The organism is Anabaena sp. FACHB-595 (genome assembly GCF_048568275.1).
Lineage (GTDB): Bacteria > Cyanobacteriota > Cyanobacteriia > Cyanobacteriales > Nostocaceae > Trichormus.
This window is the reverse complement of sequence record NZ_CP183473.1, coordinates 5,722,400-5,780,070: the sequence shown is the minus strand read 5'-3', so window position 1 is coordinate 5,780,070 and position 57,671 is coordinate 5,722,400. Positions and strand designations below refer to the sequence as shown.

Genomic DNA, 57,671 nt, shown 5'->3' with positions numbered 1-57,671 from the left:
TAATCCAGATGATTATCCTTTTGCAACTTGCGGGCGATCGCTTCCCTTAACTTTGGTTCTCCAGCTGCTGCACCATACTTGGTTTTGCCTTCATCCAAAGCCTTGGCGGCTGCTGCTTTGATATGCGCTGGGGTATCAAAATCGGGTTCACCAGCGCTAAAACTACAAACGTCTATACCCTCTGCCTTCATCGCCTTAGCTTTCGCTGCGATCGCTAAGGTTATCGAAGGTGTTACCTGACTTACTCTTGCTGCCAGTTTCATTCTTACTTACTTCGGCAAATCTCGTACCTATTTAAGAATAGCCCAGATTCCCTGCTTGCTGTCCCCTCACCTTGGACTTTCCCAACATCAGCTTATCGTCCCACCCAAAAAATTTGGTCAGCAGTTAAATCCAACTCAGGGAATGTTGGTGATTGAATACGTTCCCCTTGGCGAAACTGACTCACTTGGTACTCACCGTCAATTAGGTAATTAACTGAGATAGTTGGTTGCTTAGGGTTGCCAATAAAAGCTCGTCCACCCAAACCTGCGTAGTCTATAATCCAGTATTCAGGTATACCCATCTCTTCTCTTCGAGACGCTACGCGAACGTAATCAGCACATTTTTTGTAATAATCATCACGCCAATTAGTGCTGACAACTTCAACAATTAACTTCACACTTGCTGCATTCTCAATTATAGACTCACGCTCCCACCGGGGTTCCTTGCTTAACGCCTCTTGATCCAAAACAATAATGTCGGGTTCATAACCAGACTCACCCTTAGGCTTAACAATCGACTCTCTGGGAATAGTCCAAATACCGCGTTTTCCAATTTGGATGATGTTAAGCACTAATTCTTCTATCAGAAAACCCGTAACATTGGAATGCTTCCCCGTTGGCTTTGGCATTTCGACAATTACCCCATGATGCAGCTCGTAGCGTCCCTCTGAGTTTTCTGGCAACCAATCAATAAATTCGTCAAAGATCACTTGTTTGGTTAAGGCTGGAGTCATAAATTTACCCTTCTGCTAACCACACAAAATTATTCTTAACTCTCCGCGCCCCTCTCTCTTGAAAAGTTTCCTACGGAGGGAAACCCTCCTTCTCCTGACGGAGACGCTACGCGAACAGAACTTTTCGCTGCGTGAACCTCAGCGCTCCTCCGCGTTAAAAAACAAAACACAGAGGTAATCACATACCCCTGTGTAAACTCACTTCCTTAAACCATCTCCGAAGACGTTTGCACAACCGGCTGAGGCTGAGGCTGGAACATGAACAACGAATAAACCACATCCCGGCGGATATTCACCATCATATCCAAGAACAACTCATAACCCTCACTCTTATACTCAATAAGCGGGTCTTTCTGCCCATAACCACGCAAACCTACAGACTCGCGCAAAGCATCCATTTGTTGCAAGTGTTCCCGCCACAAAGTATCAATACGCTGCAAGATAAAGAAGCGTTCAGCTTGACGCATCAAACCTGGCTGAATTTGGTCAATTTGGGCTTCCTTGAGGTCGTAAGCAATACGTACCTGTTCATGGAGGAACGCCTTAATCTCACTCACGCCCATATCTTCCAATTGGTTCGCCTGCATATCAGACAGCAGATAAACAAACTCTTTGACTTTATCCACCAACTTATCTAATTCCCACTCTTCCGAGGGCAAATCAACGTTGATGTAATAGTCAACGATTTCGTCCATTGTTTTTTCGGCGTACTTAATCACCTGTTCTTTCAAGTCTTGACCTTCCAGAACCCGACGACGTTCAGCGTAGATGGCGCGACGTTGGTTATTCATTACCTCGTCGTATTCAAATACTTGCTTACGGATGTCGTAGTAGTAGGTTTCAACTTTTCTTTGTGCGCCTTCCAAGCTGCGGGTGAGCATACCAGACTCAATGGGCATATCATCTTCTACATTGAAGGCTTCCATTAAGCCAGCAACGCGATCGCCTCCAAAAATCCGCAATAAGTTATCCTCTAAACTGAGGAAAAATCTTGTGGAACCGGGGTCACCTTGTCGTCCGGCCCGTCCCCGCAACTGGTTGTCAATCCGCCGGGATTCGTGGCGTTCTGTCCCAATTACGTGTAAACCACCCCTTCCTACCACCTCATCATGTTCAGTGCTGGTAAATTCTTCATACTCGTGCTTAATTCGGTTGTAAGCGTCGCGCAGTTTCTGAATTACTGAGTCATCGGTAGGGGCTTTTTCGGCTGCTACTGCTACTTTATCTTCTGCTTCCAATTCTGGTAAAGAGCGATCGCCATATTCCCGCACTGCAAAATCAACTGCTTCTTTTAACAGTTGTTCTGCTTCTTTAGAAAGTTGCGTGGGGAAAATCTCTGGCGAAGCCTTCCAAGTCTTGACTTTCTTCCCAGGAACAAAGCCTTGACCAGCACCATGTCCTGTAGGTAATCCCGCCGCCCTCTGGACACCAAACACATCTTCATCGTCTGGTCTGACAATACGCGGCATAAAATATTCACGCAATTTCAACCGCGCCATGTATTCAGAGTTACCACCAAGGATGATATCTGTACCCCGTCCCGCCATGTTGGTGGCGATAGTTACAGCACCCCTGCGCCCAGCTTGGGCAACAATTTCCGCTTCCCTTTCTACGTTTTCGGGACGAGCGTTCAGCAATTCGTGGGGAATCCCTTGTTCTCTGAGTAATTGACTGAGATATTCTGATTTTTCCACACTGGTAGTCCCTACTAACACAGGTCTACCGAGTTCGTGCATCTCTGCACATTCGCGCGCGATCGCCTGCCATTTACCAATCTCTTTTTTAAATACCAAGTCAGACAAGTCTTCCCGTCTTCTAATTCTGTTAGTGGGAATAATCGTGACTTCTAATTTGTAAATTCTTTCAAACTCAGCTTCTTCTGTCTTCGCTGTTCCTGTCATCCCACCTAATTTGGGATACAACAAGAAGAGGTTTTGATAGGTAATTGTCGCTAAAGTTTGAGTTTCTGGTTGTATATCTACGTGTTCTTTGGCTTCAATGGCTTGGTGTAAACCATCACTCCAACGTCTTCCAGGTAATACCCGTCCGGTAAATTCATCTACAATCACCACTTCCCCATTGCGGACGATATAATTCACGTCCTTGAGGAACAGTTCCTTAGCTTTAATCGCATTAAATACAAAGTGCGCCCAAGGGTCTTCTGGGTCAAATAAATCCGTTACACCTAACAGTTCTTCTGCTTGTGCAAAACCCTCGTCTGTTAGCAGTACGTTACGAGCTTTTTCATCTACATCATAATGCTCATCTTTTTGCAGAGTCAGAGCAATTTCCGCAGCTTGGACATATTTTTCTGTAGGTCTTTCTACCTGACCAGAAATAATGAGAGGTGTCCGTGCCTCATCCACTAAAATCGAATCTACTTCGTCAATGACGCAATAGTTAAAGGGACGCTGTACCACATCAGCCATCGATGTAGCCATGTTATCCCGCAGATAGTCGAAACCAACTTCACTATTGGTCACGTAAGTGATATCGCACTCATAGTTTTTCTGGCGTTCACTAGGTGTCATACTGGATTGAATCAGCCCGACACTCAAACCCAGAAAGCGATGCACCTGTCCCATCCATTCTGCGTCCCGACGAGCCAGGTAATCGTTCACGGTGATTACGTGTACACCCTTACCAGTCAAAGCATTTAAATAACTCGGTAAGGTAGCCACCAAGGTTTTACCTTCACCGGTTTTCATTTCGGCGATTTGTCCACTATGCAGAATGACACCGCCTAACATCTGGACATCAAAATGCCGCAACCCTAAGACTCGCCGTCCTGCCTCTCTTACCACAGCAAAGGCTTCTGGCAAGATATCATCCAAAGTTTCGCCTTTGGCAAGTCGCTGTTTAAACTCTGCTGTTTTACCTTTTAAATCTTCATCAGAGAGGACTTTAATGTCCTCTTCCAAGAGATTAATTTCTGTAATATAGGGTTGGTATTTTTTGAGTTTACGAGCGTTGGGGTCGCCCAACAAGAGTTTTAGCATGGCAAGTTATAGAACTAAATCGAAGGGATGGGAATTAGAGGGATTTGGCTATTGATTATAAGAATTTAACCCTACCCAAACATTTTGGTGATGGATGGGGATGAAATGAAAATTAACTCAACAACAAAAATGTTGATTTGGTCAGTTTACTAAACGAGCGCTTTTATATCGCAGTTTAAAATTGAGACTGTTCTAATAGTATCATTTCACCTTCCGATGAGGCAGAGAACGCCGATCCTTGCTAAGTAGCAATATCCGATGGGGAAGTGATGAGTTTCTGAGTTCAAATTCTCTGCTAACCACCCAGCCCTACTTCTCCCATTCTGTACTCAGGCGACGGAAATTATACTCACTCGCACTGGGATGACAACTGACACAACCATTTATCTGTACAGGTCGAGGTAAATCGACTTTAGGGTGTAAAGCTTTAAAATAACGAGAATTCCTGAGGCGATAGGGTGTTTCTTCGTCTGGTAATTGGGAACGGGAAAAAGTGGAAAGATACCGCCAGACTAAAGCGCGTGGTGGATCAATTAAAGGCTTGATTTGTACGCCATAGTGCTGTGAGTCTTGTAGGAGGTTTCGCCAAGTTTGACTAGGTAAAACAGCTGGTGGTAAACCAATATGGCAGGTAGCACAATTTTCTAAATACAGTTCTTGTCCCAGTTGCTGTGCTGCGGGAATTACGTCAACAGTGCCAATTTCTGCTGTAGGTGTAGCACTATGGGCGCTGGTTGCCAAGGCTAGTAACCAACCCATAGCCAGACTCCATGCCAGGATAATGAAAATTAAACCCAGAGGTCGGCGTTTTAGTGTACGAGTATGGGCTTTGCGTTTAACTAGATTTGACATTCCTCACGTTCCCAGATACGTAGATGTGGCACTTGTAGCTCCATCATAAGACGTACCTAAGCAAGTTATGAGTGCTGTACTCCTGCGGAGAACCCGCAGGGGTTTATGAGTCCTGAGTTATGAGAAATTATTAATTTTGAATTTTGAATTGAATTTTGCTACTAAATTAAATCGCCTTCATTTGTCATCCACCTTGTTTTGTAGGCGATCCTAACACGATCAAACTTAAGCAAATTAAGGAATAGGTAGCGATCGCAATAACCTATCAACTATACTTCTAGCACTACGTCCACCCCTGGGAATCAGGCGATGGCAGAGGACATGAGGAGCGAGAAATTTCACATCGTCAGGAATGGCATAATCACGCCCTAATAAAAAAGCTAATGCTTGGGTAGCCTTGTGTAACGCTACAGTACCCCGTGGACTGACACCGAGAGTAATTTCTTCGTCTTGGCGTGTAGCTCTGACCAATTCGAGGATATATTGCTGTAAAACAGTTTCTACTTTGACTTGAGAACAGATGTCTCGTAATTCTGCCACCTCTGCTAAGGTCAGACAAGGCTGTAAATCGCCAACCTTGATACCATGCTGAAGATTTTGCAACATTTCTAGTTCTTCATCCACACCCGGATAGCCCAAGCTTAAAGACAACATAAATCTGTCCATTTGAGCTTCTGGTAAAGGAAATGTACCCTGATACTCAACAGGGTTTTGGGTAGCAATCACAAAAAAAGGATGGGGGACTGTGCGAGAAACTCCATCAACGGTTACCTGTTGTTCTTCCATCACTTCCAGCAACGCCGATTGAGTCCGGGGTGTGGCGCGGTTAATTTCGTCTGCTAGGACAACATTGGCAAACACTGGCCCAGGCATAAAACTGAATTCACCGCTTTTGGGGTTCCAAATATTAGTGCCAGTAATATCCGTGGGTAGTAAATCAGGGGTACATTGCAGCCGTTGAAACGTTCCATCTAAAGAACGAGCTAGAGATTTCGCCAAGAGAGTTTTGCCAACTCCAGGGACATCTTCTAGTAAGGCATGACCGCCGCCTATAAGTGCCACTAACACTAAGCGTATAGCCTCGGTTTTGCCAACAATGGTACGGTTCAGATTTTGGGTTAAAGCGTCAATTTTTTCTCTCATGCACCACAGGGTCGGGGATTAGGGTATGGCAGGACTTATGCAAGAGAAGGGGTGTAAGGGTTTAAGGGTGTAAGGGTTGTGAACACCTATACTCGTGACCAAATCCATTCTTCGTGTGTCAGTCCTAATATTAAGAAACTGGAATGGAGAATAACCTATGCCTTATTCTCCACTCCTGTATTTACAGTGTTCCCACTTAGGCTAGTCAAAATTCAAAATTCAAAATTTATTCTGAATTCTGACTTCCAAGGTCTGTAAAATTTACCCATGAACACGAAAAATCAATGGTTTGGAGCAAAAATATTCAGGATACTAGGGTGTAGATGTTCAAAATATTCTCAATTCTCCCTTGACAAAATTTGTCTAGCGACAGTGCAGTCTTGTTGAATTTGTGCTTTTAAGGCTTCTAGAGACGGAAATTTTTGTTCTGGTCGCAGAAAGTCCACTAACTGCACGGCTAGTTCTTTACCATATAAATCCCCAGACCAATCAAGAAGATACACTTCTACTGATGAATAAGTACCATTAACTGTGGGACGGTTGCCAATATTCATCACCCCCAAAATTTCCAGTGGTATATTAGCATCTGCACTCTCACCGAGAATTTTGACACGGACGGCGTAAACTCCTTGACGGGGGACAAACTTATCTTTTGGTAGCTCCAGGTTGGCTGTAGGAAAACCAATGGTTCTACCAAGTTGTTCGCCTTCAACGACTACGCCAATGAGAATGTAGGGTCTTCCTAAGAATCTGTTGGCAGTTTTGATATCGCCCGTTTCTAGAGCTTGGCGAATTAATGAGGTACTAATAGGAGCATCTTCTAGAGACTCAAAGCTTCCACAGTTGCCATCTTCCAGAAATTGCCCATCAGAAGTTTGTAAAGGAACTATGCTAACAGGAATATGGTATTTGGCTGCAATTAACTGCAAGTCCTTGGCGGTACCACGGCGCTGTTTGCCAAAACAAAAATCTTGCCCGACGCTAATTCGTTGACAGCGTAGTTGTTGCACAAGGATTTTTTCGACAAACTCTTCCGGCGACAAAGCAGTTAATTCTTTGTCAAAGGGTAGTAGTACTAGTTGATCTACCCCAAGCGATCGCAATTGTTGTACTTTTTCATCTAGAGGAGTTAACCAAGTACGGGCTTGTCCTGTAAAGAACTCTTGGGGATGAGGACGAAAAGTGACAACTGTGGAGTATATCCGTTCTTGTGGTGCTGCTGGAGGGTTTGCTGATTGGGCTGATGAGTCTAGTGCATCTCCCCATGTTTGTGCGCTCCTGGTTGACTGCAAAACTGGTTGAATGACCCTTTGATGGCCAAGATGCACTCCATCAAACTTACCAAGAGCAACAGCCGTTGGCGTGAGAACCATTTCAGTTGAAGAAGCAACCCACACAGAACACCCATTTTGAGACAGATTTAGCACTTGGATTTTGGGATTTGAGGTTTATTTAACTATCAGCTCGTCGCACAATACCTTACAGGTACTCTCTGGCGCTGACAGTTCCTAATCACCAATCTAATCTAAAATCTACAATTACTCCGAGTGCAACTTTTACGCGGAAACATTACTAACGGGAAAAGATTCTGATAAGGGAACAGATACAGGAACCTGGAGTACCATTCCTTCCCGCGCCATAATTGCCCCAGAAAACTGGGCAAATGCTTGCGCGCCGACCTGATCTAAGAAATCATCATCATGGGCAGGATCATGGTGAAAAATGCCTAAAGTCTTGACATTAGCCGCCTTTGCTATTTTGACAGCCTCTTGCCAAGTCGAATGCCCCCAACCAATTTTCGGGGATTTGGCACAATGATATTCCTCATCAGTGTAGGTGGAATCGTAAATTAGAATATCTGCATTTTTAGCTAACCTCAGGACATTTTCATCCAATTTATCTGGAAAATGTTCTGTATCTGTAATGTAAACGGCTGCGCCACCACGCCAGTTAACTCGGTATCCTACAGCTTCACCAGGATGGTTAAGGGCTGCTGTTTCGATGGTAATATCATTGATATGGATTGGCAGCCCTGGTTGCACGTCGTGAAAATGCAGGTTGGCTTGCATGATCTGCAAAGGTACGGGAAAATTAGGGTGGAGCATTTGATCGTTGAGCCGTTGTTCCACAGTGGAACCATCAGGAGCGATCGCACCATAGATATGAAAATTATTCCCTTTCACAAACCCCGGAACAAAGAAGGGAAAACCCTGCATATGATCCCAGTGGGAATGAGTGAAAAACAGGTAAGCTTCTATAGGCATTTGGCGCAATAAAGATTGCCCCAAAACGTGCAGCCCTGTACCACCATCAAAAATTAGGCGTTTACCTGCCACCTGCATCTCAACACAAGGTGTATTACCACCATAGCGGACTGTATGTGGGCCAGGACAGGGGATGCTGCCACGAACGCCCCAAAATTGCACAGTAAATTGGTTCTCTATCCTTGACATGGGTATTTTCTGCTGGACTGAGCGGGCTATTTACTCACAAGTGTGTTACTTGTTTTGTGAAATTTATACTGTTTTACCGTAGGAGATAGAGAATAGAGTTGTTGGTAAAACAGCATACTTTGTTTTCGGTAGATGTTGTCAACCAGGTGAGGTACTACAAGGCGTTTACCTCATTATTCCCAGCATTTATGTATCACTAATAGCAAGAATGCTCATAACTTTATAGCCTAAATTTTGTTGTGTTGCACTGGGGATTGAGGATTGAAGGCTGGGGACTGGGTACTGGGGATTGAGGACTGGGGATTCTCACAAGTGTATGTTTTTTACTAAGCAGTGAGTCATGACTTTCAGACTAACGAGAGAATAATCATTTCACTAACCCCTACACTCCTACACCCAGTGCAACACAACTGTCGGGGAATTTAAGACAAGGGAAAATCCCAATCAGATAATTTATCTATGCCGGTGGCGTAGGTGAGGTTGTATTGCAGTGGAGTAATACTTATGTAGTTATTTCTAACTACATGGACATCAATGGGTACATTTTGCGGCAGATTTAAACCTTCTGGGGGTTCCACTTCCTCTAAAACTTCTCCAGTTAACCAGTAGTAAGTTTTACCACGAGGATCGGTGCGCTTGTCGAAAACATCGACGTAGCGCCGCACTCCTTGGCGTGTGAGTTTAACGCCAGCGATTTCTTCCCATTCCACAGGGGGGATATTAACGTTCAGTAACATCAAATCTGGTATGGGTTTGGCAGCGAGTTGTTCTACTAAAATGGTGGCAAACTTTGCCGCAGGCTGAAAATTTCTGGAAATGTGGCTAGTGAGGCTAAAAGCGATGCTGGGAATGCCTTCAATCATTCCTTCCATTGCGGCAGAAACCGTACCAGAATACAAAATTTCTGTGCCTAAATTAGCACCTTGATTAATCCCAGAGAGGACTAAATCGGGGGGAGACTCTAGTAAAGCCCAAAGTGCCAGTTTCACGCAATCGGAGGGAGTACCATCACAAGCCCAAGCTTTAATAGCGGGATGAAAAATTGACTCGACAATTTCGGCGCGAATCGGTTGGTGTAAAGTCAGTCCATGACCAGTAGCCGATCGCTCTCTGTCTGGACAAACTACGGTTACATCATGACCCGCCTCGGCTAAGGCGTTAGCCAAGGTACGAATACCTAAAGCGGAAATGCCGTCATCATTGCTAATCAGTAATTTCATAGTTTAGTGGTCAGTGGTTAGTTGTCAGTTGTCAATAGCTATTTTTGTCTTTTGACTTTCAGCACCTATGCCTGATCGCCTTTAAACTGGTAAACAGAAGTACGGTTTTAAGGTGTGGCGTTGACTCATTAATGCCACATTGCTAATGTTAATTGTCCTTTGTCAGTTGTTTATTTTTTGCTACTGACCACCGACCACTGACCACTGACCACTGACTAATAAATAATGACTAGCAACTTAGAAGCTCAACTTTTAGCACTGCGGCAGGAAGGAGAACAGGCGATCGCCGCCGCCGATACCCTCGAACGTCTGGAAGAACTCAGAGTTAGTTATCTGGGCAAGAAAGGGCAATTGGGGGCTTTGTTGCGGAGTATGGGGCAGATGAGTGCGGAGGAAAGACCGAAAATTGGAGCGATCGCCAATACGGTTAAGGAAGCCCTACAAGCTAGTTTAGACAAGCAACGGGAATCTTTAGAATCTGCCCAAATTCAGGCACAGTTAGACGCGGAAACGCTTGATGTCACTATGCCTGGTATTTACAAGCCTCAAGGACGTATTCACCCCCTAAATGGCATTATTGACCGGGCGCTAGATGTTTTTGTGGGCTTGGGCTACACGGTGGCGCAAGGGTTGGAAATGGAGACGGATTACTACAATTTTGAGGCGCTCAACACCCCACCAGACCACCCTGCCCGTGATATGCAGGATACTTTCTACCTCCCAGACGGTAATCTCCTGCGTACTCACACCTCATCGGTGCAAATTCGTTATATGGAAAAAGAGGAACCACCAATTCACATTGTGGCTCCTGGGCGAGTTTATCGGCGAGATAATGTAGATGCCACCCACTCGGCAGTTTTCCATCAAATCGAACTGTTAGCCATTGATGAGGGACTAACTTTTACCGACCTCAAAGGCACTATTAAGGTGTTTTTGCAAGCTATGTTTGGTGATTTGCCAATTCGTTTCCGCGCCAGTTACTTCCCCTTTACCGAACCCTCGGCTGAGGTAGATTTGCAGTGGAATGGGCGCTGGTTGGAAGTCATGGGTTGCGGTATGGTCGATCCCAATGTGATGAAATCTGTAGGTTATAACCCAGAAATTTACACTGGCTTTGCGGCTGGTTTTGGTGTAGAACGTTTCGCAATGGTGCTACACCAAATCGATGATATTCGTCGTTTATATGCTAGTGACTTACGGTTTTTGCGTCAGTTCTGAAAAACTCAGAAAAGAGCATTCGTATGGTGGGCATTGCCCACCACTGTTACTGTGTAAATCTCACAAAATATGTATTTTATATAGTATTAGCTAACAGCAACATTTTGATTAGTTAAAATACCATTATGCAAATTAGCTTTAGACAATATGACCTCAATCACCAGCCAACAATTAACGCTTGAGGAATATTTGAAATATGACAATGGCAGCGATCGCCAGTATGAACTGGTAGCAGGAGAATTAATTGAAATGCCTCCTGAAAGCCCAATAAATGTACAAATATCTCTGTTTTTACTGGTAAATTTCCTCAAGTTCGTTCCTGTCAATCGAGTAAGTAACAAAGCTGAAATTGTCGTATGTGGTTCTCGTGCTACAACTCGCGTTCCTGACCTAGTGATATTAACAGAAGAACTAGCAAAAGCTTTAAAAGGGGCTACTAGATCCACTATTACCTTAGATATGCCGCCGCCAGCTTTAGTGGTCGAAGTTGTTTCTCCAGGTAAAGCTAATGAAGACCGTGACTATCGCTACAAACGTTCTGAGTATGCTGCTAGGGGAATTGCTGAATATTGGATTGTTGACCCCCAAAAAGGCATGATTACTCTACTGACATTAGTCGATGGGCTTTATGAAGAAAGTATATTTACAGGAAATACATTAATTGTTTCCCATATTTTTCCTGAATTAAACCTAACAGCAGAGCAAATACTTACAGTAGGAGAAAGGAATACATAAAATTATCTGTAGATAAATTGTAAGAATTTTTGATGTCTGCTCTATGAGCAAGTATGAATAAAATTGAAGCAGCAAACTTGTTAAAAACTCTACTCCAACAAGACATAGAGCAGGTACAATCTTGGCTAAAAAGTGTTCTGTTAGAACAAGAGCAAGTGCCAGAGAACTTTAACTGGCTTGGATTAGCAGAAATTTGTACTTTCAATGCTCAGGAACTTGTTTGTACATCTAATAAAGACCATTTATGTAGCCTTGCTTGGGCAGAAATATCTATTTCAATTTATGATTATTTAGCCAGAAAAAATCATAAATTTTCCGATAGATATTTATCTTCTTCAATGTCTTTGAGAGCATATATGATAATAAAAATCGGTAACATTTCTGGTCATACAATCTTAGATGTTAAACAGGTTTTGAACTGGTTTTTTAGTAAGTTGAAGTTTTCCTACGAGGAAGCATTGATTAAAGCAACAGCTTGGAGAGATGTTTTGTCAAAGAATAATCCAGATGATAGCCAAAATTATTTTGATGCTAATTTGGAAAATATTAGGGATTTAAAAGATGTTAAACATCGGTTACGTATTATTAAAATATTATACGAAAATAGAAAAATTATTCCTACTAAAGAAATCAGCAATTGGATTTCACTTTGGGAGAAATTACCTTGATCTGTAGTCTTGGATGAAACCATTAACGGCAATTATCGCAATGTCCGCAACGCCAGTTATTTGCTTCTTTAGCAAATCCAAAAGCATTTAATAAAAATTGCCAGCGACATTGTTTAGTATTTAAATATTGAGTCATCTGTTTAGTAGCGTTTAATTGTGTTGATGGCTGACTTTTGGTTTTGTATTCTATTTTGTAATTGAATGGGTCAAGCCAGTTTAATTGCCCACTACTATGAAGTAAAGCTAGAGCTACAGCACTATCAGGAAATTGTTTAGTTACAGCGTTGATTTCACCTTGTTGTGGTAGTTTTTTTATGAGTTGTTGGGCTTTTTGTTGTTGCGATCGCATTTTCTCTTGAAAAAATTGCTGTCTTTGTTTATCATCTGGGTCTAGCCACCCTGTAGGTTCACTCACCAAAGTCAGCGCCTCGGCTGGTTTACCATCCCTTCCTGCGCGACCAATTTCTTGCACATATTCAGACAATAGGTGCGGTGCGTGATAATGGATAACCCAGCGCACATCAGGCTTGTTAATCCCCATTCCAAAAGCACAAGTACACACCACAAACGGAATTTTTCCGCCTAACCACTTGGCTTCTACTTCCCGGCGTTCTGTTGCACCTAATCCAGCATGATAACTAGCTGTGGCGTAACCCATCTGTGACAACCATGCAGCTAAATCTTCACTATCTCGCCTTGTGCGGACATAGATTAATCCTGCTTGTTGGGGTCGATGTTGAATAAATTTAATTAAATGCTGTTTCCTACCCTTTGGTGTCCAAGCAATGCGGACAGTGGGATGCAAATTAGGACGGTAAGGATTGAGGCGAAAAATATCTGGTTGCTGTAATTGTAAAACTGTTTGAATAGTTTGTTGTGCAGAGGGGTCAGCCGTAGCCGTAAACGCAGCAATGCTGATTTTGGTTCCTGGTGGTTTATGTTTGAGTAATGCAGGTCTAACAGCCCCTAGCCTGCGGTAAGCCGGGCGAAATGTTTCACCCCACTGCACTAAACAATGGGCTTCATCTAAAATTAGTCCATTTATTTGCAATTGCGGCTGACATAATCTTTCCCAAACTGGTGGACTTAATAAAGTTTCGGGAGATAAATATAGTAATCTTAGCTGTTGTTTTTCTAATGCTTGTAGAGTTGTCCGGCGTTGAAATGTGGACAACTCACTATGCAAAAGTGCTGCTTTTTGTTGGCGTTGGATTAGTTCTTGCACTTGATTTTCCATCAACGCCACCAACGGGGAAACTACCAAAGTTAAACCTGTTTGTAGTAGTGCAGGTAATTGAAAACAAATTGACTTACCACCCCCGGTAGGCATGATTATAATTGCATCTTTTTGGGCTAATAAACTGCTAACAATTTCTCCCTGTGGCGGTCGGAAATCTTCGTAACCCCAAATTTCTTTAAAAGTAGTCCGAACTTCTTCCCAAGCTTTTGTTTTGTGAGGATTCATGGAGGTAGTAGATGCAATATTTTTGAATTTACACTCTACTATCTAGATATTGGTTCAGTAATTTTCTCAGATATTAATGACAGTTTCTATGGCAAATATTTCTGTTGACAATTCTCCTTGGGCAAGTTTTGTGACAGAATCTGTCATAGATATATGAAAGTCATCTTTAATTTGAATTAAAATGTCTCCCCCAGGCATTTTGACAATAATTTTAGAGTCACACAAACCAAGTTTATGTGCAGTAGCCGCCGCCGCACTACTACTACTACCTGAAGCTAAAGTGTAACCTGCTCCTCTTTCCCAAATTTCAATTTGAATAGTGCTTCTATCTAAAACTTTCATAAACTGCACATTAGTGCGATTGGGGAAAAGAGGATAACCTTCAAATATTGGGCCAAAATTTCTGGCAACCTCGGAATTGATGTCATCTAAAAGAATTACACAGTGTGGATTACCTATTGTGGCTGCACAAAATGTAAAAATGCCTTCATCAAGAAAGATTTTTTCTTGAATTACTTCTCTGTCATCGCCAATAACTGGAATATCACGACTCCAAAAGCTGACTTTCCCCATCTCTACTTGGACTGTTTTACCTGCATCTTTGATCGCAGATTCCACTATTCCACCCGCAGTTTCAATTGAGAATGGCTTTTCGTCAACTAGTCCCATATCCCACAGGTAACGGGAGAAAATCCGCAGTCCATTACCGCTTTTCTCTGCTTCACTTCCGTCGGGGTTGAAAATGCGTAAAGCAAATTGTGCTTTTGTTGATGCTAAAGGCCCCAACAAAATACCATCAGATCCAATGCCAAAATTTCGATGGCAAATTATTTTAATTTTTTCAGGTGTTAGGGGAAATTTTAAATCCTGAGGATTGATAACTAAATAGTCGTTACCAAGAGCATGATATTTGTAGAACTTCATTAGTTGAAGTAAATAATTAGGAGAAATAAATAAACCCAACTTGTAGTGAGTTGGGTTTATTTTAAGTGTTATGCTGTGACTTCTGTTTGCTTGTCTTGAGTCTGCAAGGATGCGTATAAACGATTTAGGGCGTTAACATAGGCTTGTGCAGAGGCGACGATGATATCTGTGTTGGCTGCATGACCAGAAAATACTCGTGATTCATACCGCAAACGAATTGTCACTTCTCCAATTGCATCTATCCCGGCTGTTACTGACTGCACAGAGAACTCTATTAATTGGTTGGGGACGTTAACCACACGGTTAATTGCTTTATATACCGCGTCTACTGGCCCTGTACCAATGGCTGCATCTGTAAGTTCTTCGCCGTCTGGGGTGCGGAGGGTGACTGTTGCAGTTGGACGTGCATTGCTACCGCAGGAAACTTGTACGAGTTCTACCCGGAACAAATCAGGGGCTTGTTGGATTTCGTCGTTAACAATTGCTTCCAAGTCCCAATCGGAGATTTCTTTCTTTTTATCGGCGACTTCTTTGAATTTGACAAAGGCTTTATTTAACTCAGTTTCTGATAGTTCAAAGCCTAATTCTTTCAAGCGTGTACGGAAAGCATTGCGTCCAGAATGTTTGCCTAAAACTATTTGATTGTCGGTTAAGCCAATCAATTGGGCATCCATGATTTCGTAGGTGAGTTTATTTTTCAAAACTCCATCTTGGTGAATTCCTGACTCATGGGCAAAGGCATTAGCACCAACGATCGCTTTATTTGGCTGCACTAACATTCCTGTTAAATTAGAAACCAAGCGTGAGGTTTTATATATTTGCTTGGTGTCAATATTGGTGAGTGCTTCTTCCGAATCTGGGTGTCTACCTAAGAAGGGATTAAAGTATTGTCTGCGGACGTGCATCGCCATTACCAATTCTTCTAAGGCGGCGTTTCCTGCTCTTTCACCAATACCATTGATGGTGCATTCTAGTTGTCTTGCACCATTTTTGACTGCTTCTAAGAAGTTAGCAACTGCCAAGCCTAAATCATTGTGTCCGTGAACAGAAATAATTGCTTGGTCGATGTTGGGGACATTTTCTTTAATGCCCTTGATTATTGCCCCAAATTCGCTTGGTGTGGTGTAACCAACTGTGTCAGGAATGTTAATTGTTGTTGCACCAGCAGCGATCGCTCGCTCTAAAACCTGATACAAAAATTCTGGGTCTGAACGTCCAGCATCTTCTGGAGAAAATTCCACGTCATCGGTGAAACTTTTAGCATAAGCTACCATTTCTTCGGCGATCGCAATCACTTCTGGTCTGGTTTTTTTCAGCTTGTACTGGAGGTGAATATCAGAAGTAGCAATAAAGGTGTGAATCCTGCCTTTAGCTGCTGGTTTAATCGCTTCGGCTGCGGCTTTGATATCATCATGTCTAGCTCTTGCCAAACTGCAAATTACTGGGCCTGATTGTGTCCCTACAGTTTGGGCAATTTTATGGACTGCTTCAAAATCACCTGGGCTAGCAAAAGCAAAACCTGCCTCTATGATATCTACACCTAAACGGGCTAACTGTTTGGCGATCGCTAGCTTTTCATCTATATTCAGTGTTGCACCCGGACACTGTTCCCCGTCACGGAGTGTTGTATCAAAAATGATGATTTTCTCTGGTTTAGTTGTCATTTTGGCTATTTTTTTAGTTGTACGTTTTGCTTAAAATATCTAGAACCTAAGTTTTTGTAGTTTTAATTTTGTAAATAATTGCTAAGGATATTAACCTTCGGCTTTTTCTATACGGTCTCTAATATCATTTAAGTCTATATATCTATCCGTAGCATTACGTAATTCCCTAGCTATCATTCCTTCTGTCGATACTACTGTGATGTGTGTATTTTTTGAACGTAATAATTCAATTGCTCTTTCAAAATCACCATCACCACTAAATAGAACTACCCGGTCGTACTGGTCTACCGTATTAAACATATCAACGACAATTTCAATATCTAAATTAGCTTTTTGTGAGTAACGACCAGACGAATCATCACAATATTCTTTGAGTATTTTAGTCCTAACTGTATACCCTAAACTAATGAGAGCATCTCGAAAACCTCGTTGATCTTGGGGGTCTTTTAACCCAGTGTACCAAAATGCGTTAATTAATGTTGTTTCTGATTGCTCGTTTTTGAAGTATTCTAAAACCCGTCTTGGATCAAAAAACCACCCATTCTTTTGTTGAGCATAGAACATATTGTTTCCGTCTACAAAAATAGACAGACGATTCATTGGGGAACCCATAGAAAAATACACCTAATATATAGTAAAGAATTTAGAATGGACAATAGATTATAGCAATTCTCATTTGATAAATTGACTAATAGCTCTAGCGGAACTTTTCATGTATAGATTTTATCTTACCTCTTTCAATGCCTAAAATTAGGAACAATATAGGAATTCATCTGCTGGTTGTTGAACATTTTAACTCCCAACACTATGAGAAACACCCTGTAATCAAAATCTACCAATAAAATCGACACAGTAACAGGATGGTTTGCTATCCATCTATCAAGTTTACTTCTAAAGAGGTAAGGCATAGGTCTGAAGATAGGAGATTGGGGAAGTACCATATATCGGTCGTGCAATTAACAATAAAGGCGAGTGAAAAATACCAATTCTGTATAAGCGGTATAGGTAGCAGGTGAGAGGCCAATAGTTAGGGGTGAGAGGCTAGGGTCTAATATTGTTTACTCAACGGGGGCTAGGTTAACAGTATTTTTTCCAGTCAGCCATTTCCGGAAAAATCCTCTGACTCAGCATGAAAAACTCTTTTATCTCCACCCTAAGTCCTTTCACTTATTCCCCATTATTCAGACTTTACACACAACTAAAGGATAAAAATCTGTTTTTTCTAGTGTTTAACCTTTAATCTCTAGCCTCTATTATCTTGACTGAGTGGAGATTGTTTAACATAAGTTTGGCGCAGAACAAAATTTATATTACAAATGTATAAGGTTATCATTTAAGTTCTGATTTCAATGTGGTTGTAGTATAAATGAAACTAAATAAATAAAAATGTACTTAAACCAATTATTAACACGATATGGCAGAAGAACCTACAGAAAAAATCAACAAAAAAAATGGGTCTACTGCCAATATAGCGTCAAATAAAACCACCAAAGCTACTTTAACAGCAGCAGCACGCCAGTCTCAGCGTCTGGTACGTTTAGGAAACATACTCACTGTTGCTTTAACAATGGGTGCAGCTTTGTTGACAACTTCTGGCTTAAGTTTAGTGCAGTTGCTGGAAAATCAAGCAATATCTGCATTTTTTCACATCAGAGGACCACTTATCCCACCAGAGGACATAGTGATCTTAGCAATTGACGATCAGTCCATATCAGTACCCGAACAATACTATAGAACAGATCCACAGAAATATGCCTACCTAGAACCACTGAGTAAGTTTCCTTTTAAGCGTGTTGCCTATGCTCAGGTAGTGGAAAAATTGATGCAGGCTGGGGCTAAATCTGTTGCTTTGGATGTGGTTTTTGATCTACCCGGAAGCTACGGAAATGAGGACGATCGCCAACTGCAAGGAGTATTACAAAAATATAGCGGCAAGGTGACGTTAGCGGCACAATACGAAATTTCTCAGTCCCACCAGGGATTTTTTACTCAATTGAGGTTACCCTATGAAAAATTTCGTCACGATGAGGCATCAATAGGTACCGTGAATTTTCCTGTAGAAGTGGATGGCAAAGTACATCGCTTAGGTAGTGAATTTACAAAGATATTAGGCGGAGTGGATGCCCTCACAGATAAAATTCCATCCTTTGACCAAGCAGTGTTGGGAACAGCACAGGTAAAGTATCCTCGTTCAGCCGGAGAACGCATTTATTTTTGGGGACCGGCTGGCACATTTGCCACGATTCCCTTTTGGCACGTCCTCGACCCGCAAAACTGGAATACTTATTTGCAGCAAGGGCAAGTATTTCAAGACAAAATCGTGATTATTGGTGCAACTGCCCAGTTAGCAAATGATTATCATGCTGTAGCGGTTAGTAGCGCTTGGTTATCGCCTGAAAAGATGTCAGGAGTAGAAATTCACGCCAATGCGATCGCCACCTTGATGAAAGGTAAAGCGATCGCCCAAGCGATTCCAAGTCAATCTCTGCAAGCTTTGTTTGTGTTGGGATTAGTTGGTGGTACATCTTTCATCATTACCAGAAGCAAAAGCGGATTTAAGCGATTTATTTTAAGTTTGGCTGTCGCCAGTGGTTGGGGGAGTGTTAGCTATATCAGCTTTGTTTATGCACAGTTGCTATTTCCTACAGCTATACCAATGTTGGCGATCGCCTTTTGTGGCATATCTTATCTAGGAACAGAAGTAGCTAAAGAAAAAATCCGGACTCGCCAAATAGTCGATATTTTTCAGAAATATAAAACTTCTCCTGTTGTTCAGGAAATTATTAGCCAACAGCAAGAACTACAAGACTTATTACAACAAAGAAATGTAGCCCTATCGGGAAAAATCCTCAGTGGACGTTACAAAATTCTCAAGGTACTTGGTTACGGTGGATTTAGTGAAACATATATTGCCGAAGATACCCAACGTCCAGGTAATCCGCAATGTGTAGTTAAGCAACTGAAACCAGTTAATACCCAAGGAAAAGGATTGCAACTAGCTAGGCGCTTGTTTAATCTAGAAGCACAAAGTTTAGAAAAATTGGGTTCATACCAGCAAATACCCCAACTTTTGGCCTATTTTGAACAAGAAGCAGAATTTTATTTAGTTCAAGAATATATTATTGGTCATCCTCTGAACCAGGAATTGCCATCAGGTAGAAGTATTAGTGAAGCAGAGACGGTGGCAATTATTCGGGAAATACTGGAAATATTAGTATTCGTTCATGAAAATGGTGTAATTCATCGAGATATTAAACCCAGCAATATTATTCGCAGAGACTCAGACCGTAAATTAGTCTTAATTGACTTTGGTGCAGTCAAAGAAATTTCCTTACCCCAAACAGACAATCAAGAGCCAATCCCCTTTACTATTGGTATTGGCACTAAAGGTTACGCACCCAGCGAACAATGTTTCGGTCGTCCTCAATACAATAGTGATATCTATGCAGTCGGTATGATTGGTATTAAAGCCTTAACAGGTATCTCCCCTCACGATCTCCCCAGAGATGAGAATGAAGAAATAAAATGGAGCGATAAAGCACTTGTTAGCCAAGGCTTTGCCCAAATTTTGAGCAAAATGGTGCGGGAAGATTTTAAGCAGCGTTATCAGTCTGCATTAGCAGTTTTAGCAGCACTTGATCAGTTAGCCAATACCCCAGATAAAAACTTCGGGCAGCAAAATAACTCATCAATGAACACAATCATATCCATAGATGAGTCAGATTTGCCGACTGCACATTGGCCTTGAATTTATTGGGGATTGGGGAATTTAACTATACCAAGATTCTTCCTTGGCTTTATCGCTAAATAGACCCAACAAGGGCCCCAGGAGTGCGCCGAAAATAAAACCACCAGCATGGGCCCAATAGGCAATACCACCACTTTCCATCCCGATGTTAGTGCGTGTTTGTAAACCAGCAAGTCCGTAAAAAGATTGTTGCAGGAACCAAAAACCTAAAAAGAAGTATGCAGGAACACGGAAAGTTGGGAAGAAGAAACCTAAAGGGACAACACCGAGAATTTCGGCGTTGGGAAAACGCAGAATATATGCACCCATCACACCAGCGATCGCCCCACTAGCACCCAAAGAAGGAATGCTAGAATCTTGGGAGAAGTACCATTGGCTTAAAGACGCTAATATGCCGCACGCTAGATAAAACAGCAAATATCTGGCATGACCAAGTTTTTCTTCTACGTTGTTACCAAAAATCCATAGGAACAACATATTCCCAGCTAGGTGCAGAAAACCACCGTGGAGAAATTGGGAGGTAATCAAAGTTGCCCACTCTGGTACTGGTTGATGCACAGAAACACCAGCAAAACTTAAACTCAGTTCTCGCGGAACGACAGCCGCCAAATGCAAAAAGCCATCCAATGCTTGGGGAGGAAGATTAGCTTCATACAAAAAAGCGAGGATATTGGCAGCAATTAGCCCATAAGTCACATAAGGCGTAATTGTTACAGGATTATTATCTCTAATGGGAACCACTGGCGTTTTTCCTGATTTTTAACTCACTAGACTCAGAGTAGTAAATTTTGCTAGTAGTTTCTTCTAGCCAGTGGATGAATAAGAGTTAAACGGTATCAAGATTTAAAATATCCCCCATCTAATACCAATCGGAAAAAAGAATGCGACAAATAAACCATCTGTAGAGACGCGATGAATCGCGTCTCCTTCACTGTTGGCGGTTAACCGTTAGCAATCAAATCATGGTTATGTAATAAATTGATAATTATAGGAAACAGCTGCTTGACCACAATACTGGTGTTGTTCATCCAGCAGATTCCAGATGATACCGTCTTGCATATAAAAGCGTTTGCCAGTGCTGGTAATGCGTACACCAGAGTAGTAACTAAAACCTTGAGTTGCTGCTTCTGCTAACAGGCGATCGCGTTCTTGTTGTACCATCTCCTCAGCACTCTTGCGCGAAGGCATTTTCGTAAATTCATTCCAAGACATTTCCCATAGTTCTAAAGCTTTGCGATTACCGTAGTTAAAAATTGGGTCTGGTTCCGTACCATGAGAAACTAAGACAAATGGTGCTTCAAATAATGCCAACGCTGTTTCATCAGGTGATCCATGCACATCTAGTAATAAATTTCCTGTCCAATACTGAAAACTTTTAATTAAGCGTTGACTGTGGCGAATAATTATGTATTGTTCCCCAGGATATTCTTTCACACCAGACATAGATCAATATAAATTTAACACCAAGAACCCAGTATGACATAACAAGCTGTCTTTCTCCCTTGTCTATGTCTGTGCATGAATAATTTCCTATCCTACTCAACTCAGCAGGATTACCTGAAAGTAGAATTAAATATAAATTATTACACTTGCAGTTGTTGATAGTTAAAATTACAGCTTACCAATTATGTTATTTATCAATTATTTAGAAAATTAACTCCGGCAATGGAACGAAGTTATTAGTAAAAAACTTTATTTGGGATTGTATTACGAAGCGGAAAATCATTTACTTTTAGCTCAAGAATATAGGAATCCGATTTGATTTCTGTTGGCGTAGCCTGCGCTTGCACATAAAATTATCAGTACTTGTAGGGTGGGCATTGTCTACCAAAACCATGAGCTGGTGGGCATTGCCCACCCTACGTGTATTTCAAAAATCAAGTATGAATCCTATATATAGTTGAGGCTGCTGATAAATACAAACTTGATGACTAACTATATATGGCACTTTGCACAGGTGCATCAAAAGCTGCGAGGTTGGATGTAATTGTTAGATTATTCCCTGTACAAATAAAATTCAAGTTGTAGAAAATAACCTTTTATTAGCAATTTCTAATTATTAGTAATGATATCGTTATAATCCTGAAATATAGGGCTATTACCAGGCTGATTTCGGGTGATTTCTCATGAAGTTAGATTTAATCAGGTTTTTTCAGGCGTGCAATCCTAGCAAAACTTTGGCTGTCAGCAAACCGGAGGATAGACAATATTACATTGATTTTTCTAAGGTGCGGGGTAGCAAGATTATTGACGAATTAGGGCGAACTATCACCAGGCTTTCACCAGATGAACCTACTTGTCAGTTGTTTACTGGTCATATTGGTTGTGGTAAATCAACGGAATTACTCCGCCTGAAATCAGAGTTAGAACAGCAGGGATTTCATGTAGTGTACTTTGAGTCTAGCCAAAGCCTGGATATGGCTGATGTAGACGTGACAGATATTTTATTAGCAATAGCCCGTGAGGTGAGTCAAAGTCTAGAGGCAATCAAGATTAACCTCAAACCTGGATACTTCCAAAATTTGTTTACAGAAATTGTGGGTTTTTTGCAAACACCCCTAGATATTGGCGTAGAAGCGGAGTTATCTGTAGGTATTGGCAAAATTACCGCTAAAACTAAAGATAGTCCGAAACTGCGATCGCAATTACGGCAATATCTAGAACCACGCACCAATGGTATTTTAGAGTCTATCAATAAAGAACTACTACAACCAGCGATCGCTAAACTGAAATTGCAAGGTAAAAAAGGATTAGTGGTCATCATTGACAATCTTGACCGCATTGATAACTCATTGAAGCCTACAGGACAAATCCAGCCTGAATATTTATTTGTAGAACGTGGTGAACAGTTAAACCAACTAAACTGCCATGTTGTTTATACAATTCCCTTAGTTTTAATATTCTCCAATGCTTTAGGTAGATTAACAAATCGTTTTGGTATTGACCCCAAAGTCCTGCCAATGGTACCTGTAAAACTTCAAAACGGTACTAAATTTGCCCAGGGAATCAACTTACTACAACAGATGGTAATGGCCAGGGCGTTTCCTGGCGTAAGTTGGGAACAAAACCAAACGTTAATTACAGAGGTTTTTGATAGCGCTGAAACATTGGATAGACTGTGCTTAGTTAGTGGTGGCCATTTGCGTAATTTGCTCATGATATTATTTCGCTGTCTTCAACAAGAAGACCCCCCCATTTCGCGGAAATGTCTAGATAGGGTAATTAAACAACGCTGTAATGAACTTTCATTGGCTATTACTCCTGATGAATGGGAAGTTCTTTACGAAGTAGCGCAAGATAAAAGCTTGAGAGGTCATGAAAAATATGAACTTTTGCTTCCCAGTATGTTTGTATTTGAATACCGAGACGAGGATGGTTCCTGGTTTGATATTAATCCGATTTTGGCAGAAGCCAAAGACTTTAAATTATAAGATGTTGTCTTGTTCATAAGATGAATAATCTACCTAATTCCCATAACTTAACTCCTGAGAATGAGCAGTCGTTACAAACTTTGGTAAGGGCAATTACTTTTTCTCAGGGAGAATTTTCCTTAATATTATTGCGTTGTAATTACGCGGCTTTGCGTAAACGCATTACCCAACAACTACATCAAATTTCTCCAATCAAAATACATGAAATCACTTTACCAGAAACAGTAAAAACACTCTACACAAATATAAATGAACAATTAGGAGATGAACAACCACCCGCATTGATTGTCTTTGGCTTAGAGTCTGCTCAAGATATTGATACTGTGCTGACTGCGGCTAACCGAGTAAGAGAAGAGTTTAGAAAAAACTTTCCTTTTCCTATAATGTTATGGGTTAATGACCAAGTTCTCCAAAAGTTCATTAGATTAGCCACCGATTTAGAAAATTGGGCTACTATTATTCCATTTGAAAGTAACACTAATGAGTTAATAAGTTTTATTCAGAGAAAAACTGATGAAGTCTTTATTGGTGATGTAATTCCCAATCCCCAGATTTGTTGGGAATTAAATCGAGGAATTCAAGATTTGCAAAACAGAGGTAGAGAATTAAATCAAGTCATTCAAGCTAACCTGGAGTTTGTCCGGGGTTTACATGATTATTTACACGACCATACAGACTCTGCTTTAGCTCATTATCAAGATAGTTTAGATTTCTGGCAAAAAAATCATAATTTGAAACGGCAAGGAATATTACTATTTAACATTGGTTTGACTTATGTGAGACAGGCGGAGAAAAATCTGATAGATAATCAGGGATGTTACCAAAAAGCCAGAAAATATCTTCAGCGATGTATTGCTATTTTAGAAAAAGGACATTTTGATAATTTAATTGCCAAGTATATTAATACGTTAGGAGAGGTGTTAAGGAACTTAAATGCTTGGCCAGATTTATATAACTTAGCGCATAAATCATTAAAACTGCATAAAAATTACGGTCAATCGCTAAAAATTGCCCAATCTTATGGGTTTTTAGCTGAAGTTTCTTTAGAAAGTTTTCAATGGTATGAGGCTAAAAAACTTGCTCAAAAAGCATTACAAAGACTGAAGAATATCTCGAATCAAAAAGTTCCTGAACGGAGTTTATATCTATTTATCTTAGCCCGCTCCCAAAAAGAACTAAATGAAAATGCCGATGCTGTCAGCAATTTATTAGCAGCCAAAACTGAAACCCAGGCTTACTATAATCCCAGGCTTTATATTAATATTTTAGAGATGTTAAGTAATGTCTATTTTGAGCAAGGTCAATATTTAGCAGCTTTTCAAGCTAAACAAGAGCAACTACAAATTGAACAACAATATGGTTTTTGTGCCTTTGTTGGCGCATCTTATCTCAATCCTCAGCTTCAGGCGATTAATCCCGCACAATTACAAGTAGACAGAAAGGGAACAATTGCTCAAGAAATAGTTGCTTCTGGTCGAGAAAGGGATGTTCAACGTTTGCGAGAAAGGATTAGTAGCACCGAACATAAATTGACTGTCATTCATGGTCAATCAGGGGTGGGTAAAAGCTCTATTTTACAAGCTGGTCTAATACCCGCTTTGCAGGAAAAGCCTATTGCTGAACGTGATGCTTTACCTATACTGTTACGAGTGTATACAGATTGGGTAGGAACATTAGGACAAAACCTAGCACAAGCTGTTGAGGAAGTTAGAGGTTATAAGTTATCTCATGATCTTAATTCAGCCGTAGCCATTAGAGAGCAATTACAGAAGAATTCTGAGCGCCATCTTTTAACAGTGTTAATTTTTGACCAGTTTGAGGAGTTTTTCTTCGTTTATACAGATAAAGCTAGCAGAAAAGCCTTTTACGATTTTTTAAGTTTTTGTTTGGATATTCCTTTTGTCAAGATTGTACTTTCGTTGCGGGAAGATTATTTACACTACTTACTAGAATTAGAACGATTATTTAATTTGGGGTCAATTAATAATAATATTTTAGATAAAAATATTCGTTATTACTTGGGTAATTTTTCCCCCGCAGATGCTAAAGCTATTATCCAAAACCTGACAGAGAAAACACACTTTTACTTAGAACCTAAACTTATAGATAAGCTAGTTGAAGATTTATCATGCCAGTTTGGGGAAGTACGTCCCATTGAATTACAGATTGTGGGGGCGCAAATGCAAACAGAAAAAATTAATACTTTAGAAAAATATTGTCAGTTTGGTACTAAAGAAAAATTAGTAGAAAGGTTTTTAGAAACGGTTATTAGAAATTGTGGTTCAGAAAATGAACACATGGCGCGCTTAGTATTATATTTACTCACAGATGAAAACGGTACTCGTCCTCTCAAAACTCGGACTGATTTGGCCTCAGATTTAAAACCAGAGATAAAAACATTAGATTTAATATTAGAAATTTTTGTGAAGTCTGGGTTAGTGTTACTCTTACCAGAAGTACCAGCAGATCGCTATCAATTAGTACATGATTATCTAGTGCCGTTCATTCGTCAACAGCAGGGAAATGAATTGTTAGCAGAACTCGAACAGGAACGGCAACAAAGAAAACAAATTGAACAAGAGCTAGAGCGGGTAGAAACCATACTAACTCAAGTCAACGCAGAATTAGAAAAACAACAAGTTGCCCTCAGAGAAGCACAAGCAGGGACAACCTTAGAACAGGAAGGAGTCAGCGCTGTACGACAGTTCGATTTTGCACAATTGGATGCCCTCATGTCAGCAATGCGGAGTGGAAAAGCCTTGCAAGCTTTAGTCAAAGACGGTCGCTCTCTGGCAAAATACCCAGCAACTAGTCCATTACTGGCTTTGCAGACGATTTTAGACAATATCCAAGAGCGTAACCAGTTCCAAGGACATCAAGCCTGGGTCAGGAGTGTCAGTTTTAGTCGTGATGGTCAGTATATCCTTACGGCTTCTGACGACTGTACCGCCAGATTATGGAATCTCCAAGGCAAACAATTAATCTCATTGCAAGGACATGAAGATACAATTTGGAGTGCCAATTTCAGTCCTGATGGCAAATATATTGCCACTGCTTCCTCTGACCGGACAGCCAGGTTATGGAACTTTAGCGGTCAACAATTAGCCAAATTTCAAGGTCATCAGGGCTATGTGCGGAGTGTCAGTTTCAGCCCAGATGGTAAACATATTGCCACGGCTGGTGATGACCACACCGCCAGATTATGGAGTTTTAGCGGTCAGCAGCTAGTGCAGTTTCCTGGACATCAAGGAACCGTCTGGTGTATCAGTTTTAGCCCAGATGGTAAACACATCGCCACAGCTGCTGATGACCGTATAGTCAGATTATGGAACCTCAAGGGGAAATTGCTTGTCCGATTCCCAGGACATCAAGATTGTGTTTGGGATGTAAGTTTTAGCCCCGATAGTCAGTACATTGCTACCGCCTCCTCTGACGGTACATCTCGGTTATGGAACCTTGCAGGAGAACAAATAACCAGATTTCGAGGCCATCAGGGTGTGGTTTGGAGTGTGCGTTTTAGCCCCAATGGTCAATATATCGCTACAACTTCCTCTGACCGTACCGCTAGGGTTTGGAATCTCAATGGTCAGCAACTAGCGCAATTCTCAGGACATCAGGACTATGTGCGAAGCGTCAGTTTTAGCCCAGATGGTAAATATATTGCGACTGCATCTTCCGACCGTACAGTCCGATTGTGGCACCTCAACAAGCAGCAGTTTTCCGCATTTCAAGGACATCAGAGTACAGTTAGGAGCGTAGATTTTAGCCCTGATGGGCAGAAAGTCGTTACTGCTGCCGATGACCGGACTGTACGTTTGTGGAATATTAAAGGTGAGGAGCTTTTACAGTTCCTTGGACATCGAGGAAAAGTTTGGAGTGTGAGTTTTAGCCCCGACGGTAAATATATTGCTACTACTTCCTCTGACCGGACGGTACGATTATGGGATATTACAGGGCAGTTACTTCAGCAATTTCCAGGACATCAAGGTACAGTTTGGAGCGTTAGTTTTAGCCCGGATGGCCAGCACATCGCTACTGCTTCCTCTGACTTGACGACTAGATTATGGAGTCTTGATGGTCAGGAGTTGATGCAATTTAAAGGGCATGATAAATGGGTGCGATATGTGAGTTTTAGTTGCAATGGTCAGCATATTGCGACTGCTGCTGATGACTGTACCGCTAGATTGTGGAATCTGGCAGGACGACAGGTCGGGCAATTCTTGGGGCATCAAAGTATAGTTTGGAGTGTGAATTTTAGCCCTGATTGTCAATATCTGGTGACTGCTTCTGAAGACCATACAGCTAAATTGTGGACTCTGGATGGGCAAATAGTGACCGAATTTAGAGGACATCAAGCCCCGGTGAAGAGTGCCGTTTTTAGTCATAATGGGCAGTATATCGCTACTAGTTCCGACGATCGCACCGCTAGGTTATGGAATCTTAACGGACAGCAACTAGCGCAATTCAAAGGACATAAAGGTGCAGTCAGAAGTATTAGTATCAGTCCTGATGATCAGTATATTGCCACGGCTTCTGATGATCGCACCGTGAGATTATGGCCGATAGAAAATTTAGACCAATTACTGGCGCGTGGTTGTAATTGGCTACAAGATTATCTAGAGAATAACCCTCATGTCACAGAGAGCGATCGCCGTCTCTGCGATATATTGAAGTAAAGTATTGATTGGGGCGCGATCGCTCTATGGGAAAATAATATAGGCGATCGCTGTGGCAATTAACTATACTTCTACAGGGTTTTTGATTTTTTGATGCTGTGCGGTGGCGATTAACCATTTACCGCCGGAGGGTGCTAAGGTGACACCGCGTCGGGTGGGTTTGACGGGATAGTTATCAACTAGTGCTAAGTCTACATTTGCTAAGACCGTCGCCAAAATTAATTTCATCTCATACAAGGCAAAAGCCATACCTACACAGCGACGGTTACTGCCACCAAATGGTAGATATTCATATAACGAATACTGCTTTTCTAAAAACCTTTCTGGCTTAAACTCTTGCGGTTGGGGATATAAATCTGGTCGGCGGTGCATTAAATAAATGCAGCCGACAAGCATTGTTCCTGGTGCAAATTGATGACCACCAATTTCTAAATTTGTCTTGGTAATACGCGGAATGGTCACCATCGCAATGGGATAAATGCGTAGTGTCTCCTGACAGACAGCCGTTAAATAAGGTAAGCGAGTAATTTCATTTACGTCGCCATTGTCACCAAAATTATCTAACTCAGCCAGAAGTTTCTCTCGTACTTGCGGTAATTTGTGAATCCAGTATAAAGCCCATGTCAAAGCTGAGGCGGTGGTTTCATGACCTGCGACTAACAACGTCATCAATTCATCCCGCAATTCAACATCGGTCATGGCTTCGCCATTTTCATCCCGTGCTGCCATCATCAAGGACAGGATATCAGTGCGGGATGGGTCTGGATGATCTCTGCGGTCTTGAATTTCGGCGTAAAGCAGTTGGTCAATTGCCTCTCGTTGACGCAAGAAGTGACCCCAAGGACTCCAGCGACCTAAGTCTATCTGCAATGCAGGCAAAAAGGAAAGGGTAGAACGTAAGGCAGAACCGCTTAAATCTAAGATGTCACAGAGGCGTTTTTGCAGTTGGGTGTAACGTTCTCCCTCGCGTAAACCAAAAACAGCTTGTAAAATGACCCGCAAGGTAATTTCCTGCATAGAGTCGCGCACTGAGAAGGGTTTGCCTAATTGCCAATTACTGATGACTTCTTTGGTGATGTTAGTAATGATATCGCCATAAGCCCTCATGCGATCGCCATGAAAAGGCGGTGTTAACAACTTACGCTGGCGCTGGTGAGTTTCTCCAGACAGCAACAGTAAAGAATTTTCCCCTAATAAAGGTTGTAAAACTTGGGCTGTCCCTCTAGCGTCTAATTGTTCTAATGGAGTAGTAAAAAGTTCTTGAATGGCTTGCGGGTTACTCAAAAATACTATTGGTCGTTTATTGGTTAGCCATAGTGTAAAAGAATCTCCATGAGCTTTGGCAGATGCTTCCATTAGTTGTAATGGCTGATAAATCCACTGCACTAGCTGCATAAATTTTGGTATTTTTGGACTATCTGGAAGTTTCATGACAAATGCTCCTTTTGGTACTATCCTAACTCAGCTAGCAGAAGTAGAAATAAAGATAAATCATCTTAATAATATCTATCTGTAGATCATTTATACAAATAGGCGATCGCTTCTAAAATAACGTAGCTATCCAGATTTTTTATACATAAATTATATGGTAGATATTTATATTATTGACCTATTTGTAATTGGGCTACTTTTGCTCGTCGTTACATTAGGTTCTGGTTGGATTTCGCGGTTACCTCTATCTTTTGCCTTGATATATCTCTTAGTGGGAATCATTCTCGGCCCTTATGGCTTTGGGTTGATACAACTAAGGCGGGATGATGTATTTAATGCAGATTTATTGGAAAGAATCACAGAATTTGTCGTCATTATTTCCGTTTTTAGCTGTGGATTAAAAATAATCCATCCCCTGAGACGTAGAGTGTGGGATATTACCGCACGCCTTATTGGTTTCTTAATGCCTATTTCTATTTTTGCCATAGCTGTTGTAGCTAAATTATTTTTAGGCATGAATTGGGGCGAAGCGATTTTATTAGGAGCCATTCTTGCCCCCACTGACCCAGTGTTAGCATCGGAAGTTCAACTAACAGATATCAATGATAAAGATGAGCTACGTTTTGGTTTAACCTCGGAAGGTGGTTTAAATGATGCCTTAGCATTTCCTTTTGTCTATTTTGGACTTTTTGCTATCAAAGATGACAACTGGAACACATGGTTTAAGCAGTGGGTAGCAGTTGATTTAATTTGGGCGATCGCTGCTGCATTAATTATGGGTTTTGTTGTTGCCAAAGCAATAGTTTGGATTGATCAAAAAGTCCAGAAGCGTCGTTCTGCTGATGCGTTGATGGAAGATTTTATTGCTCTCAGTGCAATATTGTTAACTTATTCTCTAACAGAAGTTGTCAACGGTTATGGATTTTTAGCAGTATTTATTGCTGGATTAGTTTTCCAAGATACTTATAGAAATCCAGAAAAACCACTTGCACAATTAGAATTTATTGAACGCTTAGAAAAACTTTTAGAAGTTGGCACAATATTATTATTAGGTTCGATATTACTATGGCAACCAATAATTAACTATGGCTATCAGTCTTTGATAATAATTATTTTCCTATTTTTAATTATTCGACCTATTGGAGCCTGGATTAGCACCATTGGCAAACGTCCTTTAGCATCCCATCGCCGCCGCCTCCATCCTGGAACTCGCTGGTTACTTGGCTGGTTTGGCATTCGTGGCGTTGGTTCCTTATATTATCTCGCCTATGCCTTTGGTCATGGTTTAAAAGATGCAGTTGCCGAAGAAATAGCTTGGATAACTTACACTACGGTGGTAGTTTCTGTAGTTATACATGGCATATCTGCTACGCCATTAATGAGTTGGTATGAACGCAATATTGCTAATGAGCAGAAAACTTCTTTGCCTGAAACTTTAAATTAAATATGTTATCGTTTTTGACCAAACTAGTATGAGTGGTCAAAGAGAAATCAAAACCATTCATTTTCATTTCTCTATCTCATCGTTTTTGACCAAACTAGTATGAGTGGTCAAAGAGCGGGGTAGAGGAGCAGAGAAAAAATTCTTACTCAGTACCCAGCACTCATAACTCGATTCTAAGCTTTGAGAATCTCGTCATCTACAGAGAAATCTATTTCTGATTTATCGCGTCCACTTGCTACATAATCATTTTCATAAGCGTCAGCCAGCCCAGAAATTAAATCATATTGCGGTTGCCAATTTAATTCTGTCTGTGCTTTATTTACTGAAGCAAAGAAATGTTGCACTCGCATGGGGAAAGCTTTGCGTTTACCAAAATCAAATTTTTTCGGGTCGTAATGGACAATTTTAAGATCATCGGCTGATTTTCCCAAGGCTTGGGCGCAAGCACGAGCTAAACCATCAAACGTGACATAGCGATCGCCAGAAATATTATATACTTGCCCAATCGCCTGTTTGTTGCCAATCACTTGCGACATTGCCATTGCTAAATCTTTGACATGACCTAACTGAGTAATATGCAGCCCATTAACTGGAATGGGCAGGGGGCGATCGCGTACAATCCGATCAAAGAACCAGCTTTCTAAATCATTGTAGTTACGTGGGCCGTAAATGTAGGTGGGACGAATCGAGGTAAAGGGTAATCCTATTTGCTGCAAATAAGCCTCGGTTTCATGCTTACCTTTGTGGCGACTTTTGGGGTCTACCTTATCCCCTTCTATATGGGGTAGCTGGTCGGATTTGAGATAAACCCCCGCAGAACTCATATAAACAAAATGCTGCACTCTATCTTGGAAAATTTCCGCCAGTGGTTGAGTATCCGTTAATTCCCGCCCGTTATTGTCAAAAACAACATCAAAATTTTCTGCTGATAATTTTTCTTTGAGCTGCGTGGCATCCGTGCGATCGCCTATAATTTGTCCTACTCCCTGTAAAGCTGGTAACGGTCGATTACCACGATTGAAAAGTACTACCTCATGTCCTTGTTCAACCAGGATTTGCGTCAAATAGACACCAATGAACCTAGTACCACCCATTATTAAAATTCGCATAAATTACCCATTGCTATGTTTTTGAGGGAATGGTGAGCCAGCGCGGTATTCTCTACGAGACGCTACACGTTAGCGTAAGCCTGTCGTAGACAAGGGGGTTTCCCCCATTAGCGACTGGCGAACCCCGAAGGGGGGACTGGCGACTGGTGACTAGGAGGAAACATAAGAATAAAGAAAATATTATCCCCTTACTCAACCCCCAATACCCAATACCCAATCCCTGATTTGAGGTTATCAGGTTGCTGTATCCTTCTGGAACCTCCCCTCAGAGAAGTACGTCTGTATTTTTTATCTGAAGCGCTTTCCATTTCTTGCTTGCAAAGGGGAATTTGCCTGAAAAAGTCATGACTTTTGCGTCAGCTTGCCATAGAGTAATTTTTTCCGTGGCTTCAAGGTTGGAGGGGTTTAATTTGCTTCTGGCTTGCTCCCTCTGCCTCTTGCCTCCTTTAATTTCTACACCTTAAAGTTAGTTAGCTGTGCCATTGAAATATGCTCTTGTTCATGAGTGGCTGACACCAAAAGCCACCGGCGGTTCAGAACTCGTTGTCAAAGAAATTCTGCATCATGTCGATGCCGATTTATACGCCCTCATCGACTTTGAGTCTAACAATCCTGAAAGTTATTTATACCAACGTCAGATTGGCAAGACCTTCCTCCAGCACTTTCCCTTTGCCCGTAATGGTATCCAAAAGTACCTACCCTTTTTACCCCTGGCAATCGAACAATTGGACTTGCGCCAGTATGACGTAATCTTGTCCTCATCTCATGCTGTCGCCAAAGGCGTATTGACCACTGCTGACCAGCTACATATTTGCTACTGTCATAGTCCTATGCGTTACGCCTGGGACTTAACCTTTGATTATTTGCGTTCCAGCCAAATGGGGAATGGTGTAGCGGGATGGGTGACTCGATACTTGTTACATCGTTTACGCCAATGGGATGTGTTAAGCGCCAATCGAGTCGATTACTTCATTGCCAATTCCCATTACACAGCTAGGCGGATATGGCGTTGCTATCGCCGAGAAGCCAAAGTTATTTATCCCCCGGTGAATGTGGCAGAATTTCCGTTTTCACCTCACAAAGAGGATTTTTATCTCACAGTTTGCCGATTAGTGAGTTATAAACAGGTATCCCTAATTGTGAAAGCGTTTAACCAATTGCAACGGCCATTAATCATCATCGGTACAGGTTCAGAAATGAAACAGATTCGCCAGCTAGCTAATTCTAATATTCAAATATTAGGGTGGCAGCCTGATGATGTAGTCAAAAAGTATATGACCAAAGCCAAGGCTTTTGTCTATGCTGCCTGTGAAGATTTTGGTATAGCTTTAGTGGAAGCACAAGCTTGTGGTACTCCGGTAATTGCCTATGGTGTCGGAGGTGCCACGGAAACAGTTAGGGATGTACGATCTTATAAAGATACAGGAACAGGTATATTTTTTAAAATGCAAACTCAAGCAGCTTTGGTGGAGGCAGTAGAAAAATTTGAAATGTATCAAGATGCTCTTGACCCTGAGTATATGCGATCGCACGCTGCTGAGTTTTCCCCGCAAAACTTTGCCAAGCGCTATCTAGATTTTTTAGACCAGTGCCATCAACAAAAGCCTAATTTAGCAGGTTAGGCAGAATTTTTTGTAATTCTTTTGTATGCTTTTGGCAATTTAACCCCAGAAGCACATCCTTTTGGCTTTAAGATTGGGACTATGTGTGGTGTGGATTATTAAGGAGTATGATGACTGCCCAGAGTTCACTCCTCTCCGGCAAACGACGCTTACGGCAAGATGCTAGCTCGTCTATGCGTTCTACAGTCAAGCGTGGTCAAAAAACAAAGACACCTAAAATCAAACCCAAAGGTTTGTCTTTGCAAGGTATCAACGGAGAGTTTGCGAAAAGACTTTTCGATATTGTGTTTTCTTTATTGGTGTTGATCCTATTCTCACCAGTCTATTTAATCTTGGCATCGCTGATTGCTTTAAGCTCAGAAGGCCCAATTTTTTATGTCCAAGAAAGAATCGGCCAAAACTACAAACCCTTTAATTGTATTAAATTCCGGACAATGGTCAGCAACGCTGATGAAGTCCTCATGCAAATGATGGAAACATCACCACAGTTGCGGCAGGAATTTGAAAGTAGTTTTAAGCTCAAAAAAGACCCCAGAATTACTAAGATTGGTCAATTTTTACGAATTACCAGCCTGGATGAATTTCCCCAATTCTGGAATGTTTTAAAAGGGGATATGAGTGTTGTTGGCCCACGCCCTTTAGTAGCAGAAGAATTACCAAAATATGGTGATCACATCGAACAAGTTCTAACAATTCGACCAGGGATTACTGGATTATGGCAAGTTTCAGGAAGGAATGACATTCCCTATCCCCGACGAGTGCAAATCGATTTGCATTATGTGAAATCTAGGACTCTCTGGTTGGACTTATGGATTATATTGAAAACAATTGATGTGGTAATCATGCCTAAAAATAACGGAGCATACTGACGAAAAAGAATTTTTTTGCTAGGGGGCATTATTTCCCCCTTCACACAAAGAATATTATGTTCTTCTGGACAATATATTTCAGGTAGTTGGTAATCAGAAATTGGTATTAGAAAAAATTCACCTATTGCCTATTAGCTATTACCAATTACTAACTATTGAACTATTATTTATTATCAACTATGTGAACTAAGTCTTGTGATGTATCCTCATCTAGCTATAGTCAATATTCATTCATTTTCAATATTTGATTAATTCCAACTTAATAAAAGTGACATTTGTGTAAAGTTTTGGCCAAGAAAAATCTTGGTAAAATCGCTGATAAAAAGGGTAAAATGCTTTAAAAAACTTGACTTGTGAGTCTTAAAGCTGAGTTGCCAGAAAAAATTGCTCTTTATTTCAGTATATTTATTTACGATACAATCCGGGTACTCTTTAAAACGCGTAAGTTTACCGTTAGGCAATTTAGTCATTACCTGCTAGGTTGTATCAATTGACCTGCGAAAATTTCATCACCGAGAATAAGGAATAAACAAAGCATGAACCAAAACAAGCGAGCATTAATAACTGGGATTACTGGTCAAGATGGTTCATATCTAAGCGAATTTCTCATAGAACAAGGTTATGAAGTTCACGGTATTATTCGCCGGACTTCCACATTCAATACAGACCGCATCGATCACATTTATGAAGATCCCCACCAAGAAGGAGCGCGGTTATTTCTTCACTACGGTGATTTAACCGATGGTACAACACTACGCCGAATTCTCGAAGAAGTTCAACCAACAGAAATCTATAACTTAGGCGCTCAATCTCATGTGCGAGTAAGTTTTGATTCGCCAGAATATACAGTAGATGCCGTAGGTATGGGAACACTACGGTTATTAGAAGCTATCCGTGACTACCAGCGACGCACAGGTATTCAAGTACGATTTTATCAAGCAGGTTCTTCGGAAATGTATGGTTTAGTACAAGCTGTACCTCAAAGCGAAACTACACCATTTTATCCCCGTAGTCCCTACGCTTGTGCCAAAGTTTATGCCCACTGGCAAACAGTAAATTATCGGGAATCTTACGGTTTATTTGCTTGTAATGGCATACTTTTTAACCATGAATCACCTCGTCGCGGTGAAACTTTTGTCACCCGCAAAATTACAAGAGCTGTTGCCCAGATTGTAGCCGGCAATCAGAAAAGCATCTATATGGGTAATCTTGATGCCAAGAGGGATTGGGGTTATGCCAAAGATTATGTCCGAGCTATGTGGTTGATGTTGCAACAAGAACAACCAGATGATTATGTAGTTGCTACCGGCGAAACCCACTCAGTACGTGAATTTCTTGAGTTGGCTTTTAGCTATGTAAATCTTAACTGGCAAGATTATGTAGAGTTTGATGAGCGTTATCTGCGTCCAGCAGAAGTAGATTTATTAATTGGTGATCCTACCAAGGCACAACAGAAATTGGGATGGAAGCCTTCTGTCACCTTTAACGAATTGGTAGCACTAATGGTAGAAGCCGATTTGCAAGCTTTAGGTCAGACTTCTCCCAATGGTAATACTTCAATCCTACCCCAGGATATTGCTACTATTCGTCAACAACTGGGTGTACTCCACTTCTGATTAATTCTTGCCAAGGATGAAAGTATGACCGCCTTAGAACTAAAAAATAAACGGATTCTTGTCACTGGTGGGGCAGGGTTTCTAGGTCGTCAGGTAATAGATCAGCTGTGTCAAGCTGGAGCTGATACGGCGAAAATTAGTGTACCGCGATCGCGTGACTTGGATTTACGTGTTTGGGAAAATTGCCAACGTGCAGTAGATCAACAAGATATTATTATCCACTTAGCTGCTCATGTGGGTGGTATTGGACTCAACCGGGAAAAACCCGCAGAGTTGTTCTACGATAACTTGATCATGGGTACTCAATTAATCCATGCTGCCCATCAAGCTGGAGTAGAAAAATTTGTGTGTGTGGGTACAATCTGTGCTTATCCCAAATTTACCCCAGTACCATTTAAAGAAGACGACCTGTGGAACGGTTATCCAGAAGAAACGAATGCTCCATACGGAGTTGCTAAAAAAGCTCTTTTAGTTCAATTGCAATCTTATCGTCAGCAGTATGGCTTTAATGGCGTTTACTTGCTGCCAGTAAATTTATATGGGCCAGAGGATAACTTTGATCCCGGTAGTTCTCATGTCATCCCAGCGTTAATTCGCAAAGTCTACGAAGCTCAAGTTAGGGGTGATAAAGAGTTTCCAGTTTGGGGGGATGGTAGTCCTACCCGCGAGTTTCTCTATTCTGAAGATGCAGCGCGGGGTATTGTGATGGGAACTCAATTCTACAATGACTCCGAACCAATCAACTTGGGAACTGGTTACGAAATCTCCATCCGCGATTTAGTCACACTCATCTGTGAATTGATGGAATTTAAAGGTGAAATTATTTGGGAAACCGATAAACCCAATGGTCAACCCCGCCGTTGTTTGGATACCGAACGAGCGAAGCAAGCTTTTAATTTCACAGCCCAAGTAGACTTTAAACAGGGATTGAAAAATACCATTGACTGGTATCGGCAAAATGCTGCTTAGGTAATGGGTAATGGGTAATGGGTAATGGGATGAATAATATTTTTGTAACCTCTTCCCAATCCTCAGTACCCTATTTCCTATACCCCATCTTTGAATATGAGCGCAGTGAATGACCATCAAGTATTAACTAAATCTCAATTACGTCGGAGTTTAATCAAAACTCGACAGTCTATGTCTATTGGAGAATGGCGAGAAAAGAGCGATCGCATCTCTTGTCTATTACAATCTTCCACTCTTTTTACTCAATCCACAACTATACTGGCCTATTTCAGCTTTCGTCAAGAACCTGATCTTAGCTCCTTATTTGCCCATACTCACCACCGTTGGGGATTTCCTCGCTGCGTTGATCAATCCCTGCGGTGGCATAGTTGGATACCTAAAGATTCCTTAAATATCAACGCTTACGGTATCAAAGAGCCTGATCCACAAGCGCCAACCATAGACCCTGAGGAAGTTGATTTAATTCTCGTTCCCAGCGTTGCTTGTAACTATCAAGGATACCGTTTAGGCTACGGAGGAGGTTACTACGATCGCCTACTGAGTTCTCCGGAATGGTCAACCAAGCCAAGCATTGGCATTGTCTTTGATTTTGCTTATTTGCCTCAATTACCCATAGAAAATTGGGATCAGCCTTTACAAGCAGTCTTGACAGAAACATCTTTTCATGTTAATAGTTAACGGCTAACTGTCAACCGTCAACTGTTAACGAACAGAATGAATTGGAAAACGCAAAATTCACCCTGGCGAACGCTGGTAATGTATGGTTTATTAGGTGTGATCGCCTTCATCACTCTCTTCCCTTTGTTGTGGCTCATCAGCACTGCTTTAAAATCACCTACAGAAAATATTTTTCAGTCTCCACCGCAGTTATTACCAAATCAACCAACGGTAGATAATTTTTTTAAGGTGTGGAATTCTCTGCCATTTGGGCAATATTTATACAACAGTACTTTAGTCTCTGTACTGACTGTAGGGTTAAATCTCTTATTTTGCTCCTTAGCCGCTTACCCCTTAGCAAGACTATCATTTCCGGGGAGAGACTGGATTTTTATTGCGATCGTTTCTACGATTATGATTCCCTTCCAAATCGTGATGATACCACTGTACATTTTGACTGTGCAGTTGGGCTTACGCAATACTTATCTCGGTATGATGTTTCCCAGTTTGGCTTCTGCTTTTGGTATTTTCCTTTTAAGACAAGCTTTTATGGGTGTTCCCAAAGAAATAGAAGAAGCTGCCAGGATGGATGGTAGTTCGGAGTTAGGCTTGTGGTGGCATATTATGTTACCTGCGGTAAGACCAGCATTGGTAACTCTAGCTATTTTCGTCTTTATCGGCGCTTGGAGTGACTTTCTGTGGCCGTTGATTGTGATTCAAGATGAGAATTTGTATACCTTGCCTTTGGGTGTAGCTAAACTGGCGGGGACGTTTTCCCTTGACTGGCGTTTGGTTGCGGCTGGTTCCGTAATTGCGATCGCCCCTGTACTGTTACTATTTCTTATACTACAGCGTTACATCGTAGAAACAGATATTGGTAGTGGTGTCAAAGGTTAACTAACAAGCACCGCTTTTTTTTAGCACTACCCACACGGTTTTTAATATCAGATTGAGGTCGTAAGTTATAGACCATTTACGTTGATAATCTAAATCCATCTGTACGATAGTTTCAAAATCTTTAATGTTGGAACGACCTTTAGTTTGCCATTCTCCCGTCATTCCTGGTTTAACCCGTAATCGTTCCCAGTGACGTGGTTCATAGTGAACGACTTCATCAGGTGTGGGTGGACGGGTTCCCACTAAACTCATATCCCCTATCAGAACATTCCAAAATTGGGGAAACTCATCTAAGCTGGTACGACGCAAAAATTGACCCATAGGGGTGATACGTGGGTCATTCACCGATTTAAATATGTGACCCTGAGCTTGGTTTTTTACTAAATGTTTAACTTTATCGGCGTTAACCACCATAGAACGGAATTTCCAAATGCGGAAATGTCTGCCGTTCAGACCGCAACGAATTTGAGAATAAAATATTGGCCCAGGATCATTAATAATAGTAAGTATAGCTATGGGGATTGTGATAATGGCTGTAATTATCAGCCCCACAATAGCACCGATAATATCAATTAATCTTTTTCTAACGCTAATAGTTGAATAGTGTACAGGCTGTTGTAAAAAGTCCGCATTCATTGGATGATTCACAATAGCTAATCTATTCATAGTGAAATGTTCCGGCTTAGGAGTAAAATCAGGTACGGACATGACTGTAAAGTTAAATTTTCAGTTTTTCGTCAAATAAATTATTCTATGCTAGGTGTAAATATACACAAAAATTCCCTGACATTAGAAATTTACTGCCTGGAGTTCATACAATCTTTTAATTTGACAGGTGCATTTTAAGTTTTGGTTATATTTTAATTAAGTATTCTCAGATAAATATGGCGGCGATCGCTGCGCTATAGATCAGTACTAGTCAAAACTAGCCCATGTAACTGAATAATTTTAGGTTTAGTCTCTACCTGGGAGAAATTTTTTGTCAAACTAAGATGATTTTTGATTTATGGAGTCAGGATTTATTGTAATCTTGATACGGCTTCTTTTGTTTTCTTTGCCTACTGCCAATCAATTTAGCAACCGTGGCTAACACAATAGGTTGATTTACTATTGACCAATCGTTACTACGAAGGATAAAGTGTCGGCTTTAATGTCTTGAATTTGCATTGGAACTATTTGCATCTGCAAACGTCTCGATGTCAGAAAATAGGCAAAAATATCACCTTCCCACAGCACCTTCCGGAAAATTAAAAAAACGCCGGAAAATATTGCAAATAATCTCTGTAGCTCCTCACAATTCACACGCATGAAGTCACCTTTTCTCTTACTCGGTCTCATCAGCACAATTCTTTTATCTACTCCAGCAAATGCAGCTCGTTTAGAATCATGGAAATTTGATCCAAATCGAAATCAACTGAATATCACGACAGATTCAGAAGTTAAGCCCAGAGCTTTTTTAATTAATAATCCAGACAGAATTGTCATCGACTTACCAGGAACAAGTTTCAAAGCTAATACACAACGTAAAAATTTTGGAGCCGCCGTGCGAGAAATTCGCGTTGGTAAGGTTGAGAATAATACTGCCAGAATCGTGGTGGAGTTAGCACCAGGTTATACAACTTCTCCTGACAAGTTAGTAATTAAAGGTGATTCCGCCTCACATTGGATTCTCAATTTCTCAGCTATTAAGAAGGACGTTGACCATACAGGAGCAAGTGAAGAAAAAATCTCAATTCCTGTAAGTAATAATTTAGAATTTGCGGGAGTTGTTCCTTTAAGTAGAGAAATATCACAGCTAGATTCTCAAATTAAACGATTGATGAATCGCTACAGTTCTCTCTCAGCCGGGATGTTTTTCTTAGATATGGAAACTGGCGAGTATCTAGATATCAATGGAGAAAAAACATTTGCCGCAGCCAGCACAATTAAATTTCCGATTCTCATTGCTTTGTTTGAAGAAATCGATGCTGGCAGAATTAACCCCAATGAAACTTTGGTGATGCGGCGTGACTTGATGACTGGTGGTTCGGGAACGATGCAATATAGAAAAGCAGGCAGTAGATTTAAGCTGATGGAAACTGCTAGCAAAATGATGATTATCAGCGATAATACCGCCACGAACATGATTATTGACCGATTAGGTGGTAAAAATCGCTTGAATCAAAAATTTCGCACTTGGGGACTACAAAATACAGTCATTCGTAATTTGCTAGGAGATTTTAAGGGAACTAACAAAACTAGTCCTAAAGATTTAGTAAGATTAGCTGCTTTGATTTCTAACAATAAGCTGCTAAGTGCTACCAGCAACTCACGGGTTATGGATATTATGAGTCGCTGTAAAAATAGAAGCTTGTTGCCAGTAGGCCTGGGTAAAGGTGCAGTCATCGCCCATAAAACAGGGACTCTTGGAAGAGTTTTAGGAGACGCGGGAATTATCCAAACACCCTCTGGTAAACGTTATTTGGCAGGCATCATAGTAGCCAGGCCTTTTGGTGATGCTAGAGCTAGAGCTTTCATCAATCAAGTTTCTCGCCTAGTATATGGCTATCTAGACCAACCAACATCAGCGAGAAACTTTTGATTATAGCTTCATGGGATATGAGCTAAACTATTCTGCTTTTAAGTTGCATAATCCATCGTGAAGGCTGTTGACCGTTAACAGTTAACAGTCAACAGCCCTTATTAGTAGTTATGCAATTTAGGCGCGCATTAGCTTAGTAGGGGTGTTGCTGTGCGCCCCTACTGTTATCCATTTGTTGCAAAGATGATGAAAATTGCTATAGTTGTCGTTCTTTTTCTAAAGCCTGAAGCAATTTATCTATATATATTTCCAACTCGGAATTGCGTCTTTGGGGCGATTCAATCATAGGTGGACTATCGGGAAAATTCACTACATAACCACCGAGTTGAATACCTAAAGGTTTTAAATGACCACCGACTAAATAATTTTGGAAATCTGTTGGCGGCTTTTTGAAAACATTGATAAACCAGTCACCCGTTGACTTAGCAATATTATCTGATTTGAAGCGAATCAATCCCAGAAGATTAAAGAGATTGGTAGCTTGAATTAAAGCATAAGTTTCTTGAGGACTGGGTTTAACACCCCAGCCTAATCTATCAATAATATTTGCTAAAAATTTGGGAACTGCACTATCAGTACCAGTATTGACAGGCGCTAAAAGTATAGATGTCTGTCCTTTAATGAAGATGCTTTTAAAGAAAGTTTTGTCAATATTTGGATTTTCCATCCTATCCCAGTAAGTATCTGGCTCATACCCAAGATAATATTTAATTAATTGGGTTGCTTTAGCACGTTGTTGCTGGAGATCATTCATGAGGACTTCTAGATTTTCGACGATACTTTGAATTTTGCGTTCATTTTTCGCCTGGTCTGATGGGTTTGATGTTTTGGTTACGATATCACGAATCAATTCTTCCAGTTCTTTGGGCTGTTGCGGTAATGCAGAAAAAGCCTCCAAAAGAGCAATATACTTACAGCCAATACTATGTCCTATCCAGGAAAATTTCCGATCATTTAAATAAACTTGATAATCATAATTAGCAAGCTTTGCCATTCTAATTAACTGTGGGGTAATTTCATATTCTTCCCTGATTAAAAACCCTGCTTCTACGTAATGATTAAAGGTAAAATTAAAAGGTAGAAGAATAATAGTGTAGCCGTTATCAAATAGATATTGTAATAAATAGCGATAGAATAGCATGGGGGCAAAAGTACCGAAGAAAGCCCCACCAATAAATTGAATAACACCTTTGGGTTTTGGATGTAAAGCTACCCAGCTATGCGAAACAGGTTGAAATCTCAGTTTTGCTTTCATAATTTTTTATACCTGATAAACACGACAAATTGAGACATTCTCAAGATTGAGAAGACCATGATTAAATTGAATTGTTCATAATTAGGACTTACGCACTAAAATTTTCTGTTGAGACCGGGTGTAAGGGTGTAAGGGTTTCAAACATTTATTCCCCTATACCCTTCTCCAAACCCTTGACCTTTCGTTTTCATGCGTAAGTCCTAATAAGTCCTTCTGCAAGTATGAAACTTTAGTTATCTTATGATTACTAAAGTCGCCATCAGAAGTAAAATATTTACGTCCGTTTAGTAATCGGTTCATAATGTCATACTTTAGCCTAAATAAAAATGCCAAAGTTTTGTGATTATTGTTTACAATAAATTTTTAGACATCGCTTTAATTACTAACTTTTGACATAACTAATTTACCAACAAGTCTTGATACAACAGCAGAGGTCGTTATTCCTGAAGACGACTCATGAACCTATGTAGTTAAACAAGAGGGGATGGTAAGCATAATCTATTAATTAGTTTTTACACCTCTTCGATAGGAATCAGATTTGATTATGGAAATGCTTTAAGTATCTGTAGGGTGGGCATTGCCCACCGTATCATGGTTGTGGTGGGCATTGCTCTATGTATATTTCACAAATCCAATACTAGTCCTATAGTTTGTTAACCTATCGAGTATATGTCTGTTGATTTATAAACTTAAAAAGATTGATTTTGGCTTTATTTTCTAACAGTCTTGGGATGAATGATAGCAGTACAGTAACTTTAATTCAGGTAGGTATGGGGAAATGGTGCGTTTAAAACCGTGGCAGTGGGTGATATTGGCAATGCCGATCGCCTCCATAATTATTTTCTTACTAGTATCCGCCGGGATGCAGATTCATGCTTGGGGACTAAGTTGGATTTGGGCTGTGTTTACCTTGGCATTTGTAGCTTGGCGTTGGTTGTTGGTGAAATGGACACAACCAGCCATCCGGCAAATAGAAGCTGCATTAGCCGAAGTTAAAGAAGAACTCAAATCTGCGGTGGAGGATACAACACCAATTGTTAGTAGTGATAGGACACAACAAGCAGAAGCAGCTTTGCAAGAAATTCTCACAATCGCCCAAAACGATCGCCCAATTTGGGAAGATTGGACAACATTTTGGCAAAGATGTCAAGATTTAGTGAGAGCGATCGCCCTGATTTATTATCCCCAGGTGCAGTATCCCTTACTAAATATCTACGTACCCCAAGCTTACGGATTGATTCGGGGAACAGTCGATGACTTAGATCAATGGATGCAGAAGTTATCACCAGCACTCAATCAGGTAACAATTGGGCAAGCATACCAAGCATACGAAGTGTATCGCAAACTAGAACCATCAGCGCGGAAGGTCTGGCGTGCATGGAACTGGGCGCAGTGGTTGTTAAATCCTGTGGCTGCGGCGGCTAACCGGGCAACTAAGGGAACAACTAATCAAGCAAATCAGCAATTATTGGTGAATTTGGGGCAATTACTGCGGGAAGCCGCTTTAAAAAACTTGTGTCGCCAGGCGATCGCCCTCTACAGTGGAACTACAGTAAATATCTCCACAGCTACCGTTTCTACCCCAACCTTACCAAAAACCAAAACTCAAACACTAGAAAACATTCTCGCACAAGCCCAGCCAGTCGAGAAAGTTACCCAGAAACCTGTAAATATTTTACTGGCAGGAAGAACGGGAGCAGGCAAAAGCAGTTTAATTAATACAATCTTCCAAAGTAATTTGGCAGAAGTTGATGTGTTACCCAGCACCGCCGAAATTCAAAATTACCACTGGCAAACCCAAGATGGGGAAACCTTGAATCTCTTAGACACACCAGGATACGAACAAGTTAAACGGGGCGATTTACGGGATTCCGTATTAGAATATGCCACCAAAGCCGACTTATTACTGTTAGTCACTCCTGTACTTGACCCCGCTTTACAAATGGATGTGGACTTTTTGCAAGAAATCAAAGCCACAGTTGCAGACATCCCCGCGATCGCTGTAGTTACTCAAGTAGATCGTCTGCGTCCCATCCGTGAATGGCAACCGCCTTATGATTGGGAATTGGGTAACAGACCCAAGGAAATTGCCATCCGCGAAGCTACAGAGTACCGTGCTAACTTGTTAGGAGACTTTTGTAATCTAGTCCTACCCATTGTCACAGGTGATACACAAACAGGTAGACTTGCTTGGGGAATAGAGGCTTTATCCTTGGGATTAATCCAGGCGATCGCCCCAGCCAAACAACTCAGACTCGCCCGCTTTTTGCGTAACCTAGAAGCCCGTACTGTAGCTGCTGCCAAAATCATCGACCACTACACATTACAAATGGCAACCACCCAAGGATTGACAGCATTACTCAAAAGTCCAGTGCTTCAGTTCATTTCTACCATTTCCACTGGTTCCCCAACCTTGGCTTACCTACTAGCAGAACAAATTCCCGTAGAACAGTTACCCATTGTCATTGGTAAACTGCAAATGGCTTATGATTTATTCTCACTATTAAAAACAGAAGAATCCAGCACCCTCAACTTTGACTTATTATCTCTGTGGCCGCTACTTTTAGAAAACCCCACCACACCAGACCGCAACGCCTGGGCTTTTGGTCATGCGCTAGTTGAATACTGGACTCAAAATCTCACAGTTGAACAATTACGACAGCGTTTCGACTATTATTTACAGCAGATTTGAGATTAACTAAAGAATTGTTTCAGCTTGAATTTCTCGAATAATTGTGAGAACTTCATCTTCTGATTGGATATGCCGTGCTAACACTTGAGCAGTTGATTCCAGTACACGCTCAGAAAATAATTTAGCTAAGTCTTGTCGCAAACTCTGCCCAATGTAAAATCTGAGTAGAGCTTCAACTGTCATATCTCGACTAGCTGCAACTTTTTTGAGCGCTTCTAATGTATCTGTTGGTATTTTTATTGACACTGTTTCTGCTGCACGGGCTTTTAAATGTAGTTGCAGTTCTTCATCAGGCTTGTTCATATAGTTTTCTTTCTCTGCGAGTAGCTGGACGGGCGGAGATAATACGTGTTGTTTATTCATCAATTAACCATCCACGCTGTATCCCAGACTCAATACCACCGGCCCAATCCTTTATTAAATGGTGTTGCACCTTCTTGAAAAGATGTTGTACTACCGTTGGATTAATTGAATTTTTTATGTAAGTTGACTCATACCTAAACTCTCTATCAGTATTTTTTTGCTGACGTAGTACATAAATTTGATCAACTTTATATTTTCGTAAATTTACATCATTGGTCAGTTTTATCCATTCCATAACCACAAGGTATAAACTGTTAGGATTTCTCGCTTTTAAATCCTCTGCTGCGCGTGAAGATCCCTCAAGCATGGTTTTATCTAAATATGTTTTACATTCGATTGCAACAACTGGAATATCAAAAATATGTGTCTCAATATTACCCGTGACTGTCACTTCAGAATATGTATCAGGCTCTTCCTTTAAAATTGCAAGTATTTCACCAGGAGTATTATCTTGTTCTGGAGGAGGTGCTGCTTCAAGCGATGCTTGAACAGTTGCACCAATTACGAAATCATGATCTTTTCTCTCAATTCGCGCATAAGGTCGCTTGAGCATTTCAGAATATTTTGGTGGTACGAAGAAAATATCTTTGAACGTGTGTGACTTACCAATAAGAGCGTTCTGCCCGAAATCTTGTACTAAATCTTTAAATAAATAATAAAGAAATTCTTCTAAGAGGCTATTTATAAAGTAAATCTAAAGGAGAGCTATCAGATAAAAAGGCAGCGATAAGATACTGTTTGTAGAGTGTATTTACATAGGAAACAATGAGACGAAAGTCTTATTCTACAGACCTTAATGACTCAGAATGGGCAATTTTAGCTCCTTTGATTCCACCCGCTAAATGCGGTGGGCATCCCCGAACAACTGATATGCGAGAAGTATGCAACGCTATCTACTACCATCTGAAAACAGGTTGTCAGTGGGATATGCTTCCAGGGGATTTTCCTCCTAGTTCAACTGTTTACAGCTACTATCGTAAATGGCAAAAACGAGGTATCTGGGAGCAAATGAATCATACTTTGCGCGATCAAGTTCGTCAAAAAATGGGGAAGTCAACTCAACCCACGGCGATCGCGGCAGACAGCCAGTCGGTAAAAACGACTGAAAAAAGGGGGATGTGTACGGTTTTGATGGTGGCAAGAAGGTAAAAGGACGAAAGCGGCAAACTTTGGTTGATAGTCTGGGACTTTTGTTAAAAGTGGTTGTAAGTGAAGCAAATGCTGGAGAAAGATTACTTGCCGCCTATACTTTGATGGAACTGTTAGAAGAGCGTCCAGAATTACTGGAAAAAGTTGAAGTCATCTGGGTTGATTCCGGCTATGACGGTGATAAATTTGCGCTCTCTGTTTGGCTGATGATTCAAGCTCATGTTGAGGTAATCCGGCGTACTAATCAAGAATTTCAGGTTTTGCCCAAACGGTGGGTAGTAGAAAGAACATTTGGCTGGTTAAACCAGTACCGTCGTCTCAGTAAGGATTATGAGCGTCTCCCAGAAATGAGTGAGGCTGCCATATATGCCGTTATGACTCGTATTATGCTACGTCGTCTAGTCGTCTAAAGATTTACTTTATAAATGGTCTCTAAAACACTAGAATGAAGGTTGGATCTTGAATCAAATTTTTCTGCATAATGCTGCTGATCTAAAAAATCTTTATATTTAGTGAGAAGTTCCACTCTTTGAGTAATAATTGAATCATCTTGGTCAGTAATTTCTGATTTTGGTCCAACCAGGTTCATATTTGCTTTATGCCATTTGTCATATTCAGTTCTGATTTCTCTAAGGAAAGTCCTGCTTTCAGTATCTCTGTATTTTGTACGATGATTCTCTTTTTGTTCAAGATTTGATCCATGCACTAGAGGATTTCTATCAGTTGTTGGCATAACTCTAATTTCTCTAGAAGATGATGTGCAATTACTTTAGCGAGAAGAGGGGGTACAGCATTACCGATTTGATTATATTGACAAAGAAATTTTTCATCAAATCTTTCTTCTCGATGCAATAGTTTATGAGATACGACAGTTTTTTTTCCAAAAAATCTATAGTTATCTGGAAAAGATTGGATTCTAGCTCCTTCACGGGCTGTTAAATTTCGATGTTGAAAAGGATGGACAAAATTAGCATAGAATGACGCAGCAATAGTGTGAGACGGTTTATGAGGATTTAAACGGCGATTATTCTGATCATATGATTTGTTTGATAATTCACCATTACCACTACGTCGTCTAGCTCCATGTTCTTTAGATACATCCGAACTGGATTCACCCCATTTTATATGCCGGAAACGTTCTACTAAACGGTCAGAATGTTCCATTGCAACATGATTGTAAAGCGTAGCACTACCATTTCTAGCCCAAGTCTGATAAGTATTTTGAGGTTTTAAATGATAGGGTTGCTCTTCACTTCCTTCACGCGCATTAAGTTCTGGTAAGTCTGATATTGCGTCCCACAAAGTTAGTGCAGGTATAATACTCATATCATCGAAGATCGATAATTGAGACCTATTTAAATTTAAAAATTGCAGAGAATGTGTTTTTTTAGGAATACCTAGTACTTTACCTTTTTTATTGCCAACAATAAAAATACGTTCTCTAATTTGCGGAATGCCATATTCCGCAGCATTTAAAACCCATACTTCGACAAAATAACCAAGTTCTTCAAATGTTTTCTTAATAATATCTATAACTTTAAAACCTTCTGCATTTTTCCTTGATAGCAATCCTTTTACGTTTTCCATGACAAACGCTTTAGGTTCAAGAAATTTTATCCATTGTGCAAAGTTGATGAATAAACCATTTCTAGGATCTTTAGGATCTTTTTGGGCTGGCCCAGCAATACTAAATCCCTGGCATGGAGGCCCGCCAATAATAATATCAGGTTTAAAGTTGCAGATATTCTTAACGTCATTTTCTGTACTAAAGTTACCGATATCATTTTGAATAACTGTTGAATCAGGGCGGTTGTAGCGTAGTGTATCACAAGCCCAGGTATCAATTTCAACAGATAAAGGTACAGAGAAGCCTGCCATTTCAAAACCTAAACCAAAGCCTCCTGCCCCTGCAAACAAATCAATAGCAATAGGTTGTTCTCTTTGTACCATACATTTAAAGCATTTAAGTTCTGAGAAAATTAGCTTGATACCTTTGTACTCTTTTGTCAAGGGTATCTAGTCTTTCTGTAAACTGCTGGAATGACAACTACGCAACTTAAGCAACTCACTTAATGCAGCGCACGTAAACAGTTTTTTACTTTCATTCTGCCAATATGTTAATGCTAATGGAGAAGAGTAAATTCTTGAGTGGCTGGCAGAAAGTGACAAGTATTAAATTAGCCATCGCCAACGGTAGCCCATCACACTTCTTGATGAGAAACTACAGTAAATCGATAGCCCATCACACTTCTTGATGAGAAACTACAGTAAATCGATATTCACACCCCAAAGTCTGTACATGAGGAAATAAACCAATAAGTTCTATGACTTATCAGCCTACACTAGGCGATCGCAACATCCCTACCCTTCTGGTAAACTTGCAAACACTTGCTCAACTAATTCCTTAGTCTTCACTTCCAAACGCTGCCAATCGACCTCACCTGTTTCATCAATTAAACTAGTATCAATATCAACCACCTCACTCCCAGATGTGTAATTACAGAAACACACCTGATAACACAGTTCCCACAAATCGATACTGGCACTTTGGTCTTGACGTTGCAAACATAAATGATATCCTGGGTGGGGCATTGGCAGTTTAGCCAAAGTCTCTCTGATGGCATCGGCCTGTTCTAAGGTTGCAGATTCCATTTCTTGCAATAACTGTGTCACCAAAGTTTTAGTTTCATCAGTGGTGTGGGGGGGCCAAATTAACACATCTTGGTAAGTTCCTTTCCAAGCAGATTCATCTAGCTGCTTGCGGAGATTATCAACAACGCGAATAAAAGCAGGCTGCATGAGGAGTTCGGCCTGGTGCCAGGTATCTTGGTTTGTTATTCTGGGTGGCATTGGTAATTAACAAAGGCACTAAAAGAAAAATTTACAGTCTTGTTTATTAAAAAGATTGCTTATATAGTCCAAATCTTTTATCAAGATAGCGGATTTCATGTAAAAAAAATTGGAGATATTTATTACCATCGGCAGAATCTAGGTAATAACTCTGGGGAGGGAATATGATTGGCAAGCTACTAGATCATCGATACCAAGTAATTAGAGTCCTGGCAATAGGGGGATTTGGTCAAACTTACATTGCTCAGGATACCCGACGGCCAGGCAACCCCACCTGTGTTGTCAAGCACCTCAAGCCTGCCACATCTGACCCCAGAGTATTTGAAACAGCCAAACGCCTCTTCAACAGCGAAGCCGAAACTTTAGAAAATCTGGGTCATCATGACCAAATACCCAGGTTACTGGCTTATTTTGACGAAAATCAAGAATTTTATTTAGTCCAAGAGTTTATTGACGGACATACTCTGACAGAGGAACTTATCCCTGGCAATCGTTGGAGTGAAGGCCAAGTTACTCACCTGTTGCAAGAAATTTTGTGTATCTTGGAATTTGTCCATCATCAAGGGGTGATTCACCGCGATATCAAGCCAGATAACATCATCCGTCGCACTGCTGATAATAAGTTAGTTTTAGTAGACTTTGGGGCGGTTAAACAATTGCGTACCCAACTGGTGACAGTGGGAGGACAATCATCTGCTACCGTGGCGATTGGTACTCCTGGCTATATGCCTACAGAACAAGGGCAAGGTAAACCCCGTCCTAACAGCGATATTTATGCTTTGGGGATTATAGCCATTCAAGCCTTGACGGGTATATTACCCACACAGTTACAAGAAGACCCCCAAACAGGAGAACTCATTTGGCGGCATTTAGTCAATGTAAGCGATCGCCTGGCAGTAGTCTTAAATAAAATGGTGCGCTATCACTTTAAAGATCGTTACCAAACTGCCTCAGAAGCTTTACAAGCCTTACAAAATGCTCTTAATCCTGTAGTAGCTGTATCCTCCACATCAGCAAAGTCTCTCAAGAACTCCTACTATCAATCAGCTAATCCATCATCCCCTGTCTCTCGCCAGCAAACTGTAGCCGTTGCGCCAACAAACCCAGTTGTTACCAAACCTGGACGTAAAGACTCTCACAACTCTGACCCATTACCTCTATTAATTGGGATTGTATTGGCGGGTGGCGCGGCTGCCTTAGTAGCTAACTTTTATCCCAATGTGAAAAATTTTGCTGCTAATGTTTTGAGTAATAACGCTACATCAGGAAATAAATGCTTGGCTGTAGTAGCTGGTAATTCTAATATCCGTTCTGAACCTAGTTCGATTAATACCGATACGGTTTTACAAACCATTGGTGTTAATACTAACTTTGAGGTCACAGGTAAACGGACAAAACGAGGTTGGGTAGAAATAAAATTTAACTCTAGTCGTTTGGCTTGGGCGCATTCGGATGTGATTATTAATGATCAACAGTGGACTTCTTGCCTACGGGATAAAGGTATTGCCTTGAAAACGGTTGATGATAGTACTCTGATTGCTGCTAGACCAGTACCTAAACCCCAACCGAAATTAGACTCTTTTATTAATTCAGCACCAGAACCAGAAGCTTCCCCAAACTCTCAGCCAACGGAAGCAGCACAACCTAAAGAAGACACCACTAAAGTTGTGGCACAAGCCAGGAAGAAGTACGAATCAGGGGATTTAGTCGGAGCGATCGCCATGCTAAGATCAATCCCGGCAAATGCTTCTGCCGGTATTAAAGAAACCAGTGCCATGATTAATCAGTGGCAGCAAGATTGGCAAAAAGCTGATGCCCTGTTTAATGACATCAACAAAGCCCTAGAAAACGGTCAATGGGATAAAGTTTTAGAATACAAAAATCAGCCAGAAAAATTACCGAATATTAAATATTGGCAAGATAAGTTAGAACCTGTATTTAAACAAGCCACCGAAAATGTAGCCAAACAAGCACTCCCCAAGACAGAAAATCCAGGGGAGCCAAATAATGATATGGAAGAATCACGTAATTATGAGGAAGAATCTATCAATGAAACACCCAGTTCTGAAGAACCTCCTCAAGGTGGTTATTAATTAAGGAGTAGGGAGTAGGTAGAGATAAATAATTATACCTCCTGCCCCCTGCCTTCTTATCTCATTTCGTCATACTCATGAGCTTCAACCCGTCTTGCTTCCATCCCGGCTGAGGGCAGGAATTCAGCCCTACGTACAGGAACCAATGGTGGTGTGGGGCCTTGGTATGGGTGAATAACTTGTACTGTACGGGTGGGGCGTGAACGTGGTGAGAATAAAGATAGTACGCCAGCGACAACAATACCACCGCCAATTGTCAAAGTTGCTCCACCAACAGCCCAGACCATAGGTGAATTCCACCAAGAGCTTTGGGGTTGTAACGCGGCAGATGCTACTCTTTGAGTATTTTGTTGAGCTAACTGCATCTGTTGGCTATTGTTCCAATTTTGGAATTGGAACTGGAGTTGTTGGTTTTGCGCTCTTAGTTGTTCATTGTCACTCTTTAAGCGTTCAAAATCCATTTTTAATCGTTCTAATTCCACAGTTTGCACAGGATTTGGTGCGGCTGGTTGTGGGTTAGAATATGGTGCTTGCCCATAAGGTGGGTATTGCGGCGGCATCACCTGGGGCGCTACTAAGTTAGCTGGCATTTGTGAAGCCACTCCAAAGTTAGGCTGTAGGGAATTACCTGTTCCCCTGAGCATCAAGAGAGCCGCCAGTCCAGCTACGGCGACACCGCCGATAAATGCCATACTTTCACTCATCGCCTTCACCCCTCATCTGCGATGTAAATTCCATAACGTTTGACTGACCTACTCTCACACTCATAATCTTTTAGCCTACTTAATTCACATAATACCCAAAATATTAAGCTGCTGTTTCAGCTAGTTTTTTTACAGATGAATATTCTGATGATAATATTCAAGACCATAAATGTTAAATTGTCCACAAAATAGGTGTAAAAAAACTACACTGTTATACTTTTGTAATCTACTTTATCGTAATCATCAAGATGTTTTGATGGCTGCCTTCAGACTTTGACAAAATTCCGCGATCGCACTGAGTCCTTCTGCTGGTGTTCCTGCGCTTAAACGTTGGACAAAGGCGCTCCCGACAATTGCCCCATCGGCTCCCCACTCTTTCACCTGGGTGGCTTGTTCTGGTTGAGAAATGCCGAAACCTACAGCAATGGGCTTGTCTGTGACCTGACGAATTTGTCGTAATAAATCAGATACACGGACTTCTACTTGCGATCGCACCCCTGTAACACCTGTGACACTGACCAAATAGATGAACCCTTGAGAAGAATGAGCGATCGCTTCTATTCGCTCAGATGAACTTGTAGGGGCAATCAATAGAATTAAATCAATCCCCCGTTCAGTAGCCGGTTTAAGTAGTCCTGCGGCCTCTTCTAGCGGTAAATCAGGCACTACTAAACCGGCTACACCAACCGCCGCGATTTGTTCCAGAAACTTGTCAATTCCCCGATGCAAAATGGGATTGTAGTAGGTAAATAAAATAATTGGCGCTCTTAAACTGGGAATAGTAGCTTTTAACATCTCCAGTACCCTTTCCAGCTTTGTACCATTTTGTAAAGCGCGGGTAGCGGCTGCTTGAATTACTGGTCCATCTGCCAAAGGATCTGAATAAGGGATACCCAATTCGATAAAATCAGCACCATTGCTATCTAAAATCTTTAAGGCTGCGGCTGTAGTTTCTAAATCAGGATCACCAGCAGTAATAAACGGAATTAGAGCGCACTCTTGATTCTGTTTGAGGGTTTCAAAGCGATCGGAAATGGCGGTCATTAGTCAGTGATCAGTAGTCAGTGGTCAGTAGTCAATAGTAACAAACAACTGACCACTGTAAGACTTACGCTCCACCACGAATAGGACTTACCCACCCAGGTTTTCTGTTGAGACTGGGTGTAAGGGGGTAAGGGTTTTAAACATCTACACCCCTGTATCCTTTTCTACACCCTTGTCAAAACCCTTGATTTTTCGCTTTCATGGGTAAGTTCTATACGAATTACGTTGGCGTTAGCCTAGCCGCAGGCTATTACGAATTAATCTGAGTTTGTTTCTCTTGTTCAATCTCAGCTTGAATCTTGGCTAATTCTTCAGGAGTTAATTCGTCTAGCCGTTTTTGGAAGAAAGCTTCTTCATAGTCTTCCCGTTGTTGATGGTAGGTCAAATTTTTTCCCACCGCACGCAAGACATAGGTGGCTAACCAGCCAATCAAACCAATGACTAGTAAAACTTGGCTCCAAATACCAGCTTGTTGACCATCTAAGCCGAATAGCTGGAATCCTAGATATGCCAAACCACCGACAATGAAAATGCCAATGCCAATTCCAATAGCGTCAATACGTCGCATGAGATTTATGACCTACCAATCTTGATTAAACTTCGATTTTTCGTGGACGGGGGCGCAGGTTTACAAATGGGGATAAAACCAATAACCCTGGAAAGAACAAAAACACCAGAAAATACATAAAGGTGCGCTCAATAGAGCTAACCACATACCAGCGCAGCTTTAAGTAAAACAGTAAAGCGACGGGGACAACTAATAAATAAGCTCCGGCTAAAGCCAGATATAGCAGGGGTACAATCATAAATCCTTGTCTTTGAGTGGATCAGATCAATTGGTGCATCTATTTTCCATCATAGGCTGAACTGAAAGCCTGGAGACACCATAAATATTGGGCTTTTAAATGAGTCCAGCAAAAATTCCTGATTCTTGCTGATCAAAATTATAAGATAATGCTACAATGGCAAAGCCAGTAAAGAAGTAGTGTTCTTGTCGGGCAAGATTGAAGATGCTAAGTCTAGTTAAATGCGAGGAAGCAAATGCAACTCTCAGCTAGCTACAGCTAATTTCCCAGGGGAGATAAAAATTTTTCAATCTAGTTGGACAAAATACGCATTTAATGGTGGAATATATGAGGGGGTATTTGCTGCCTCCAAAATATAACAAGCTCCCAGCACAATGGGGGGGTGTGGCGGAATGGTAGACGCTACGGACTTAAATAATTGAGCCTTAGAGAAGAAATTCTTTAAGTGGATGCTCTCAAACTCAGGGAAACCTAAATCTAGCTATAGACAAGGCAATCCTGAGCCAAGCCGAAGTAGTAATTAGTAAGTTAACAACAGATAACTTACAGCTAATCGGAAGGTGCAGAGACTCGACGGGAGCTACCCTAACGTCAAGACGAGGGTAAAGAGAGAGTCCAATTCTCAAAGCCAATAGGCAGTAGCGAAAGCTGCGGGAGAATGAAAATCCGTTGACCTTAAACGGTCGTGTGGGTTCAAGTCCCTCCACCCCCATAAAAGCAAGTTCTTGTAACTTTAACCATAAATTTGCCAGCCACGGCAAGCTTATGGTTATTCAAATATTTGTATCTATACTGCTTTACGTTTTCTACGTTTAAAGACTGGTGATAGTAATAAATATACCAAACAATTGATATCGGGGAAAATAAAGAAAAGCGATAGTTGTAGACTATCGCTTTTCTTTATTTACCTTGTCAACAAGCGCCGCCGTAGTAAATCCAGCGCTGTACAAGCACTTAAATGACGAATAAAAGAGCGATCACCTACGGTGGGGCGTAGCCCAACGCGCATTGTACCAAAATTATATTTAAAGCTGCTTACTTCATCCCCTGGCCCGGCTAACCCGATATAAACCAAACCCACAGGCTTAGTCTCTGTCCCTCCGTCTGGGCCAGCAATCCCCGTAATACTCAATCCCCAAGTTGTTGATAAGCGGGTTTTTACACCCATAGCCATTTGTTCGGCTACGGTATCGCTGACTGCACCCAATTTTTCTAAATCTTCTGAGTTCACTCCTAACAACCCCGCCTTCACCGAGTTGTCGTAAGAAATTACCCCACCCCAAAAGTAATCAGAACTACCGGAAATCTCCGTCAACATTTGTCCTAACAAACCACCAGTACAGGATTCTGCTACCGACAAGGTTTCCCCTGAACTCCGCAACAACTCACCGACGACGGAGGCCAAACTGTCATTATTGACACCATAAAAATCTAAGCCAGCAATGTCTTTAATTTGCTTCTCTACTGGTGCAATCAAAGCCTCTGCGGCTGCTTCTGAAGGAGCTTTTGCTGAAACACGTAGCCTTACTTCTCCCTTCCCGGCGTAGGGCGCTACCGTAGGGTTAGGTAAGTTTAAATAAGCTGTCACTTTTTCTGCTAATGCAGATTCCCCAATTCCCCAAAACTTGAGACTGCGACTATAAATAATCTCTTGACCCCAGCCTTGACTTTTGAGAAATGGTACTGCTGTTTCTTCCCACATCCGGTGCATTTCACTAGGTACACCAGGAAAGGTAAAAATTGTCATATTAGGACGAGGTTCCCAGATGATACCAGGGGCTGTACCCGTGGGATTCGGTAATATGTCTGCGCCTTGAGGAATCAAAGCTTGTTTGCGGTTACTTGGTGTCATCACCCGACCACGTTGAGCAAATTTTTGCGTAATATCTTCGATAATTGCCGGACTTTCTACCAAAGGCGAACCGAAAAAATCAGCAATGGTTTCACAAGTCAAGTCGTCTGGTGTAGGGCCTAGACCACCTGTAAAAATCAAAATATTAGCTCTGGAGATAGCAATTTTTATAACTTGCTTAATTCGGTCTGGGTTATCCCCAACTACTGTTTGATGGTAATGAGGAATACCCAACTGGGCTAGTTGCTGCGCTAGATATTGAGCATTTCCGTTGAGGATATCTCCTAAAAGCAGTTCAGTCCCAACACAAATAATTTCTGCACTCATGTAATTTAAGTAAAAAGGCAAAAGGCGCTAATACTACTTTATTGCTTTTACCTTTTCACTTTTGCTGAGAAACCCTCCAAGCTCGCCAAATAACGTAACTTAATAGGGATGTTGAACCACCAGCGTAAGCAATACTGCTAGGTACACCAGCCACAACTAACGCTAAACTCCCCACCCACAAAGTTAAGGAATAAATAAACAAAACCGTCCAGCGATGAGATAAACCAGCTTGTAACAATCGGTGGTGGAGATGGCGTTTATCAGCAACCCAAGGCAATTTACCCTGGCGGATGCGAGAGAGAATCACGGCTGACATATCGACAATGGGAACGGCCAGAATTAAATAAGGCAAAATAACTGCTGTAAAAGCCGGAATTTTTACCAAACCAATGACACCCACAGCAGCTAAGGTGAAGCCCATAAAATAGGAACCACCATCACCCATAAAAATTTGAGCGGGGTTGAAGTTATAGCGGAGAAATCCCAAGGCTGCGCCAGCTAAAGCTGCTGCAATTAACGCTGCTGCCGGTTGGTGCATAAACAAAGACACAAGCAGCATCACCACAGCCGCAATTCCCGATACCCCAGCCGCTAACCCATCTAAACCGTCAATCCAGTTGATGGCGTTTACCATGCCTACCAACCAGATAACGGTGATGGGCAAACTGAGAAAGTTAAGGTCAACTATTCCCATCGTGGGGATGCTAATGAAATCGATGCTGACACCGGCTTTCCATGCACCAGCAGCAACAATCACTTGTATCAACAAGCGTCCCAAGGGAGACAGGGTTAATAAATCGTCGGCTAGACCGATGAGAAAAAAGCCTAAACCACCTAAGGTAACACCCCAAATTTGCCATTCTTTTTCTGGTGAGAGATTGTTAAACCCACCTAGCCACCAAACAACCATTAAGGAAATTATTGTACCTGCGAAGATAGAAACTCCTCCCAGACGCACCATCGGACGGTCATGGATTTTGCGATCGCCAGGGCGGTCAACACGTCCACTTTTTATACCAATTTTTCTGACATCGGGCGTAGTCCAGAGAACGACTACCGCCGCCACCAAGAAGGCAATCAGATGATAAATCTGAGCAGGCATCTGTATTTTTAATGAGTAGTTTATGAAACAAAAATGTGATGAGGGA

At 41.3% G+C, this 57,671-nt stretch carries 46 protein-coding genes (1 of these 46 cut by a window edge); 17 read left to right on the top strand and 29 right to left on the bottom strand.

Features of this window, described 5'->3' with window-relative positions:
• The 8 genes from ACN222_RS24240 to surE form a co-directional block, all read right to left on the bottom strand.
• Positions 1 to 263, bottom strand: partial view of a pyridoxal phosphate-dependent aminotransferase gene (locus ACN222_RS24240; protein WP_010998981.1) — the 5' portion only. It extends 904 nt beyond the left edge of the window; the window shows 263 of its 1,167 coding nt (coding positions 1–263); it begins with the start codon at positions 261 to 263; its stop codon lies beyond the left edge, outside the window.
• Positions 264 to 355: 92 nt separating this feature from the next.
• Positions 356 to 997 carry a Uma2 family endonuclease gene (locus ACN222_RS24235; protein ID WP_010998980.1) on the bottom strand — a complete coding sequence of 214 codons (642 nt, stop codon included), beginning with the start codon at positions 995 to 997 and terminating at the stop codon, positions 356 to 358.
• A 206-nt stretch (positions 998 to 1,203) separates the two neighbouring features.
• Positions 1,204 to 3,996 (bottom strand): preprotein translocase subunit SecA, encoded by a 2,793-nt coding sequence (gene secA / locus ACN222_RS24230; protein ID WP_010998979.1) that lies wholly within the window; start codon positions 3,994 to 3,996, stop codon positions 1,204 to 1,206.
• Positions 3,997 to 4,305: 309 nt separating this feature from the next.
• Complete coding sequence (locus tag ACN222_RS24225) at positions 4,306 to 4,848, bottom strand: cytochrome c (RefSeq protein WP_010998978.1); 543 nt, start codon at positions 4,846 to 4,848, stop codon at positions 4,306 to 4,308.
• Positions 4,849 to 5,082: 234 nt separating this feature from the next.
• Complete coding sequence (locus ACN222_RS24220; protein ID WP_010998977.1) at positions 5,083 to 5,991, bottom strand: AAA family ATPase; 909 nt, start codon at positions 5,989 to 5,991, stop codon at positions 5,083 to 5,085.
• A gap of 338 nt (positions 5,992 to 6,329) precedes the next feature.
• A complete protein-coding gene (locus tag ACN222_RS24215; RefSeq protein ID WP_010998976.1) occupies positions 6,330 to 7,418 on the bottom strand; it encodes a bifunctional riboflavin kinase/FAD synthetase in 1,089 nt (362 codons plus the stop codon).
• 129 nt (positions 7,419 to 7,547) lie between these two features.
• Positions 7,548 to 8,444, bottom strand: a complete 897-nt coding sequence (locus ACN222_RS24210; protein ID WP_010998975.1) for an MBL fold metallo-hydrolase — start codon at positions 8,442 to 8,444, stop codon at positions 7,548 to 7,550.
• A gap of 422 nt (positions 8,445 to 8,866) precedes the next feature.
• Positions 8,867 to 9,664 carry a 5'/3'-nucleotidase SurE gene (gene surE / locus ACN222_RS24205; RefSeq protein ID WP_010998974.1) on the bottom strand — a complete coding sequence of 266 codons (798 nt, stop codon included), beginning with the start codon at positions 9,662 to 9,664 and terminating at the stop codon, positions 8,867 to 8,869.
• 225 nt (positions 9,665 to 9,889) lie between these two features.
• Here surE and pheS point away from each other — a divergent pair, with 225 nt between their 5' ends.
• The 3 genes from pheS to ACN222_RS24190 all read left to right on the top strand — a co-directional run bounded on the left by pheS (position 9,890) and on the right by ACN222_RS24190 (position 12,285).
• The gene (pheS, locus tag ACN222_RS24200) at positions 9,890 to 10,882 is read left to right on the top strand and encodes a phenylalanine--tRNA ligase subunit alpha (RefSeq protein WP_010998973.1); all 993 of its coding nucleotides are present in this window, start codon (positions 9,890 to 9,892) and stop codon (positions 10,880 to 10,882) included.
• Positions 10,883 to 11,029: 147 nt separating this feature from the next.
• Positions 11,030 to 11,617: a Uma2 family endonuclease gene (locus ACN222_RS24195; RefSeq protein ID WP_010998972.1), complete on the top strand. Its 588-nt coding sequence runs from the start codon at positions 11,030 to 11,032 to the stop codon at positions 11,615 to 11,617.
• A 53-nt stretch (positions 11,618 to 11,670) separates the two neighbouring features.
• Positions 11,671 to 12,285, top strand: a complete 615-nt coding sequence (locus tag ACN222_RS24190) for a hypothetical protein (RefSeq protein ID WP_010998971.1) — start codon at positions 11,671 to 11,673, stop codon at positions 12,283 to 12,285.
• Between the two features lie 22 nt (positions 12,286 to 12,307).
• On the opposite strand, the gene ACN222_RS24185 is transcribed toward ACN222_RS24190, so the two are convergent.
• From ACN222_RS24185 to ACN222_RS24170, 4 genes are all read right to left on the bottom strand, one after another.
• Positions 12,308 to 13,750, bottom strand: coding sequence for a RecQ family ATP-dependent DNA helicase (locus tag ACN222_RS24185; RefSeq protein ID WP_010998970.1), 1,443 nt, complete (start codon positions 13,748 to 13,750; stop codon positions 12,308 to 12,310).
• Between the two features lie 66 nt (positions 13,751 to 13,816).
• Positions 13,817 to 14,674, bottom strand: a complete 858-nt coding sequence (gene dapF, locus ACN222_RS24180; protein ID WP_010998969.1) for a diaminopimelate epimerase — start codon at positions 14,672 to 14,674, stop codon at positions 13,817 to 13,819.
• A 68-nt stretch (positions 14,675 to 14,742) separates the two neighbouring features.
• Entirely contained in the window at positions 14,743 to 16,338 is a 1,596-nt protein-coding gene (locus ACN222_RS24175) for a 2-isopropylmalate synthase (protein WP_010998968.1), read from the bottom strand.
• 90 nt (positions 16,339 to 16,428) lie between these two features.
• Positions 16,429 to 16,950 carry an NYN domain-containing protein gene (locus ACN222_RS24170; protein WP_044522369.1) on the bottom strand — a complete coding sequence of 174 codons (522 nt, stop codon included), beginning with the start codon at positions 16,948 to 16,950 and terminating at the stop codon, positions 16,429 to 16,431.
• Between the two features lie 802 nt (positions 16,951 to 17,752).
• Here ACN222_RS24170 and ACN222_RS24165 point away from each other — a divergent pair.
• A complete protein-coding gene (locus ACN222_RS24165) occupies positions 17,753 to 20,086 on the top strand; it encodes a CHASE2 domain-containing serine/threonine-protein kinase (RefSeq protein WP_010998966.1) in 2,334 nt (777 codons plus the stop codon).
• A gap of 21 nt (positions 20,087 to 20,107) precedes the next feature.
• Here the strand turns inward: ACN222_RS24165 and ACN222_RS24160 are convergent, their stop codons facing one another.
• Together ACN222_RS24160 and ACN222_RS24155 are read right to left on the bottom strand one after the other, a co-directional pair.
• Positions 20,108 to 20,827 (bottom strand): rhomboid family intramembrane serine protease, encoded by a 720-nt coding sequence (locus ACN222_RS24160; RefSeq protein WP_010998965.1) that lies wholly within the window; start codon positions 20,825 to 20,827, stop codon positions 20,108 to 20,110.
• A 225-nt stretch (positions 20,828 to 21,052) separates the two neighbouring features.
• Positions 21,053 to 21,529 carry an MEKHLA domain-containing protein gene (locus ACN222_RS24155; RefSeq protein ID WP_010998964.1) on the bottom strand — a complete coding sequence of 159 codons (477 nt, stop codon included), beginning with the start codon at positions 21,527 to 21,529 and terminating at the stop codon, positions 21,053 to 21,055.
• A 683-nt stretch (positions 21,530 to 22,212) separates the two neighbouring features.
• On the opposite strand from ACN222_RS24155, the gene ACN222_RS24150 reads away from it, so the two are divergent.
• The gene (locus tag ACN222_RS24150; RefSeq protein WP_010998963.1) at positions 22,213 to 23,517 is read left to right on the top strand and encodes a P-loop NTPase fold protein; all 1,305 of its coding nucleotides are present in this window, start codon (positions 22,213 to 22,215) and stop codon (positions 23,515 to 23,517) included.
• Positions 23,518 to 23,537: 20 nt separating this feature from the next.
• On the top strand, positions 23,538 to 28,193 hold the full coding sequence (locus ACN222_RS24145) for a hypothetical protein (RefSeq protein WP_010998962.1): 4,656 nt from the start codon (positions 23,538 to 23,540) through the stop codon (positions 28,191 to 28,193).
• A gap of 63 nt (positions 28,194 to 28,256) precedes the next feature.
• Here the strand turns inward: ACN222_RS24145 and ACN222_RS24140 are convergent, their stop codons facing one another.
• Entirely contained in the window at positions 28,257 to 29,624 is a 1,368-nt protein-coding gene (locus ACN222_RS24140) for a cytochrome P450 (protein WP_010998961.1), read from the bottom strand.
• 154 nt (positions 29,625 to 29,778) lie between these two features.
• Between ACN222_RS24140 and ACN222_RS24135 the strand changes: the two genes are divergently transcribed.
• Entirely contained in the window at positions 29,779 to 31,068 is a 1,290-nt protein-coding gene (locus ACN222_RS24135) for a cation:proton antiporter (protein WP_010998960.1), read from the top strand.
• Positions 31,069 to 31,241: 173 nt separating this feature from the next.
• On the opposite strand, the gene ACN222_RS24130 is transcribed toward ACN222_RS24135, so the two are convergent.
• A complete protein-coding gene (locus ACN222_RS24130; protein ID WP_010998959.1) occupies positions 31,242 to 32,177 on the bottom strand; it encodes an NAD-dependent epimerase/dehydratase family protein in 936 nt (311 codons plus the stop codon).
• A gap of 476 nt (positions 32,178 to 32,653) precedes the next feature.
• Between ACN222_RS24130 and ACN222_RS24125 the strand changes: the two genes are divergently transcribed.
• The 6 genes from ACN222_RS24125 (at position 32,654) to ACN222_RS24100 (ending at position 38,807) form a co-directional block, all read left to right on the top strand.
• Positions 32,654 to 33,799 (top strand): glycosyltransferase, encoded by a 1,146-nt coding sequence (locus ACN222_RS24125; RefSeq protein WP_044522366.1) that lies wholly within the window; start codon positions 32,654 to 32,656, stop codon positions 33,797 to 33,799.
• Positions 33,800 to 33,909: 110 nt separating this feature from the next.
• Positions 33,910 to 34,668 carry a sugar transferase gene (locus tag ACN222_RS24120; protein WP_010998957.1) on the top strand — a complete coding sequence of 253 codons (759 nt, stop codon included), beginning with the start codon at positions 33,910 to 33,912 and terminating at the stop codon, positions 34,666 to 34,668.
• Positions 34,669 to 35,204: 536 nt separating this feature from the next.
• Positions 35,205 to 36,284, top strand: coding sequence for a GDP-mannose 4,6-dehydratase (gene gmd, locus ACN222_RS24115; RefSeq protein ID WP_096637211.1), 1,080 nt, complete (start codon positions 35,205 to 35,207; stop codon positions 36,282 to 36,284).
• Between the two features lie 24 nt (positions 36,285 to 36,308).
• On the top strand, positions 36,309 to 37,253 hold the full coding sequence (locus ACN222_RS24110) for a GDP-L-fucose synthase family protein (RefSeq protein WP_010998954.1): 945 nt from the start codon (positions 36,309 to 36,311) through the stop codon (positions 37,251 to 37,253).
• Between the two features lie 96 nt (positions 37,254 to 37,349).
• Positions 37,350 to 37,931 carry a 5-formyltetrahydrofolate cyclo-ligase gene (locus ACN222_RS24105; protein ID WP_010998953.1) on the top strand — a complete coding sequence of 194 codons (582 nt, stop codon included), beginning with the start codon at positions 37,350 to 37,352 and terminating at the stop codon, positions 37,929 to 37,931.
• 36 nt (positions 37,932 to 37,967) lie between these two features.
• On the top strand, positions 37,968 to 38,807 hold the full coding sequence (locus ACN222_RS24100; protein WP_010998952.1) for a carbohydrate ABC transporter permease: 840 nt from the start codon (positions 37,968 to 37,970) through the stop codon (positions 38,805 to 38,807).
• Here the strand turns inward: ACN222_RS24100 and ACN222_RS24095 are convergent, their stop codons facing one another.
• A complete protein-coding gene (locus ACN222_RS24095) occupies positions 38,808 to 39,473 on the bottom strand; it encodes a sugar transferase (RefSeq protein WP_395939708.1) in 666 nt (221 codons plus the stop codon).
• A gap of 640 nt (positions 39,474 to 40,113) precedes the next feature.
• Here ACN222_RS24095 and ACN222_RS24090 point away from each other — a divergent pair.
• Positions 40,114 to 41,388, top strand: a complete 1,275-nt coding sequence (locus ACN222_RS24090) for a serine hydrolase (protein ID WP_010998950.1) — start codon at positions 40,114 to 40,116, stop codon at positions 41,386 to 41,388.
• A 196-nt stretch (positions 41,389 to 41,584) separates the two neighbouring features.
• Here ACN222_RS24090 and ACN222_RS24085 read toward each other — a convergent pair whose 3' ends face one another.
• The gene (locus ACN222_RS24085) at positions 41,585 to 42,643 is read right to left on the bottom strand and encodes a DUF1350 family protein (protein WP_010998949.1); all 1,059 of its coding nucleotides are present in this window, start codon (positions 42,641 to 42,643) and stop codon (positions 41,585 to 41,587) included.
• 778 nt (positions 42,644 to 43,421) lie between these two features.
• On the opposite strand from ACN222_RS24085, the gene ACN222_RS24080 reads away from it, so the two are divergent.
• A complete protein-coding gene (locus ACN222_RS24080) occupies positions 43,422 to 45,335 on the top strand; it encodes a GTPase family protein (protein ID WP_044522357.1) in 1,914 nt (637 codons plus the stop codon).
• A 6-nt stretch (positions 45,336 to 45,341) separates the two neighbouring features.
• Here the strand turns inward: ACN222_RS24080 and ACN222_RS24075 are convergent, their stop codons facing one another.
• Both ACN222_RS24075 and ACN222_RS24070 read right to left on the bottom strand, forming a co-directional pair.
• Complete coding sequence (locus ACN222_RS24075; protein WP_010998947.1) at positions 45,342 to 45,698, bottom strand: hypothetical protein; 357 nt, start codon at positions 45,696 to 45,698, stop codon at positions 45,342 to 45,344.
• Positions 45,691 to 46,383 (bottom strand): Bpu10I family restriction endonuclease, encoded by a 693-nt coding sequence (locus tag ACN222_RS24070; RefSeq protein WP_231865576.1) that lies wholly within the window; start codon positions 46,381 to 46,383, stop codon positions 45,691 to 45,693. Before ACN222_RS24070 ends, ACN222_RS24075 begins: the two co-directional genes overlap by 8 nt.
• An 80-nt stretch (positions 46,384 to 46,463) precedes the next feature.
• On the opposite strand from ACN222_RS24070, the gene ACN222_RS24065 reads away from it, so the two are divergent.
• A protein-coding gene (locus tag ACN222_RS24065; RefSeq protein WP_096637171.1) for an IS5 family transposase occupies positions 46,464 to 47,257 on the top strand; the annotation gives its coding sequence in 2 pieces (ribosomal slippage) (positions 46,464 to 46,803 and positions 46,803 to 47,257; 795 coding nt in all).
• On the opposite strand, the gene ACN222_RS24060 is transcribed toward ACN222_RS24065, so the two are convergent.
• From ACN222_RS24060 to ACN222_RS24050, 3 genes are all read right to left on the bottom strand, one after another.
• Positions 47,254 to 47,580, bottom strand: a complete 327-nt coding sequence (locus ACN222_RS24060; protein WP_231865490.1) for a hypothetical protein — start codon at positions 47,578 to 47,580, stop codon at positions 47,254 to 47,256. The genes ACN222_RS24065 and ACN222_RS24060 overlap by 4 nt on opposite strands.
• Positions 47,553 to 48,797 (bottom strand): DNA cytosine methyltransferase, encoded by a 1,245-nt coding sequence (locus ACN222_RS24055; protein ID WP_010998945.1) that lies wholly within the window; start codon positions 48,795 to 48,797, stop codon positions 47,553 to 47,555. The genes ACN222_RS24060 and ACN222_RS24055 overlap by 28 nt, the downstream gene beginning before the upstream one ends.
• Positions 48,798 to 49,208: 411 nt before the next feature.
• The gene (locus ACN222_RS24050) at positions 49,209 to 49,697 is read right to left on the bottom strand and encodes a hypothetical protein (protein WP_010998944.1); all 489 of its coding nucleotides are present in this window, start codon (positions 49,695 to 49,697) and stop codon (positions 49,209 to 49,211) included.
• Positions 49,698 to 49,861: 164 nt separating this feature from the next.
• Here ACN222_RS24050 and ACN222_RS24045 point away from each other — a divergent pair, with 164 nt between their 5' ends.
• A complete protein-coding gene (locus ACN222_RS24045; RefSeq protein WP_010998943.1) occupies positions 49,862 to 51,790 on the top strand; it encodes a serine/threonine protein kinase in 1,929 nt (642 codons plus the stop codon).
• Positions 51,791 to 51,846: 56 nt separating this feature from the next.
• On the opposite strand, the gene ACN222_RS24040 is transcribed toward ACN222_RS24045, so the two are convergent.
• From ACN222_RS24040 to ACN222_RS24015, 6 genes are all read right to left on the bottom strand, one after another.
• Positions 51,847 to 52,494, bottom strand: coding sequence for a hypothetical protein (locus tag ACN222_RS24040; protein WP_010998942.1), 648 nt, complete (start codon positions 52,492 to 52,494; stop codon positions 51,847 to 51,849).
• Between the two features lie 243 nt (positions 52,495 to 52,737).
• Positions 52,738 to 53,538 carry a tryptophan synthase subunit alpha gene (gene trpA / locus ACN222_RS24035; RefSeq protein ID WP_010998941.1) on the bottom strand — a complete coding sequence of 267 codons (801 nt, stop codon included), beginning with the start codon at positions 53,536 to 53,538 and terminating at the stop codon, positions 52,738 to 52,740.
• A gap of 250 nt (positions 53,539 to 53,788) precedes the next feature.
• Complete coding sequence (locus ACN222_RS24030; RefSeq protein ID WP_010998940.1) at positions 53,789 to 54,106, bottom strand: DUF3007 family protein; 318 nt, start codon at positions 54,104 to 54,106, stop codon at positions 53,789 to 53,791.
• 25 nt (positions 54,107 to 54,131) lie between these two features.
• Positions 54,132 to 54,344, bottom strand: coding sequence for an NAD(P)H-quinone oxidoreductase subunit L (gene ndhL, locus ACN222_RS24025; RefSeq protein ID WP_010998939.1), 213 nt, complete (start codon positions 54,342 to 54,344; stop codon positions 54,132 to 54,134).
• A gap of 904 nt (positions 54,345 to 55,248) precedes the next feature.
• On the bottom strand, positions 55,249 to 56,523 hold the full coding sequence (locus ACN222_RS24020) for a competence/damage-inducible protein A (RefSeq protein ID WP_010998938.1): 1,275 nt from the start codon (positions 56,521 to 56,523) through the stop codon (positions 55,249 to 55,251).
• A 55-nt stretch (positions 56,524 to 56,578) separates the two neighbouring features.
• Positions 56,579 to 57,625: a glycosyltransferase family 4 protein gene (locus ACN222_RS24015; protein WP_010998937.1), complete on the bottom strand. Its 1,047-nt coding sequence runs from the start codon at positions 57,623 to 57,625 to the stop codon at positions 56,579 to 56,581.
• Positions 57,626 to 57,671: the final 46 nt, after the last annotated feature.

What these genes read in the sequence shown, in the direction of transcription:
- ACN222_RS24095 (WP_395939708.1), bottom strand. Translation starts at nt 39,473, where the DNA reads ATGAATAGATTAGCTATTGTGAATCATCCAATGAATGCGGACTTTTTA.
- ACN222_RS24155 (WP_010998964.1), bottom strand. Translation starts at nt 21,529, where the DNA reads ATGTCTGGTGTGAAAGAATATCCTGGGGAACAATACATAATTATTCGC.
- ACN222_RS24045 (WP_010998943.1), top strand. Translation starts at nt 49,862, where the DNA reads ATGATTGGCAAGCTACTAGATCATCGATACCAAGTAATTAGAGTCCTG.
- gmd (WP_096637211.1), top strand. Translation starts at nt 35,205, where the DNA reads ATGAACCAAAACAAGCGAGCATTAATAACTGGGATTACTGGTCAAGAT.
- ACN222_RS24090 (WP_010998950.1), top strand. Translation starts at nt 40,114, where the DNA reads ATGAAGTCACCTTTTCTCTTACTCGGTCTCATCAGCACAATTCTTTTA.
- ACN222_RS24190 (WP_010998971.1), top strand. Translation starts at nt 11,671, where the DNA reads ATGAATAAAATTGAAGCAGCAAACTTGTTAAAAACTCTACTCCAACAA.
- ACN222_RS24085 (WP_010998949.1), bottom strand. Translation starts at nt 42,643, where the DNA reads ATGAAAGCAAAACTGAGATTTCAACCTGTTTCGCATAGCTGGGTAGCT.
- ACN222_RS24140 (WP_010998961.1), bottom strand. Translation starts at nt 29,624, where the DNA reads ATGAAACTTCCAGATAGTCCAAAAATACCAAAATTTATGCAGCTAGTG.
- ACN222_RS24130 (WP_010998959.1), bottom strand. Translation starts at nt 32,177, where the DNA reads ATGCGAATTTTAATAATGGGTGGTACTAGGTTCATTGGTGTCTATTTG.
- ACN222_RS24040 (WP_010998942.1), bottom strand. Translation starts at nt 52,494, where the DNA reads ATGAGTGAAAGTATGGCATTTATCGGCGGTGTCGCCGTAGCTGGACTG.
- ACN222_RS24165 (WP_010998966.1), top strand. Translation starts at nt 17,753, where the DNA reads ATGGCAGAAGAACCTACAGAAAAAATCAACAAAAAAAATGGGTCTACT.
- surE (WP_010998974.1), bottom strand. Translation starts at nt 9,664, where the DNA reads ATGAAATTACTGATTAGCAATGATGACGGCATTTCCGCTTTAGGTATT.
- ACN222_RS24210 (WP_010998975.1), bottom strand. Translation starts at nt 8,444, where the DNA reads ATGTCAAGGATAGAGAACCAATTTACTGTGCAATTTTGGGGCGTTCGT.
- ACN222_RS24105 (WP_010998953.1), top strand. Translation starts at nt 37,350, where the DNA reads ATGAGCGCAGTGAATGACCATCAAGTATTAACTAAATCTCAATTACGT.
- ACN222_RS24100 (WP_010998952.1), top strand. Translation starts at nt 37,968, where the DNA reads ATGAATTGGAAAACGCAAAATTCACCCTGGCGAACGCTGGTAATGTAT.
- ACN222_RS24175 (WP_010998968.1), bottom strand. Translation starts at nt 16,338, where the DNA reads ATGACAACTAAACCAGAGAAAATCATCATTTTTGATACAACACTCCGT.
- ACN222_RS24030 (WP_010998940.1), bottom strand. Translation starts at nt 54,106, where the DNA reads ATGCGACGTATTGACGCTATTGGAATTGGCATTGGCATTTTCATTGTC.
- ACN222_RS24145 (WP_010998962.1), top strand. Translation starts at nt 23,538, where the DNA reads ATGAATAATCTACCTAATTCCCATAACTTAACTCCTGAGAATGAGCAG.
- ACN222_RS24220 (WP_010998977.1), bottom strand. Translation starts at nt 5,991, where the DNA reads ATGAGAGAAAAAATTGACGCTTTAACCCAAAATCTGAACCGTACCATT.
- ACN222_RS24170 (WP_044522369.1), bottom strand. Translation starts at nt 16,950, where the DNA reads ATGGGTTCCCCAATGAATCGTCTGTCTATTTTTGTAGACGGAAACAAT.
- secA (WP_010998979.1), bottom strand. Translation starts at nt 3,996, where the DNA reads ATGCTAAAACTCTTGTTGGGCGACCCCAACGCTCGTAAACTCAAAAAA.
- ACN222_RS24015 (WP_010998937.1), bottom strand. Translation starts at nt 57,625, where the DNA reads ATGCCTGCTCAGATTTATCATCTGATTGCCTTCTTGGTGGCGGCGGTA.
- ACN222_RS24075 (WP_010998947.1), bottom strand. Translation starts at nt 45,698, where the DNA reads ATGAATAAACAACACGTATTATCTCCGCCCGTCCAGCTACTCGCAGAG.
- ACN222_RS24110 (WP_010998954.1), top strand. Translation starts at nt 36,309, where the DNA reads ATGACCGCCTTAGAACTAAAAAATAAACGGATTCTTGTCACTGGTGGG.
- pheS (WP_010998973.1), top strand. Translation starts at nt 9,890, where the DNA reads ATGACTAGCAACTTAGAAGCTCAACTTTTAGCACTGCGGCAGGAAGGA.
- ACN222_RS24050 (WP_010998944.1), bottom strand. Translation starts at nt 49,697, where the DNA reads ATGCCACCCAGAATAACAAACCAAGATACCTGGCACCAGGCCGAACTC.
- ACN222_RS24055 (WP_010998945.1), bottom strand. Translation starts at nt 48,797, where the DNA reads ATGGTACAAAGAGAACAACCTATTGCTATTGATTTGTTTGCAGGGGCA.
- ACN222_RS24195 (WP_010998972.1), top strand. Translation starts at nt 11,030, where the DNA reads ATGACCTCAATCACCAGCCAACAATTAACGCTTGAGGAATATTTGAAA.
- ACN222_RS24150 (WP_010998963.1), top strand. Translation starts at nt 22,213, where the DNA reads ATGAAGTTAGATTTAATCAGGTTTTTTCAGGCGTGCAATCCTAGCAAA.
- ACN222_RS24060 (WP_231865490.1), bottom strand. Translation starts at nt 47,580, where the DNA reads ATGCCAACAACTGATAGAAATCCTCTAGTGCATGGATCAAATCTTGAA.
- ndhL (WP_010998939.1), bottom strand. Translation starts at nt 54,344, where the DNA reads ATGATTGTACCCCTGCTATATCTGGCTTTAGCCGGAGCTTATTTATTA.
- ACN222_RS24185 (WP_010998970.1), bottom strand. Translation starts at nt 13,750, where the DNA reads ATGAATCCTCACAAAACAAAAGCTTGGGAAGAAGTTCGGACTACTTTT.
- ACN222_RS24235 (WP_010998980.1), bottom strand. Translation starts at nt 997, where the DNA reads ATGACTCCAGCCTTAACCAAACAAGTGATCTTTGACGAATTTATTGAT.
- ACN222_RS24225 (WP_010998978.1), bottom strand. Translation starts at nt 4,848, where the DNA reads ATGTCAAATCTAGTTAAACGCAAAGCCCATACTCGTACACTAAAACGC.
- ACN222_RS24080 (WP_044522357.1), top strand. Translation starts at nt 43,422, where the DNA reads ATGGTGCGTTTAAAACCGTGGCAGTGGGTGATATTGGCAATGCCGATC.
- ACN222_RS24135 (WP_010998960.1), top strand. Translation starts at nt 29,779, where the DNA reads ATGGTAGATATTTATATTATTGACCTATTTGTAATTGGGCTACTTTTG.
- trpA (WP_010998941.1), bottom strand. Translation starts at nt 53,538, where the DNA reads ATGACCGCCATTTCCGATCGCTTTGAAACCCTCAAACAGAATCAAGAG.
- ACN222_RS24020 (WP_010998938.1), bottom strand. Translation starts at nt 56,523, where the DNA reads ATGAGTGCAGAAATTATTTGTGTTGGGACTGAACTGCTTTTAGGAGAT.
- dapF (WP_010998969.1), bottom strand. Translation starts at nt 14,674, where the DNA reads ATGAAGTTCTACAAATATCATGCTCTTGGTAACGACTATTTAGTTATC.
- ACN222_RS24120 (WP_010998957.1), top strand. Translation starts at nt 33,910, where the DNA reads ATGACTGCCCAGAGTTCACTCCTCTCCGGCAAACGACGCTTACGGCAA.